Origin of the sequence: Maridesulfovibrio bastinii DSM 16055 (assembly GCF_000429985.1) — a bacterium.
In the GTDB taxonomy this organism is placed as follows: domain Bacteria; phylum Desulfobacterota; class Desulfovibrionia; order Desulfovibrionales; family Desulfovibrionaceae; genus Maridesulfovibrio; species Maridesulfovibrio bastinii.
On the sequence record NZ_AUCX01000020.1, the window covers coordinates 1 to 57,671 of the forward strand.

A 57,671-nucleotide genomic window follows, 5' to 3' on the forward strand; every position below is an offset into this window, starting at 1 on the left:
TATTTCTTTGACAAGACGCCTCTCACTGCGAATTCCAAATATATACCCAATAAATAACATCTTAAAAAGAACAACTGGATCAATTGCTGGACGACCATTGTTCTCACAGTAAAGATGCTTGGTCTTCTCTCGAATAAATGAAAAGTCGATAAACTTATTTATTTTTCGAAGTAAATGGTTTTCAGGAACCAGCTCTTCAATTGTTACTAGCTCAACAGTGACTTGCTTTTGATCAGATTTTTTTAACATGCAAATAATATAAAAAAGTCCCCGCCAAAAGGCGAGGACTTTGTCATCAATCTGAAATCCCGCTTTATTTAAAGCGGGATTTTTTGTTTCAATTTCTAAGCGTTGCCAGCATTCTTTTGGGGTGGGTGAATATCCCCAGAGCAGATAGGATATCTGTTGATCCTATATCAGATGCCGCCGAAGATTCTGTTGAGAAACATTCCGGACCGTAAATGATTATACCCAGAGCCGCCTCACGCAGCATAAGTTTATCATTACGGCCGTTGCCGATACAGGCGCAGCTCTCTTTTCCCAGTCGGGCTAGGTAATCAAGCTTGGCCTCGTCTTCCGGGGCTGCTGACAGTATATGAATTGTAACAGGAAGATTTTTAAGCTCCTCGGCACAATGACCTAGGGTATCTGCTGTCACAACATGGATTTTAAGTTGAGTCGATATTTCCATCAGTAGTTCTCTGACACCGGAGAGTAATTTGCCATCAAGTGCCAGAGTTCCGTTATAATCAAGAACAAGGTGTTCAATCTCAAGCTTTTTGAATCCGGGAATATCTAACTCAATCATCTTGTTTTCCTTGGTATCCATTAAAGCTGCGGCATAATTCCCGTTGAGAACTATGCCGACTTGAGTTTTCGTTGCGCTACAGGTTGGCGTAACGTTCGATTTCTTTTTTGTATTGCAGAACCCCTTTAACAATACCGTCGGCAATAGAAGAAAGATAACGGTCTGATTTGAGTCTTGAAGCTTCAGTTTTATTGGTCAGATATCCAAGCTCGATAAGTATTGAAGGCATTTTTGCTCCCATAAGCACATAGAAAGGAGCTTCACGCACTCCTTGGTCTCTCACATTCCACCTGCGGCGGAGTTTGCCAAGCGCGCTTTTGTGAATATCAGTAGCCAGATCGCGGCTTTCTTTCATTTTTGAATTGAGCATGAGGTCCGTCAGGATAACCTGAAGATCGCTTATGCGTTTCATGGAAACAGCATTTTCTCTGGCTGCAACACGTACAGCGTTGCGGTTGCTTGCAAGGTTCAGAGTGTATGTCTCCAGACCGTGTATTTTGCTGTTTCTATGGGCGTTGCAGTGTACGGAAATAAACATGTCCGCTTTTTTTACGTTGGCCATGGCGGTACGTTCTTCCAGCGGAATGAATACATCCGTATCACGGGTGTAAAGAACTCTGAATCCCGCTTTTTTGAGCTTCCCGGCCAGCATTTTTGCAAAGTGAAGGTTAACATCTTTTTCACGGAGTCCGTGTCCGTGCGCACCGGGATCTTTGCCACCGTGACCGGCATCGATCATGATGGTTCTGAAAGTCAGGCCGAGCTGCTCCAGAAGTTCACCGGCCATCTTTTTACTGCCCTTGGGCGGTGTGTATTTTTTAGGTTTGCTGTGGGCTTTTTTATTATAGACAGCATCTTCCTCAATGGGGATGTCGCTTTTTGATTCTTCGTTAGCCTGAACGTCTACAACCAGTCTGAAAGGATTTTCCAGCGGGAAAATTTTATATTCCTGCATGGAATTGAAATCCAGAACAACCCGGGTGGTTCTAGGGTCTTTTTGAGCTGAGCGTATTCCTCTCAGAATTCCATCAGCAATGACAATCTTTTTATGAACATCAGGTCCGAGTCTGGTATCTTCAAGGTCAATATATAAGCGGTGGGGACGGTTGGCGTTCTGATTGGGGTTAAGCAGCTGATAGCGGTAAGGCGTCTGCTCATCCATATCCAGCACAACACGGGTATAGCTTTCACTGCTGGTGTAGCGGACAGCCTGAAGTCTGGTTGTTGTTCCGCTTTTTCTCTGGTTCTTGGGAGATTTTGAAGAAACAACTGTGCCGGATGGACGATTCGCTTTGGCCGAAGGTTTGGGAATGTCCTTTCTGTCCATTGAATCAAGCCTGTTTCTGGCTTTTTTATACATGTCCCCTTTGGGGTATTTATGGACAATGGTCAGATAATCGGAGTATGCAAGATCATTATTTCCAAGTCTGGTCCGTTGCAGTTCTGCTCTTAGAAACAGGCAGTCATCAGTCCAGCTGTGCCGGGGAAAGTTTGAAATCATTCGGCCGTAATAGTCGACAGCTGTCCTGAAATCTTTTTTCAGTCCGCTGTGGGTTCCGAGCTCTTCATAAGTCCTTCCGGCGTAGTACAGGCTTTTAGGGGCATAACTCCCTCTTGGAGAGCGCTTGAAAGTGCGTATGAATTTTTTGCCTATTTTAACCCAGTTAGCACGGTATTTAGCCCTTCTGCTGTCTTTGGCAAGGGCATGAAACTGCTTCCATGCTACTGTGAAGTCTTCACTTATGGTTGCTCCTGCTGCCTTTGCCGGAGTCGTTGAGACCAGCAGACAGGCGACAAAGGAGACCATAATGATGTTTAAGATATATGTGCTTAGCAGGGCCGCGGTATTGAGACGTGGATATATGCGGTTCATGGTGATCCGTATTTTTTAAATTCATTTTGAAGAAATTTATCAAGTAAAAGTTTCTAAAGAAAGTTTAGATATTAATCTAATAAGCTTAGGATTATGAAAAATCAACCGTTACCTCGGAAAGTAGGCGCTGGGCCTTGAAAAAAACGGCTTTTTCACATGTGGAAACAACATAATTCATTTCGTAATGCAAGGCTGGACTGAAAATAAATTTTATGTAAAGGCACATTACATTGTTTAACTGAATTTCAATCATCCACTGGAGATAAAAGAAGATGGAAGCTCCTCAGAGAAACCTTGCCCTTGACCTGGTTCGTGTAACCGAAGCCGCTGCGCTGGCATCAGCCCGCTGGCTGGGAAGGGGTGATAAGAACTCAGGCGATCAGGCAGCGGTTGACGCCATGCGCCTTAGCTTCAACAGCCTTGAAATCAATGGAACCGTTATCATTGGAGAAGGTGAAAAGGACCATGCTCCCATGCTTTATAATGGAGAAAAGCTGGGTGTAGGTGAAGGTCCGGGTATGGACGTTGCCGTAGATCCCGTTGAAGGCACCAATCTTCTGGCATACGGACGCCCTAACGCTATTTCTGTAGTTGGAGTTGCTCCAACCGGAGCCATGCTTGATCCCGGCCCGAGTTTTTATATGAATAAACTCGTGGTACCGACTGCGGCCAGAAATATGGTCGATATCAATGCACCGGTTAAGGAAAACCTCAAAAAGATAGCTAAAGCCCTGAACAAGGATGTTGACGACCTCGTTGTTTTTGTCCTTGAAAAGCCCCGCCATCATGCTCTGATTCAGGAAATCAGAGATGCTGGCGCCAGAATTCAGCTGCATACAGATGGTGACGTGGCCGGTGCTCTTATGGTAGTAGATCCTCGTTGCCCTGTTGATGTCATGGTTGGAACAGGCGGAACCCCTGAAGGTGTTCTGGCTGCCTGTGCCATCAGGATCATGGGCGGAGAGATGTTTGCCAAATTTGATCCGCAGTCTGAAACTGAAAAGCAGGCTATGCTTGACAGAGGCTATGACCTTCGTGACATTATGACTGTCAACGATCTGGTTAAAAGCGATGATATTTTCTTCTCAGCCACCGGAATTTCAGGTGGAACCTTCCTGCGGGGTGTGCGCTATCTTGGATACGGCGCAGAAACCACCTCGCTTGTAATGCGCGGTAAAACAGGAACTGTCCGTTTGATTGAAGCTGTCCACACTTGGGACAAGCTCATGAAGGTCAGTGCTGTAAAGTATGACTAAGGCTGTTGTGGCCTGAATGGTAGAAAGCCCCGGAGAATTTCTTCGGGGCTTTTTTTTGTATGCTTGCTGAGTAGATTGTGATTATTCTTCCGGAGCATCGAGTTTATTTTTTATAATTTCACCGTCCTCAGGACGTGAAGCAACCCTGAGTTCTTTGGATTCACCGTGGCAGGCGAAACCGTTTTCACGGACCTGAACATATCCGGCCGAAATCACTTTTGTGTAGGGCATCTGCTCTCTAAACTCTAAATAGTTTATTCTATTAGGAAAAATTATCGGCAGAGGGTCCCCTGAAAAGTCTTCAAAAATAATATATTTCATAATCATTCCTCTTGACGGCACTCAGCCGTTGTAAAATAAGTTTGCGAACGGATATTGCCTGTTTCACTCTGGAATAGAGCTGAACAGGGAAGACAGATTATAGTCATAGTCGCCATATTTCAAGAACAGTAAATATAGAACCTTAGAGTATTGTTATGGAAAATGAAACTCCGGAAAAGCGCAGATTACAGGAAATGAACACTACGGAGCTGGCCAGAGAGAGAAACAGGCTTGCCGAGATTCGTACCGAACAGGCTTCGCTTAGAACTTTATTGGCCAATGAACGTACTTTTCTCTCCTGGGCCAGAGCTTCTATCGGCATAATAACACTTGGATTTGTTTTAGAAAAAGCCGCACTTTATTTAAAACATCTTATGCCTGAAGCAAATCCTAAAATTTTTGCAGACATAGCCTACCTGAGTGTTTTTACTCTGGTAAGTGGCATGGCTCTTATCATAACCTCAGCTGTGAGATATTTTGCCTTTGAAAAAAAAATGGGCGCCAGAAAAGGAATTTTAAATCCAAAAATAGATGTCTATATTCTGCTCGGAATAGCTTTGGTCTTAAGTATCAGTTTCTTCTTCGGAAAGAATCTTACATTCAATCCGTAGGTTAAATATGCCTGCTGCCCGGCGCCGCAAGGCTGAAATGATTTTGTGATTTTGAAACATTCAGGTATAAGCCTTTCGCATGGTAATTTTGTTTTGCTAAAAGGATTTTATATATAAATGAGCATTGAATTCAAGAAGATATCTTTGTGGCAAACAGCTTTCCTCGGTGATGCTGTGTTAACTCTGCCGCTTATCAACGCTTTGGAAGAGAGGTTCCCCGGAGCTGAAATTCATTTTTTTGTGCGGGCCGGAGTTGAAAGCCTGTTTGCGGCCCAGAAAAATTTAGCCGGAGTTTACGGCTTTGCAAAGCGTGGAGATCAGAAGAGCCTGAAATCGGCCATAGAGTATGGAAGGTCGCTTGGCCGGAAGGGGTTTGATCTATTTATTTCAGCGCATACCAGTATGCGCTCCGCTCTCGTAGCCAGATCAACTGGAGTACCTGTCAGGATAGGCTATGATGCTCCGTGGTACAACCGTTTCGCTTATACCCATACGGTTCAGCGCAGGTTTAATGAACGGGCTGAAATTGAAAGGCTCATGGCTCTGGGAGTTCCACTGGGAATAGGGCTGCCCGCACCTGAACCGGAGCTTGATCTTCCTGAGGAAAGTCTGCAAAAAGCTTCAGATTTTTATTCCTCACTGGAACAGGTCCCCGTGCTTGGTATTCATCCGGGATCAGTCTGGGAAACAAAACGGTGGCCGGCTGAATATTTTTCTAAGCTGATTGATCTGGCCTCGGCGGAAGGGGTGCAGGTGATCGCTTTCGGTGGTCCGGGTGAAGAGGAGATTGTATCCAGAATTATTTCCGGGGCGCATAGTGGAGATAAAGTCCTGAATCTTGCCGGAACTTTGAATCTTCCTGATCTTGCCGCTTATATCCGTATGCTTGATTGTTATGTGAGCAACGATTCTGGACCGATGCATATTGCATGGGTTCAAAATGTTCCTCTTGTAGCGATTTTCGGTCCTACGGTTGAAAAACTGGGATTTTATCCGCGCGGGAATAATTCAACAGTGCTTGAAGAGCGTCTGGCATGTCGCCCCTGCGGTCTTCACGGTGGTAAAGTCTGCCCGGAAAAACACCATAACTGTATGCGTCTTATAACTCCTGCCAAAGTCTGGCAGACAGTTGCTGAAAAATTGTCCGCAGGGAGTCCGTTTTAATGAAAAGACTGTCTGCTCTGCTCTGTTCCTTTTTCTGCCTGTGCGCTGTCATTTCTTTTGGTGGATGCAAACTCAACCTGCAAAGTCAGGAAGACATTAAGCCTGTAGAAAGTGCGGTTAAAGTTTCCTCAGCTCCATTCAGGGAAAAGAAAAAAAGTGTGATTGTTTTCAGACCGGAGTTTAAGCAGGCAGCCAGATATTTTTCTTATCTGCACCGCCAGTATGAAGGGGTTGATTCACTGCTGCTCTCTGTTCATGCCGGCAATTCCACGCAGTCCGAGCTTGAGAAAATAGCTGACGATATCAGGTTGAAAATAAAAGAGCTTGATAAAAAATACGGAGTTTTAACTGTACTGCTGCTTGGAGATTTCAAGCTCATTCCGGCAGTGAAGTATAACGCCGCTGATAATTCAACCTCTTACATTGCTGATGCCGGGTATGGTTATTTCGGCGGGTCACCTGAGAGTGCCATCTCTGTAGGGCGTATTCCGGCAAAAAATCCTGAACAGGCGTTTGCTGTCGCTGAAAAATTTGACAGCTGGTACGGTGACCGTGACTACCGTCCGGCATGGCCTGTTGTTTTCATGGGTGGCGAAGGTCTTTCCGGTCAGGGGCTGCATGACAGTGAGCTTATTTTCTTCCGCCTTCAGGAAGAAGGTATGGCCGGCCCCGAAGCCATCAGATATCTGGGCGGAGTCGGCGGCTGCAACGAGGAACGTTTTTTAAAAAGCCTTTCATGGGATGATGCCGCAATTCAGTGGCTTATGGTTCCCGGAAGTGACGGGACTTTAAAATTCGGCAACAGCTTTGTTAACAGCACCGATATTATGTCTCTGGAGTACAAGCCCGGTCTCCCTATAGTGCTTGATCCATACTGTCATTTAAACCTGAATAAAGGCGACAAAGACCAGCTCTCCACTCCTGAAGCGATGCTACTTTCTCCGGGAGCGGCTCTCGGGGTGATGGTCGGCGGCAACCCTGTTAACGAATCGGGGGATAATGAAAACATCAAGGCTGAGCTTGATAAGGGAACTCTTCTGAGGGTCGATTTGAGCGGGCGCAGTCTTTTTATGCTTGAATTTCACCGGGCTTATTTCAGTGGAAAACTGCGTATATCTGATGCCCTGACAGAAGCCAGATCGCAATATGCTGGTTACGAAGAAAAGCAGGAGCATTTAAAAAGCGACATTCTGGCTGATTTTGTTTTCCTCGGTGATCCTACCATGAGCATGCCTATGGCTGTAAGGACAGAGTCTCCTGTATACAGAGGACTTAAGTCGGTAAGCAGATGTATGTCAGCCAATGATATCGCAACATATCCTGCAAATTCGACAATAACTTTCGCCATGCCTGACAATTCAATCTATTCTTCTGTGCTGGTCCGGGTGGTGGACAGGAATACCGGTCGTACCGTGGCTGAAAATACTGTCGGTCGTGAAGATTTATTCAATTTTTCAACAGATACTCCCGGACGGTTTATGTTTTATTCACATCCGGTGGACGGTCCGCTTGCGTGGCAGTTTTTCGATGTCCGCGGTAAAGCTTATGCCGGGGGCAATTCTACTGTAAAGCCGATTATTAAATCCGGCCTTGAGCCGATAAAATATTCAGTTCAGGTTAGTTCGAACAGAATTATGTCTTCCGCTGTAAGCATGCGTAAGAGATTAGAAAAAAAAGGATATCCAGCTTACGTTGTAACTTCTGTAAAAAGAGGTGGGAAGCCCTGGTACTGTGTCCGTTTTGGTGAATATGAAAGTATTTACAAAGCTCAGGCGGCATCATCAGGTTACGAAAAAACTGAAAAAGCTGATGCTAAAATTGTACGTTGCAAAATTGATAATTAAGTGGGAATCAGAATTTATAATTTTGTTTTTTGTAAATCAGACTTATTTTGAATGAAATATATTTATTATTGATTTTTATTGGAGTTTAATTTGTCTGATTCAGCTTTCAAAAAGATTATCTTTTTTATGATAGGGATAACCTGTTTTGCAGTTTTAGGAACGCTTATTTTTAAAGCTTACAGTAATTATGAGCCTGCGGTAGCTTTAAGTGCTAAATTTTCTTTCCAAAAAGGTCTTACTGGGGAAACTTTAGGTCTGACGGATTCCGAGAAGCGTAGCCTTAATTATTGTCTGCAAAAAAAACGAAACGTAATAGCGAAAGCGGTGCTTACGGTAATGATTGCTGATCCGAATGGGCACAAGGGTATCAGACCTGACTCCAACCTTGAATACAGAATGCAGCTAACTGGAACACATGGTATAGAACTCAATATAAAAGACAGGTATTGCTATCGTTCTGATTTTGTCAGTAAGCTGGTTTCTTCTTTGGAAAATGGCGGCAAAGTCCTTTCTAAATATCAGGAAATGTCTGGAATACACGATCATAATTTAAAAATAATAGATCTGTAAAAATTTATGCTGAAAGTAAAAAGCCTGCGGTCTTTATGGCCGCAGGCTTCTTTAATGGTTTTAATAATATTCTGTTATACCAAAGTGATAAGGTCGTAGTCGGTACAGTCGTCAACTTCGGCTTCCACAATCATTCCCGGTGAAAGTTCGGGGCCGTCCTCAGGTGAGCTGACGTAGGTGATTCCATCAACTTCAGGAGCCTGAAACCATACTCTGCCGGTAAACAGCCCGTCCCATTCATCGTGTGGTTTTTCCACCAGAACCTGAACTTTTCTGCCTATATTTTCTTCCATAAGCTCATGGCTTATATCACTCTGGAGCGCCATTACGGCCTCGCGTCTTTCTTCTTTTATTTCATCAGGAAGCTGCTCAAGTTCTGCCGCCGGTGTGCCTTCTTCAGCCTGATATGCAAAAACACCGAGATGGTGAAAGCGGGTTTCTTCTACAAAATCCATCAGGGTTTTAAAATGCTCTTCTGTTTCTCCGGGGTAACCGACAATTATGGTTGTGCGCAGGACGGCCTCAGGAATATGCTTTCTGACACGTTCTATGACCTTGCGGGGATTATGGGCAAAGGGACGTCCCATTGATGAGAGTATCTCAGGGTGTGCATGCTGAAGCGGAATATCAAAATACGGGAGTAGAGGGCGTCCGGCCCCGGCCATAAAGGAGAGGAATGAGTCTGTCAGTCCTGCTGGATAGAGATACATTAACCTCATCCATTCAAGACGGTCTATTTTCATCAGCTCCTCAATAAGGGGCCGTATGGCTGTGCCGTCGTCAAGATCGCAACCGTAGGCAGTGGAGTCCTGTCCGACAAGAACCAGCTCCGGTATTCCTCCGGCAACAATTGTTTTTGCTTCCTCGACAAGAGCAGGAATGGGCCGGGAAATATGCGGTCCTCTGATGGATGGAATAGTACAGAAGCTGCATGAGTGCGAGCAGCCTTCACTTATTTTTAAATAGGCATAGGATGGCCCGGTGCTTATTCTGCGGTATGTTGCTGCGTTAAAATCTCTGCCAAGGGCTTTTGAAATAATTTCAGGCCATAAATCAACCCTGTCGGTTGTAAGCCATAAATCAACTTCAGGGAGGTCTTCGTTAAGTTCTCCATATCTGCTGACCATACATCCGGTTACAGCGAGCAACGGTTTTTGGGGAAGTCCTGAAATTTCTTCTGCAGCGTCCAGAATCGCCTGTACGGATTCTTCCACTGCGGGGCGGATGAAACCACAGGTATTGATCAGAATAAGATCAGCTTCTTCAGTTCGTTCTGCCGGAACCATATCTGAACCGAGCGCGCCCAGCATTCTTTCGGTATCGACCCGGTTTTTGGGGCATCCCAGACTTATTGTAAAAACTTTTATTTTTTTCATATATTAATCCTGAATTATTGGTATTGGACTGTACAGGTCGAGCCTGTTCCGGCATGGATAACTGATTCTTTTTATGCTGTCCGCTCCTTTTTTATGCCCTTCGGAGCTGGTTCAGATTGTAACTCATGGATGCGTTTTTAAAAATTGAATTGCGTTATAGTTTTAAATGATTGATGAATTTTTGAACATGTTTGAATTACCGAACATTTCTCAGGCTTTATTTTTATATGCTTTGAGGCTTCGGTTGCGCAAATAGATTCGACCTTGTATTAGTTTGAATACTAATTAATTATGTTTTTGTTGCGTGATTTTCGGCTTGAAATTTTAGTTATGAAAGTTGAATTCGCGTTAGTTTGTAACTTCAGAGAATATGAAAGCAGCATAATTGTTGTATGATATGGGGGCTTTTGTGGAATCAGTAGTACTGGCCACCAGAAATAAAGGTAAAATTGCAGAATTCAATATCCTGCTTAAGGATTTTGGTCTCAAAGTAATAGGTTTGGATGAATTCCCGGAAATAGGTGAAATCCCTGAACCGGGCGAAACTTTCCTCGAAAATTCAATAATCAAAGCCCAGACAGTGGCCAATGCCACCGGGCTTGTCGCCGTTGCCGATGATTCAGGGCTTGAGGTTGATTATCTTGACGGTGCTCCCGGAGTTTACTCTGCTCGCTACAGCGGGGAAGGACCGGACGGAGAGGGAGCTACTCCTGAAAAAAATAATGCCAAGCTTTTGCAGGCACTGGAAGGTATTCCTGAACAGGATCGTAAAGCCCGGTTTGTCTGTGTGATGGTTGCTGCCACTCCTGATAATATCCGTATCCAAAGCCGTGGCGAATGGGAAGGCCGTATCGCTTTTGAGCTGTCAGGGCGGGAAGGCTTCGGCTATGATCCACTGTTCTTTGATCCTGAGCTGGGATGCGTGGCGGCTGAAATGAGTCGTGAAAAAAAGAATTCCCGTTCCCATCGTGGAAAAGCTCTGCGCGCTTTGATGGAGCAGTGGCCTGATTTTTGGAAAAAAGCATCACAGAAAAGTTAAATTTCATTTCCCACAAAGCGGGCGAAGTCAGGCCTGCGCTGTAACAGGAGATATTAAATATGTGTGGAATTATCGGTTATGCCGGCCATCGTCCGGCTGTGCCTCTTATTGTTGAAGGTTTGAGAAGGCTTGAGTACCGCGGGTATGATTCCGCAGGTGTGGCAACTGTTGTCAACCATGATATAGAACTTGTTAGAGCCGAAGGTAAATTATCGGCCCTTGAGCAGAAACTTTCTGAAAAAAATTTAATTAATTCCACAAGTGGAATCGGCCACACAAGATGGGCCACCCACGGTATTCCTGTTGAACGTAATGCTCATCCCCATCTGGATCAGGAAGGCCGTCTTGCCATGATCCATAATGGAATTATTGAAAATTATCAGTCGATTAAAGAAGACCTTTTGAAGAAGGGATATAAATTCCGTTCTGAGACTGATTCAGAAGTCCTTATCAACCTTATTGCCGAAGGCCGCAAAGAGCACCCTGATATGCTTGAGGCCATTTCATGGGCTTTAAAGCAGGTTGAGGGAGCTTACTCAATTGCAATCATAGATGTTGAAAGTCCCGGAACAGTGTATGCCGCCCGTGTTTCCAGCCCTCTGGTAATGGGTATAGGGGTAGGTGAAAACTTTATTGCTTCTGATATTCCGGCTTTCCTTCCATATACCCGCGAAGTTGTTTTTATTGAAGATGGTGAACTTTTAAGGATTACCGCCTCGTCATGGGATGTTTTCAAATCAGACACCCTTGAACCGGTTGAAAAAGAAATCAACACAATCAATTGGGATGTTCAGTCCGCTCAGAAAGGCGGCTACAAGCATTTTATGATCAAGGAAATATTTGAACAGCCCAAGGTTATTTTTGATTGCCTTGCCGGGCGTGTTGATCTGGCAAACAATAAAGTCGATCTGCCGGAGCTGGACGATATGGAAGCCCCGAAGCGACTGCATATTGTTGCCTGCGGTACATCCTATCATGCCGGATTGTGGGGTAAATATCTGCTGGAGAAGTGGGCCAAAATCCCTGTTGATGTGGAGATCGCTTCAGAGTTTCGCTATCGTGATCCCCTGCTTGATCCTGACGGTGTGGTTCTGGCTATCAGCCAGTCCGGTGAAACAGCTGATACCCTTGCCGGGATAAAGCTGGCTAAAGAAAAAGGACTGCCGGTAATCGGACTTTGCAATGTTGTTGGATCAAGTATCTCCCGTGAGTCGGATCATGTGCTCTATACACAGGCCGGCCCGGAGGTCAGTGTTGCTTCCACTAAGGCTATGTGCAGCCAGCTTACAGTTCTGATGCTTTTGGCTTTCTACTGGAGCAAACGTAAAGGCATTCACGATACCAAGCAGTTTGCAGAATTCCTGCAGGATTTAAAGAGTCTTCCTTCTGTTCTGGAATCAGCCCTGCCTGCAATGCGTGACCGGGCTAAAGTTCTTGGCAGAAAGTATGCTGATGCCAGCAGTTTTATGTTTCTTGGGCGCGGTCCATACTTCCCGCTCGCTCTGGAAGGAGCTCTTAAACTTAAGGAAATTTCATACATTCATGCCGAGGGATATGCTTCAGGAGAAATGAAACATGGTCCTATCGCTCTTATTGATCAGAAATTCCCGACATTTGCCATAGCCCTTAATGATGATCTTTTTCCCAAAGTAAAATCCAACCTCATTGAAGTACAGGCCAGAGGCGGGCATATCATTGCCCTGACCAACCCCGGCACTGACCTTGAGGTTGAACATGAATGGACACTCCCGGAAGTCTCCGGCCCGTTGAACGTGTTCATGGTTCTGCCGGCATTACAGCTCTTCTCATACGAAACCGCAGACTACCTGGGCAAAGATGTAGATCAGCCCCGTAATCTGGCTAAGAGTGTTACTGTGGAATAGGACTTTTGCTGTTAGACAGGAGAGTAAGACTCAAGGCGCGTATCCATATGTCAGAAATGAAAGGTGCTTTACTGAAGGGGTAAATCTATATCCTTTTAGAAGGTAATACTTAAATTTGGTTCCAAAATCAGAATAAAGGAAATAACTAAATCAAATGGAAATTTCCGCTTGGCAAACATGGCTCGCGGTTATGATTGTAATGGCCGGTCTGGAGTTGCAGGCGCCCGGTATTGTCCTAATCTTCTTTGCGATAGGGGCAGCGCTGGTCTCTGCCATTACTTTCATTGTTCGGGTCAGTGTGCCGGAACAAATCCTGATATTCATCGTAGTGTCCGTACTTTCACTCGTCTTTTTTAGAAACATTTTGAAAAAAAAGATTAATGTTTCAGGAGAAAAAGAGCAAAGTGGCTTGGATATTCAGGATAAAATTAACTCCTTTGCTGTTGTTCATAAAGATATTCCGGAAATCGGCATAGGCAGGATAAAATTTAGGGGATCATTTTGGGATGCTAAATCCCTGGATGGTCAGTCTTTCAAAAAAGATGAACAGGTCAAAATTGTAGATGTGGACAAGGATAATAAGGCCTGTTTTATCGTAACCTCAACCAATTAAGTTTAAGGCTAAGTATGTTTGATTATATTTATTACAATCTTTTTACGACATCATCTCTTATTAACATCGCTCTGCTGATTCTAGTTATATATATTTTAAAAGGTTCAATTAGAATTGTTCCTCAAAAAAGAGAATATATAGTTGAACGACTTGGTAAATACCAAACCACACTAGGAGCCGGCTTCCATTTTACCATTCCGTTTGTAGATAAGGTTGCTTATCAATTCAGTCTTAAAGAGGAGGCTGTAGACACTAATCCTCAAGACTGCATTACATCTGATAATGTCGGAGTGCGTGTAGATGGTCTTATCTTTGTGCAGGTTGTAGATAGCCGTAAAGCGGCCTATGGAATAGATAATTATAGGTATGCTGCATCTCAGCTGGCTCAAACCTCTCTAAGGTCATGTATAGGTAAGCTTGCTTTGGATAAAACCTTTGAAGAGCGGGTAGCTATTAATACTCAAGTAGTAGAGGCTATTGATGAAGCCGCATCGGAATGGGGTATTAAGGTTTTGCGCTATGAGATAAAAGATATCATACCTCCTGAAAGTATCAAGCAGGCGATGGAAAAACAAGTTACCGCAGAACGGCAAAAACGTGCCGCAATCGCCCAGAGTGAAGGAGATAAACAGGCCAAAATCAACCGGGCAGAAGCATCCAAACAGGATGATGTCCTCCGGTCCCAAGGTGAAAAGGAAAAGCGTATCAATGAGGCTCAGGGACAAGCAGAAGCCATCCAGTTGGTTGCCTCGGCAACTGCAAACGGAATCCGTGAAGTTGCCGAAGCGCTGAACGGAAAAGGTGGCTATGATGCGGCACAGTTGGATGTGGCTAAAAAGTATGTAGAGTCTTTTGGAAATCTTGCTCAGAAAAGTACTACAGTTCTTCTTCCTGCCGACCCCGGTAATGTGAGTGCAATGGTTGCTACAGCTATGCAGGCTTTCAAGGCTTCGACACGTTCAGATTCATCTGAAGACTCTCCAGCTGAGGAAGAAAATTTTATCATTACCCCGGAAGGTATGGACTCTTCTTCATTTAACTCCTGATATCCTTGCTACTTTGTATCGAAAGATAAAGAATGGTTTTAGATAAAAGAGTTTCCTACACTTAGAAGCAGCTAAAATAACTGCCGGATATTAAAATTACCAATCAAAGCCGCCCCTGCAAGACCTGAATATGGTTCTACTGGGGCGGTTTTTTTATGGATTCTCTATATTGTGGTTAACGACAGAAGAGTTGTTACCTAATTCGGTATTTTTTGCGTGTTGAACTCTTGCTCCTTAGGCAACAACAGGATAGGCAATGCTGCACCTAACGACATTAATAACCAGTCCTGTTGCTTCAATGAATAAAGATATCAATTTTGATTTTTCCAGACTGAGGGATCAGTTAAACACTCCTATTGTCATTGGTGGTAAAACCATTTCCAACCGGTTGTGGTTGTCACCCATGGCCGGGCTAACTCATAGTGCTTTTCGAAAAGTTCTTGCTCACTATGGTTCCTGTGGGCTGGCCTTCACTGAAATGTGCAACGCCAAGGCTGTGCCGACTGAGAATCCGCGTGTTTCACCGGTATTCAAGTGGCAGGAAGAAGAGTTGCCCAGTCTTGTCTGCCAACTGGCCGGAAGTTCCGCAGAGGAACTGGTGATTGCTGCAAAGCGTGTGCAGAGAGAAGGATTTTTCGGTGTGGATATCAACATGGGCTGCTCGGCGCGTGGAATGATTAAGCGCGAGGCCGGAGCTGCCTTGTTGAAGACACCTGACAAAGCTGTGAAATTGGCAGAGGCTGTGCGGAAGGCTGTTTCCATACCGGTTTTTGTAAAATTTCGTACAGGATGGTCCAGAGATATTGCCCCTGCTGTCGCTTTAGCTAAAAGACTTGAGGCCGCAGGAGTTGACTGCCTTGTTTTTCATCCTCGAGTTGCGCCGGATAAGCGCACCCGCCCACCTATTATCGATCATATCCGTTCAATCAAAGAAGCTGTTTCCATTCCAGTTTTTGGCAATGGTAATGTAACAACCCCGCAGCACTGTCAGGATATGCTGGATACAACAGGATGCAGCGGTGTTTCAGTAGGGCGTATGGCTATAGCCAAGCCCTGGCTTTTTGCGCAATGGCTAGCAGGGGACACACCTGACGAGAATGTTTTTCAGGAGTATGTCCTACGCATGGCTCAAGCGTTGGAAGAGGACTTCGACCCCATCAGAGCAATCAAGCGCTTTCAGATGTTCATGGTTTATTTTGCGGCCAATTTTCGTTTTGGTCATCGACTGCAAGCAGTTTTCAGCACTGCTAAAAATATTAATGATGTCAGGATGCTGGCGAAAGAACATATCAAGCCGGACATGCCCTTGAATGTGACGCCCAACATGAGTTTATTAAGTTTTTAAACTACGTTTAGGCACTGGAGCATAAGGGCTCTAATTCTTTTACTCTTTGCTAAACATTATGACTCTCGGACATTAGAAGCTGATAAATTTTACCAGAAAATAAAATTATGCATCAAAACCGCTTCTTTGGGATCAGAATAGGTCCTGTGGGAGCGGTTTTTTTATTAAGCTGAAAAAATAATTCAGAGTATTGTAGAGTCTTTTGCGGCTGTCTAATTGTAGTGGGATTGTCAGTAAATAATATTTAATTTTAACACACCCTTGCTGTTGATAATTGATATAGTTATAGCTGGGCATCTGTAAGAATAAATGTTGTCAGGATCGTAGATGAAATTTTATGGTCCAGCGGATATCTGGTTTTCTATTTTAGTGCTTTTTACCATGCAATCGGCAGAGCTGATTACGTGATATGCTTTGAATAGGAATTTCAGTTGAGTTTAATGCACAGCTTTGTTTACATGCAGCTGTTTAAATAAGGAGATATCATGTTCACACGGAACAAAATAATAATAATTATTCTTCTGCTTGCCATGGCTGTTCTGGCCAGTGGGTTTGCAGACAGTGCGGAAGCACGTCGTTCCAGCCGGTCCCGTTCCTATAGTTCCCGCTCTTATAGTTCCTCCCATTCATCTTATAGCAAAAGTTCCAAATCATTGTGGGGAAAACGCAGCGGCGGTGGAATTTTCGGCTCGTCCCAGTCAAAAGCAAAGTCCAGTTCCGGTTATTCCAAAAAAAGTTATAGCGGAACTTCCAGCCAGAAAAATTCTGCCGGCTACAGCAAAAAAAGTCCCGCAAAAACTACCTCACAAAAGTCCAGCTCCGGCTATTCCAAAAAAAGCTATAGTGGGACTTCCAGCCAGAAAAGTTCTGCTGGTTACGGCAAGAAAAGCCCCGCAAACACTGCGACACAAAAATCCAGCTCCGGTTATTCCAAATCTTCAAAAAATCGTAATACCCAGAATTTTAATAGAAGAAGCAGTTTTGATACCGGTATTTCAAAGTCTAACAACAAGCGGACCTCTAAATCGTCTTTAGCCGCATATAAAGCACAAAATTCAAAGTTCAGTAAGCCGGCTTCCAAGCCTTCCAATAACTACAAAAAAAGCAAAATTTATCAGGAAGCAAGACCCCGCTCCAAGGCCGGATATGACGATTACTATGAAAATCGTAACCATTACTATATCAACCACGACTGGAGAGCTCCCAACTGGGCGTATTATTCCAGACCTTCATTCGGTATGTGGGATGCCATGTTCTGGTGGATGATTTTAGATAATTATAATCGCAGAGATTATGCTTATTCTGCCTACCACCATGCAAATGATCCCGGATATCAGGAATGGCATAGAGAAGCCGAGTCCCTTGCAAGGGATAATGCGGAGCTTAGAGCAGAGCTGAATGGTCTGGACAGGGAAGTTGCCGGATTCAGCGGACCTCGTGATCCGGGTTATCTTCCGGATGATGTCCCGGCAGAAGTCGCTTTATCTGCGGATGTAATTGCAGCAAAAAATAAAGAGAAACCTGTTCTGCGCTGGGCTACAGCTTCAAAATTAGGGAACTATCAGGCTTTCGCTGATATTGTTAAAGAATTCGTACCTAATATTGACATAAAAACAGTAAATACCGCAGGTTCTATGGAGAATCTCCGCCTTTTACTTACTGGCGCAGTGGATGCTGCAATGGTCCAGTCAGATGCCTTTGATATTTATCTGAAACAATTCCCCAATAAAAGATTATTTTCCGAACAGGCAGAAATTTTTCCTGAAGTTGTGCAGATGATTGTTAACCGGAAATCAGGAATTGATAGCGTAAAGGATATTGATTCAGATAATATTTTGTATATTGGTCCCAAGAATTCCGGTACATCGCTGACATGGAAAGGGTTCTGCTATCAGGATGAAAAATACAGCCGTATCAAAACAGAAAATCTGTCCTATGCGGAAGCTCTTAAACGGGTCAACTCGAATCCAAATGCGGCTATGATCTTTGTAGCAAGCCTTAATTCCGAGCTGATTAAATCTGCTGATGCTCTTGCCGCCAGAAGTGATAACCTCAAACTGGTTCCAGTGGACGATTGGGATTTTAATGACGCCAAAGATTCAAACGGGAATACCATTTATCATTTTGTTGATATTCCTGAGGGTACATATCCCAATCTGCAACGCGGTATGCTCTGGGGGACTAATAAAGTTGAAACCCTTGCCGTTAAAGCCATTCTGGTTGTGCGTAGCGAATGGGTGCATAAATATGGTGCCCCAGTTATGGATACGTTAAGCTTTGGTATAATTCAGGCAAAGCCGATGATGCTCCGTCGTATCAATGGGCAAAATTTGAGGTAATTATGAGTACATGGCGCATGCTGCGTAATGTAGCTAAAAATAAGACTGAACCTATTTATAAGATGTTTGGTGGTAAGGTTGAAAATGAACCTGAAAACAAACTCCCCCTTGGAATCCATATAGGCGGAAAAATTCAAATCGAACAGACTTCCTTTCTCTTGGGAAGAAAAGGGGAAATTCCACTTCAGCTTGAATCTCCGGGAAAAGAACTTATTGTTATTGCTTACGGACAGATTAAATATGATAATGCGAATGTTTATCGTATTTATCTGGAATCAGTTGATTCTTCAAAAGAAGCAATGCTTCAGATAGTTGAAGAAGATGGAAATATTGCTGAAATTCGGCTTTTTAGAACTATCGATGAAATATACCCGACAGATGAAGACGAGTGGGATTTCTGGCTGGCTGAAGCTGATGGCTATATCGGGTTGAATGAATTTTCACTCAAGGAAGAAGATTTTCCTGATTCTATCCCTCCCTCTTATTTAAGAGTATGGGGAGAAGACAGCCAATTCAGGGTTAAGCCCCTTGAGTGGAAAGAGTTTTTGCGTTCAGCACAGGATGAATCACGAATAATGCAAATTACCCATCAGCTCATGCTTTATGGACGGTGGGTAAATGAAGATAATGATATCGCGGAATATGCCTTGCTGGATATGGAAGAGTCCAGTGATGAAGCGTGTGTGAATGTTTTTCTCGGGATTGAAATTGAACCCGCAGGAATCAAAATGATTTACTAATAAAACGGAGAATACCATGGGATTTATGGGATTTTTTAAAAACTTCGGCAAAGTTAAAGCAAATGATATCGGCAAGAATATAATGGAAAAAGTTGCGGCCTGGGATCCTGATGGAGCCTCTGCTGCTGAGATTGAAAGCATGTCAGAGCGGCTTGATAAAATTACTCGTGACGTTGCTGAAGCCCGTGCTGCCTATACGAAAGAACAGCGTGAAGCTGACGAAGCACAATCTTTATATAATAAGAGGCTTCAGGCAGCAGAAATCCTCCAGAAAGATATGGAGAGCAGCACTGACGAAGCTGAAAAAGCTGAAATCTCAACAGCTTTAAATGAGCTTGTTACTGAGCTTGAAGAAATGGCTCCTGATGTTACGCGTGAAAAGGAAGAAGCTGACGAAGCCAAAGCCTTTATGGAAGAACTTGAAGAGCTGGCTAAAATTGCCGCGGATAAACTGAAAACAGCTAAGAAGTCCCTTGATCAGGCCAAACGGGACATGAAGCGTGCTAAAATTCGTGAAGAGCGCGCAAATGACCGTGCTGATCAAACTGCAAAACTTGCAGGATTCAAAGAAGATACTGATAAATTGGGATCTGCTCTTGATGCTATGCGCCGTGAGGCTGACAAGGCAAACACCAAAGCTGAGGCCCTGAACATGAAGACAAAACTTCTTGCCCCGACCAAAGCTGAAAAAGAAAACAGCAGAATCGAAGCAGCTCTCAAACGCGCTTCCGGCGGAAGTGCTGAATCTTCCAGTATTACTGACCGGCTTGCTGCTCTAAAAAAATAAATAGTTACCCTGACCGTTAAAGCGGCTTGAATACGAATCAAAACCGCTCCTTTGGGACCAGAATAGGTCCTGTGGGAGCGGTTTTTTTATCAAGTATAAATCATATTTTTAAAAAAATGTTTTGCATTAAGTGTTATCATTTATTGACAAGTAACATGTTTTTGTCTACTTAAGCACTGTTGTTATCGTAATCTCCTGCGGGAAGGGGTTTCCTGACCCTAAGGGCGAACGTGATGTCTTACGTCTGCCCACTCGCATTCTCCGCACATCTGATCGCCTGTCTTCCCCTTAATTGTTTACATAAGCATAAAGCCAGAGTTGCGGCTTATGACTTTTAAGGCAGCCATGTTCGAACAAAATATATGCAATGAAGCAATAAGCGGCTTTTCTATGGGGTTAGGGCCGGCAAGTGAGGTTTCCTGTATGGGAAACGCTTTTGTCATAAGAGCCCGTATTGCCGGGGGCCGGGTTGAAGAGGCCTGGAGCACCGGACGTATTATCAGGGATGTTGAATGGTTGCTAAATGGGCGGGTTGATGAAAGAAACAGACCCGCATTTACTCAGCGGGTGAACAGTCTCTGCAACGATGGTCATTCTCTGGCTGTTGTCAGGACTATTGAACAGTTGACCGGAACAGTACCTCCTGAAAAAGCCGGCCTGATACGTAAAATTGTTCAGTCAATCCGAATCCTTCAGGAACATCTGCTTCATTTTTATCAGTTCAATTTAACAGACTGGGTTGATTTAAAGACTGCTGCTCTTGCTTATCCTCAAAGTACATATCGTTTTGCCGCAAGCGGGTTTGATGGAGTTTTTTATGATGAAGCCCGCAGCAACCTTAAAAAAATGATTCGTGAAAGGGGCGATCTGGCTCCGGCAGGGCATCCTGAATACAGGGGTGCCGCAGAATTACACCTTATGCTTTATGCGCATTCCCTTAAGTCGCTTAAGATTCAGTCGGTTATAAAGAAATCTCTTAAACTGCTTGGCTGTGACTCGAACTCTTACATGGCTTATCAGGTTGGTGGAGTCTCACCTAATTTAAAACTGGACGAGAAAAAGCTCCGGCAGCTTAAAAGTTATCTGGAAGAGTGTGCTGAATTCATAAACATAATTTTCCTCCCTGATCTTGAACTGCTGGCTTCGGCATATCGTGAGAGCTACTCCATCGGCAGTGGAAATTCATTCATCAGCAGTAACGATTTTAATTCTTCATACTCCTCGGAACTTTTGTATTCCGGTGGATTCCATGATTTCCATAAGTGTCGCGAAAATGTGCAGGAAAATTTTAATTCCCTGCGGTTGAATTATTCCATTTCGGAAGAGCTGGAACCGCACTGGGATATCTCGGATCAATTTCGCTATAGGCTGAATCCTCTGCTGCTCGGTCCTACCTTCAAGTGGCCGGCAAGTAATTTTTCATGGTTGTCCGCCCCCCGTTATAAAGGTGAATCCTGCGAAGCCGGACCATTATCAAGGATCATTAATCTATGGACCTTTGGTGATGCAGAGCGGAAAGCCGCTTGTGAGAGACTGCTGCATAATTTTGAAATAAAGCCCGCATTACTTAACTCTACTTTAGGGCGCCTTGTTGCCAGAGGACTTGAAACAGCTGTGTTGTCACAGGAAATAATTGAAGCTGTAGAGCGCATTGCCGTGCTGCCTGAATATGAGAAAGCTTTCATTTCGGAATGGAGCTTGCCAGCTTCCGGTGAAGCCACAACCGCGACTGAAGTTTCAAGAGGGATGCTTGTCCATTCAATCAGGGTCGAAAACAGTCAGATCGCCGAACATAAATATCTCATACCCTCTCTCTGGAATTTTTCACCGAAAGATTCAACAGGAGAACCCGGACCTATGGAGAACATTTTATCCGGCTTGAAGGTTTACGATACTGATTATCCATTGGAGATTTTACGAACCATCCATGAGCTGGACCCATGTAATATCTGTCATCTGGTTTTTGAAAATGCTGATAACGGCATAACTTCAATGGCTGTTCCCAAATAATTTAGCAAGTCAGGATAGCAGTGATGAATCGCAGCGAAATATTAGAGGCTTTGTGTACTGAGGGAAATGAGCAGGCCCTTTTTGAAAGGGCCGAAGAAGTCAGGCTGCAAAATGTAGGTAATGAAGTTCAGTTAAGGGGGGTAATCCATTTTTCCAATTATTGCGTGCGTAATGATCTGTATTGCGGCCTCTCCGTTGCAAACAAATCCTGCAAACGGTTCAGAATGGATAAAGAGACAATTTTAAACGCCGCATACTCCGTTGCTGATTACGGTTTGAAAACCGTGGTTCTCCAGTCCGGGGAAGACCGTTATTACAGCTTAAAAGATTTTTGCAGCATAATTGAAACCATTCGTGAAAAAACAGATATGGCTGTGACTTTGAGTCTTGGTGAACGCTCACAGGATGAGTTTGAAGCTCTAAGGTCTGCCGGGGCAGAGCGTTATCTGATGAAGCATGAAACCATGAACCCGGAGCTTTATTCCTATATGCGTTCAGGACTTAAGCTCGCAGACCGCCTCAAACAGATAGAAACACTGCGCAAGGTCGGGTTTCAGACCGGAGTTGGAAATATTGTCGGGCTTCCCGGGCAGACCGTGGATGACCTCTGTGATGACATTATGTTTTTTCAGGATTTTCAACCTGATATGGTTAATGTCGGTCCTTTTATTCCTCACGCTCAGACTCCTTTGAAAAATGAACCAGTTGCTGCTGAAAAAATGCTGCTGAAAGTCTTTGCCCTGACCAGAATTGTGACCGGAAATACGCACATGGCCGCAGCCAATACCGTTGCGACAATGAATCCTGAGAACGGGCAGTATCAGGCTTTGACCCTTGGCGGGGCCAATGTCCTTATGCCCAACTGCAATCCTTTTCCCGAAAGTAAAAAAGATAAAGTTGAATATGAATTTCAGATAACCACCCGCAAAAGATATGTTTCCGTTGAAGAAGCGCGAAAGTTGTTAAAGCGGGCCGGCAGAACAGAGGGTGAAGGAAAAGGTCATTCATTAAAAATTCAAGGAGAACAGCTTTGATCAAAGTCGCTATTTACGGCAAAGGCGGTATTGGGAAATCTACGGTTACTTCGGGTATCTCAGCCGCGTTGGGAGTAAAGGGATACAATGTCATGCAATTGGGATGCGACCCGAAAACAGACTCTACGATCAATCTGCTTGGGGGAACGCCTCCGCCTCCTATTTTACAGTATATGCAGGAGCACGGCATGCCCGAAAATCTGGATGAAGTCATCAGCCGTGGGTTCGGCAATGTGGCCTGTCTTGAAGTCGGCGGACCTACTCCCGGTGTCGGATGTTTCGGCCGGGGAATGCTCACAGCTTTTGAAATGCTGGAGGAGAAGGGAGCTTATGAAAAATACAAACCTGATGTGGTGCTCTACGATATTTTGGCTGATATCGTCTGTGGAGGGATAGCTGTTCCCATGCGTGAAGGCTTTGCAGACAAGGTCTGTATAGTTACCTCCGGGGAAAAAATGGCTCTGCTGGCCGCTCAGAACATCATTACAGCTTTAAGAAATTTTGCTGACAGAAATTACGCCGAACTTGGCGGTCTTATTCTCAACTGCCGGGATATGGATGATGAGGAAGAAAGGGTCAATGAATTTGCCCGGAAAATGGGAACTTCGGTGATCGGGGTTATCCCGAGGGATACGACAATCCATTCTTATGAAGAAGATGGAAAGACTATAGTTGAGGGAGAGAGTTCACACCCGACCTCGAAAAGGTTTTTTGATCTTGCCGATACCATTTTAAATTTTAAGCAGGCTAAAAAAGTCGCCTAAATCTGGAATTACAGGAGTGTAATGAAATGAATCTGGATAATGCAGGTATCAGGCTTGCTGATCTGAAACAAAAATCGGACTTTCCGTTTGCCCCGCTGGAAGGAGTAGGCCCGAATCTTGCCGGATGGGGGGTCATAGAAACATGTCTGCTCCTTCCGCAATCAATTGCGGTTATGGTCGGCCCCTCGGCCTGTCTCAGGCATTCGGCTTTCATGGCTCATGCCCGCGGGTTCACGGACCGTTTTTATATGTTGTGTATGTCCGAGCTGGATATGACCCTTGGCAATCATCTGGAAAATATTGAACGCGGTGTTGCTGATATAATTTCCCGCCGTGATGAGAAGGTTGTTTTTCTTATTGTTGGTTGCCCTGACTATATTCTTGGTACTGACTTTACCGGGGTCATCAGCCGTCTGGAGAAGTCCACTGGCCGGCGGATTATTCTGGGTGCCATGGCCCCAATTACTATCGGGATGAAAGAATCACCTTTCACCTCTGCCTACACTTCGTTTTTTGAGTTCCTCAAGGATAAGGACAGGGACTCCTCTGAAAGTGTGGTCAATATCCTTGGCACATTCATGCCTTTACCGGAATCAAGTGAACTTTATCAGGTCCTTAATGGCGCAGGTATAGATAAAGTCCTCCAGATTCCTTTATGCCGTGATCTGGATGAGTTTTCCGGCATGGCCAAAGGGACTGCTTCTGTGGTCATGCATCCGCTGGCTAATGGTCTTTGCGGTAAAATGGAAAAGGAAATGGGCATTCAGTCATGTTTTGCCCCTATGTCATACGGGTTCAGCAGTATTCGGGAGCAGTATGACAAAATAGGTGGAGCAATCGGCTGTTCATTTGAACTGGACGAACTGGAAAAGAGTGCCGGTGAAAAATCCGTAGAAATGTTCAAGATGATCCGCGGTAAAAAAACAGCTGTCGGATGCAGCATAAACGGAAGCCCATTTGAGCTGGCTTTGTGCCTTCTTGAAAATGGTGTTGATGTTGAGACCCTGTTTGCCCGGGGCACCATAAAACCTTACGAGTGGGGGCTGATGGATAACCTCAGGAAAATAAAACCTGAGATTATGGTTTATAATGCCTCCCATCCAGCTCTATGCGGCAAAACAGATCCTTTTGATTCAATTGAGCTTGCTTACGGTGTTGATGCCGGAATGTATTGTAAAGAGGCTGTTAACGTACCTCTTTCGCGTTATCAGGAGCAGGCTTACGGTTATGAAGCTACAATCTGGATGCTGGAGCAGACTATGGAAGCCATGAATAATCCTGTCAGAAATTATGACTGGATATACGAGCATGACTTTCTTATCTGATAATCCCTGCTTTTTGAATAAAACCGGAATGTAAATATAAGGATTTTTCATGAAAGAATATCATCACCTGCTCCCGCTGGCCACAGGCTACTTTGGAGCCAGTTCAGCCCTTTATGACTTTGACGGTCTTATCGTTGTATATGGTCCCGCCGGTGGAGCATGGCACATAAATATTGAAGATGAACCTCGCTGGTATCGAGGCCCGGCAACAGTTGTCGGAGCCGGACTGTTGGAAATGGATGTCATTCTAGGCAATGACGACAAGTTCATAAACAACATTGTTCAGACAGCGAAACAACTGGATAGAAAATTTGTTGCCCTTTCAGGGACCCCTATCTCTGAGATAATAGGTACCGATCTTAAAGGTTTTGCCCACACCATTGAAGCCCGGACGAATCTTCCGGTTTTTATGGTTCCCACAGCAGGGTCTGAACCTTACCCCGAGGGCGCATCCAAAGCATTGCTGGCTCTTGCTGATAAATTTATGGACGATAGCGCTCCCAAGGTTGCGAACGGTGTAAATGTTCTTGGTGCGATTCATCTTTCAACAGGTAAAGAGAACCATCTTGAACCGCTCTATCGCGGCCTGATACAGCAGGGCTATGAATTATTAAGTGTTATGTCTTCACCATGCAGCTATGTTGAGAATCCGCTTGAAGGTTTCTGCCGTGCTCCCGGTGCAGCAATTAATGCGGTGGTCTCTACCAGCGGTATCAAACTGGCACAGGAAATGTACTCCAGATATGGAACCTCATTTATTGTCGGTATGCCTGTAGGACGTTCAGGTCAGGATTGTTTTTTTAAGTACTTGAAAGGGGAAACCTACGCCTGTGAAAGTCGCGTAAGTGGAGCCGGATACAGACACGCTGTCGTTGTTGGTGAACCTGTTTTAAGCTACGGCATAAAACACAGCCTTTCTTATGACTTCGGGATTCCTGAGATTGATGTTGTTTCCGTTGTACCAAGTGAAGAATTGTTTTCTGAAATAGTAGGTTGCAAAGGCATTATGGCTGAAAAAGGGGCAGCTGATCTCGATACTGATGAGGAGAACATAATCAGGCAGAAAATGAATACTCCTGATGTTGATATTGTCATTGCTGATCCCTGTTACAAGGCTCTTCTGGAATCTGAAAAACGTTTTGTCTGTCTGCCGCACACTGCAATGAGTGCCAGAGCAAACTGGGATATGCCTTATGAATATGTCGGGGAAGAAGGCTATAATTACCTGTCTGAACACATGTAATTAAATACTTTAATAACACGTCAGCTAAAAAAGGCCGGGAATTTACCCGGCCTTTTTTTCATAATGAAAACGGTTTGATAACCCTTTCAAGCAGTCCCTGTACTTTTGAGATACATACCCCGTAATTTGTGACAGGTACATTTCTGCGTTTGCATTCTCTTATTCTGCGCAAAACCTCATGGCGGTTGGTCATGCAGCCGCCACAGTGCACAGCCAGTGAATATTTTTCCAGATCATCAGGAAAATCATGACCGGCATAGAAGTCGAAATTCAGTTCTCTACCAGTATATTGCTTGATCCAGCGTGGTATCTTGACCCTGCCGATATCATCAGCCACTGGATGATGTGAACATGATTCACACATAAGAACACTGTCGCCGTCCTTGAGTTTGTCTATTTGTTCAGCTCCTGAAACAAGCTCAAAGATGTCACCCTTGTAACGGGCAAAAAGTGTGGAAAAAGTTGTCAGCGGAATCTCTTCCGGCACATCGCCAGCTACACTCAGGACAACCTGCGAGTCCGTAATAACCAATGCGGGGGGAGTGCGCATATTGCCAAGAACAGCTTCAAGCTCACGTTCTTTGACGACAATTCCTGACGCATCCCTGTCCAGTATTTCCCTCAAGACCTGTACCTGGGGCAGGATGAGCCGGCCTTTGGGAGCTGCAAGATCGATGGGGACAACGCAGACAACCTGATCTCCTTCATCAAAAAGGTCTCCGGCAAGAACAGGTTCCTCTTTCATCTCCTGCGGAGCGGCATTCATTACCGCATCTTTAAGTTCCTTTATCCCTGAAGAATCAGCAGCAGAGACCTTTATTGTCGGTATGCCTTTTTCAGAGAAAAAGTTTATATCCGCACTTGCTGGAGTTGAAAGGTCGCTTTTATTGAATGCTGCAACAATTTTGAGATCAAGCCCGAGCATTTTGTCTATAAGCTCGCGCTCATATTCGGAAACCCCACTTTCATCGATTACGGCTATGGCAACGTCCGTGCGCATAAGAACTTTTTTGGTAGCTGATATGCGGAGCTGGCCAAGGTCACCTTCGTCATCCAGACCTGCGGTATCATAGAATGTAACCGGGCCAAAGGGCAGAAGCTCATACTGCTTTAGAACCGGGTCTGTTGTTGTGCCGGGAGTGGATGAAGCTATGGCTACGTTTTGCCCGACAATTGAATTAATCAATGAAGATTTGCCTACATTCCGCCGTCCTACCAGAGTAATTACCAGCCTTACTCCCCGTGGTGCACTGTCTGACATTTTATCTCCTGTTCCGGGCTGTCAGGGCTGCCCGGTTTCTTAAATGTGTATTCTCCGTTCACAAATCCCATGCGGCACAGCGATGAAGGCTCAAGCATTTTATTAAGAGTACTGGAGTCGGCAATTTCTTTGCGGATAAGCAGTTGCTTGAAAGTTATCCCTTCTTCAACCGCTTCATGGAGCAACTGTTCAACATTGGCGTAGCCGAGATATGGAACTAAAAGTGTTGCCAGACCTCTGCTTTTTTCAGCTTCAGCACGGCAGTGGTCTTTGTTGGCTGTTATCCCGCTACAATAACTGCTGAAAGATGTTGTCGCCCTGTTCAGAAGGCGTAAAGATTCAAGAAGTGTTTGAGTCAGCAGGGGCATAAGATGGTTTAAATCAAGCTGACCTGATGCTGCACTGAAAGAGAAAATGTGATCATTGCCCATTATCCGCAAAGCGACCTGTGAGACTGCTTCCGGCATAACCGGATTGATCTTGCCGGCCATTATACTGGACCCGGCCTGAACAGGTGGCAGGTTCAGCTCTCCTAACCCGGTGGCAGGTCCGCTGCCCATCAGCCGTAAATCGGAGGATATTTTATAGAGATTTACGGCATAAGTTTTCAGCATTCCGAAAACCTCTACATAGCGGTCCATATTCTGGGTTGCATCGATCATGTTTTCAGCTCTGGAAACAGGGAGTCCTGTAATATTCTTGAGCATCGATGCGGCCTGTAGGATATAATCTCTCGGGGCTCCCACTCCTGTTCCCAGAACGGTGCCTCCAAGATTTATCCTTTTAATGCGTTCACGGCTTTTGAAAATTCTCCAGCGGTCACGGGAAAAAGCTTCGGCAAAAGTTGAAAAACTCATCCCCATGGTCATGGGAACAGCGTCCATCAATTCTGTACGCCCAGATTTTATAACATCCCTTAATTCAGCTTCTTTTTTCTGGAATACTTCCTGAAGTCCGGCAACTGAGTCTTCGAGTGTTTTTAAAAGGCGCAGTGAAGCTACTGTCAACGCTGTAGGGAAAACATCATTTGTGGACTGATGCATGTTTACGTCATGCAGAGGGTGTATCAGGCTGTAATCTCCAGCTTTTCCGCCTGAAAGCTGAATTGATCTGTTGGCTATGACCTCGTTGGCATTCATATTGGTCGAGGTCCCTGCGCCACCTTGATAGGGATCGACTATAAACTGGTCGTGCCATCTGCCGCTGGATATTTCTTTACAGCTCTGTTCAATAACTTTGAATTTTTCAGGGTCTAAATATCCAAGCTTGAAATTTGTTGCAGCGCAGGCCAGCTTTACATCGGATATTGCTGAAATGAATTCCGGAAACAGTTTTTGCCCGGAAAAATTGAATGCTCTTGCGCTTCGCAGTGAGTGTATTCCATATAAAGCGTTTTCAGGGACTTCCAGTGAGCCTAGAGCATCTTGTTCAAGACGAAATTCTTCCATGATCAGACCATAAGAGATTTAACCCGGACACCTTTGATCATGCCGAGTTTCCCTGTCAGAGCACCAAGTTCATCAGTTGTAGCTTCCACAATAAGGCCGATGACATTGATCCCTTTGTCTTTATATGGCAGGCCGATTCTACCGACGATAAGCTCACCGAATTTACCCAGCATTTCATTGACCTTTGGAGCTGCCTGAACTCGTTCATGAATGATAACACCTACAATTCCTATTCTTTTCTCCATCTTATTCCCCGAATTAAAAGATAGCAGGATTAGATAAAAACTTGATAACTCTATATGTTGCGAGGAATTCAGCTTGTCATAACAGGTGTTACAAATCAATAAAATTTATTACTAATAAATAACTTATGAAAAAAATGTGGCAAATAAAAGCTGGGATAGCAAGGTAATTTTTTGATTCTAAAAGCAGAGGATTAAAGGCCCTTGGGTCAGCAAAAAACCTTGCCGCAGGCTTAAGGTGGGTTGGTTGAAAATTAAATTTTCAATTTGAAGCCATTCTCTTTTAAAGCGGAAACACGGGCGCTACGATCAGTGTAGTCCGTATGCAGAAGACGGTGGGACATGTGTCCGCAAGGACCCTCATGTAAAAAACCATGTTTTTTGTCATAGAGTTTTTTAATCATGGGATTGTCTTGAGACTTGCGGATTTTATATATTTTAGCGTCAGCATGATATACCTGAGCCTGACGCAGTCCGACAAATTCCATTGCTGCGGCAACAGCTTCTTTGGTCATATTTGCAGTAAGAACCGCATATCCGGCCATAACACCACAGGCTTTGATAAAGCCTCGTCTGTTTATTTTACCGATACTCATTATATCCTCCCTGCCTATGCCTGAGGCCGTCTGGCGCGGAAACGACGATTGATTCTGGCAACAGTGCTTTTAAAGAGAGAAGCCAGCACGTCAGGATCAAGCGGTTGTCCTCCGCCGTTTACACAGCCACCGGGACAGGCCATGATTTCAATGAAGTGGTATGGTGATTTACCGCTTTTCACTTCTTCGCAAAGTTTATTGGCATTAGCGAGACCGCTTGCCACCGCAACTTTGACTGTGCCGAAACCGGGTACTTTGACATCTGCGGAGTTGATGCCTTCGTGGGTGCGGACAACTTTGATATCCGGGTTATCTAATTTTTTGCCGGATAAAACTTCGTATGCCAGTCGCAGGGCTGCTTCCATAACACCGCCGCTGGTACCGAAAATGGTTGCTGCTCCGGTTGACTCTCCAAGAACCGGATCAGGATCTTCGCCTTTGAGAGAGTTGAAGTTGATTCCGGCTTTTTTAATCATGTAGGCCAGCTCACGGGTGTTGATAGTGGCATCAATATCCCTGTAGCCGCTGTCGGCCATTTCTTCGCGCATTCCCTCGTATTTCTTGGCGATGCACGGCATAATGGAGACAGTGTACATTTTTTTGGCCGGAGTGCCTGTTTCGTGGGCTCCATAGGTTTTTGCCAGTGATCCCAGCATACCGATAGGAGATTTACAGGTTGAGACGTGGGGAAGAAGTTCCGGGTGGAATGTTTCCACGAATTTCATCCATCCGGGACAACAGGAAGTAAACTGCGGTAGAGGAAGAGTTCCCTTCTTGCCAGCATTTTTTACCCTGTTGATAAGTTCTGTTCCTTCTTCCATGATGGTTACATCGGCTGAGAATTCGTTGTCCCAGATGTAATCAAAGCCCAGCTGCCGTAATGCGGCGTGCATCTGCGGGCCGACATAAGTTCCGGTAGGCTTGCCGAAACATTCACCCAGACCGTATCTGACTGCCGGTGCCGGCATTGAAACGACCACGGTATCAGGGTCACGCAGTTTTTCAAAAACTTCATCTACAAATGAAACGCCTTCGTATATTGCTCCATAGGGGCAATTTACAAGACACTGACCGCAATTCATGCAGGCTGAAGTATCTACGACCTGATGTATTCCGTCTTCATTGATAGACTGAATTGCACCGGTAGCGCATACTTCTTCACATGTACCGCACGCCTCACATTTGGTGGCATCAACCTGAACAAAAAAGACATTGTCCGGGTTGACCCCGTCCGGGGCGTTGGTCTGATACATAACATCTTCAATCTTTCGCATGCTACCCTCCTTCTCCGGGGTGATTAAAGATAAGTCGACCGGGACCACTTCCGGAGCCGACTTAGGTGTGCATCCTGACATAAGGTATCCTCCTTAATATGTGTCTGAATAATTAGTCACATATATTTTAAAAGAATAACACTAATGTATGATTATTTGAAAAATATTAATATTGTCAAGCCGGGGTTATTCTTTATCTGCTTTAATAAACTATTGATTTTGTAGAAAGTATTCTGGGATGGTTTTCCATTGCAGGAAAAATAAAATTTTATTTCATAAGTGTAGCTGGTAATGTCTAATAAATTGAATCCAAGTGTGCCTTATGTATCAGTCATGCATATAGTAAGGTCTGTGCCGGACAGCTTAAGGAACTCGGATTTTGAGTCTGCATAATTTAATTTTATTCCGGTAATGTTCAGGCCGGACAATGCTCTCTGAGCGGGAAAAAATATTTACTGTTCTGAAAACGGTCACTCCATCTGCAGGTGTTCTGATTCAGGACATGAAGCCTGACAATTGCTTTTAAGATGACACCTTCGTTCAAACCACTTCCTTTTGCAGAAAATTTTCATAACATCCTGATATTAAGAATTCATTACCTCTGAAGTTTTGTTCAGTGCGGTTTTTCTGACTTTGGGTGGCATAAGTGGTGCAATTCGTTTTGTGTGTTCAAGGTCTCGTTAACGGCTATCTGGAATGATCCATAATATGATAACCCGAAAAGAGGTTCTTATGAGTGAAACAATGCGAGCTGCGGTTTGGCATGGTCAAAAAGATGTTAGAGTGGAAACTGTTCCCGTGCCACCATTTCCCGAACCCGGCTGGGTTAAGGTCAAGGTTGACTGGTGTGGCATTTGCGGGTCCGACCTGCATGAATATATTGCCGGTCCTATTTTTATCCCCACTGAGGCCCCTCATCCTTTGACAGGTAAGCAGGGCAGTCTGATTCTGGGGCATGAATTCACCGGAACTATTGTAGAGGTCGGTGAAGGTGTAACCAATGTCAGTGTAGGTGATTTTGTCGCCCCGGACGCCTGCCAGCATTGCGGAGAATGTGTGACCTGCCGGGAAGGTCGTTACAATGTCTGCGAAAAACTGGCTTTTACCGGCTTACATAATGATGGCGCATTTGCAAAATACGTCAATATACCCGCAGAACTCTGCTTTGTATTGCCTGAGGGAATTTCGCCTGAAGAGGGCGCATTGATAGAACCTCTGGCAACCGGTTTTAAGGCTGTGCGTGAAGCCGGATCAATCCTCGGCGAAAATGTGGTGATAATCGGTGCCGGAACTATCGGTCTGGGAACACTGATGGCGGCCAAGGCTGCCGGAGCCGGAAAAATAATAATGCTGGAGATGTCATCTGTCCGTACAGCCAAGGCTAAAGAATGCGGAGCGGATGTTGTAATAAATCCGAGCGAAGTTGATGCCGTGGCTGAAATAAAAGCCATGACCAATGGTTCCGGTGCGGATGTCTCGTTTGAATGCGTGGGTAATAAATTTACCGGTCCGCTTGCAGTGGATGTATTGAGAAATGCCGGAAGAGCTGTGATTGTCGGAATTTTTGAGGAACCCAGCTCTTTTAATTTTTTCAGTCTGAGCGGAACCGACAAAAAAGTAATCGGAACTCTGGCCTATACTTTGAGGGATTTTCAGGGTGTGTCTGCTTTACTGGCCACAGGACAGCTGAAAGCAGGGCCTATGATCACCGGGCGTATAGAGCTTGAGGATATTGTTGAAAAAGGTTTTCTGGAGCTGATCAACAATAAGGATGAAAACATAAAAATTATTGTCAGGCCGGAAGAATAATTAATATTAAATATGAATTGAAATACTGGACAGATTCTGTCTCTTATGAATTATGGACGGTGTACCTATAAAGCCTTTGTATTACCTGCCAATTTAACTATGGTATGATTCTTCCGGATGATTACGGGGGAGAGCCTCTTGGTTCTTCCCCCTTATTCTTTTAGGACTCAGAGATATTAAACTGAAAGTTATGGATAATGACTTCATAGAAATACAGCTTGTAGCAAATGCCGGAGTTCTGGTCCGCTATCAGGGACGCGGGATGCTTGTGGACGGCATACACCATGAAGACGGCCATCCGTTCAATCAGGTTCCGCTGATGGATCTACACCTTATGAAGACCGGATCACCGCCATATAATAATCTGGATTATTTATTTTTTACCCATGAACATCCTGATCATTTCACGGTGGAATATGTGATGGAGCATATAAAGCAAAGGGCGGCAAAAGCTTTGTTTCTACCTGATGAAGCCGGAGGGTCACCAAATTTGTCGTCCCTACTGCGTGAGGCCGGCTTGCGTGGAATACCCTGCACAACTCTTGGGCTTGAGCCTGGGGAATCAAGAATTTTTACAGTTGAAAAATGGCTTAAAGTGACCGTTGTCGGCACCCGTCACATGGGACCGCAATATCAGGACGTGCGTAATGACTGCTTCATGCTTTCACTCGGTGGCAGAAATATTCTTTTCACCGGGGACGCCGACCATCATCCCGGATATTTTGAAAATGCTCTTGAAGGATTAAAACCGGATACAGTTTTTGTGAACCCGATTTTTTATCATAATGCTGAGGGCCGTAAAATTATCAATAATATTTTAAAGCCGGAAACAGTTGTCATTTATCACCTGCCGTCTTTAGAAAATGATCCTCTCAACCTGAACTATACAGTTGCCCGGGCTGTTAAAAAATATTCCAACGCGCAGCAGCAGACTATTGTTTTCAACACTGAGAAACAAAAACTGCGCCTGCCTGTGCTGAATCCTTTATCGGCATAATCCGCATTCAGAACTTAAGCGGGCAAAGCTTTCTCCGGCATGGTACGAACTGCGTACCAGCGGTCCGGAAACAACCTGATAAAATCCAAGTTCAGTTCCAATTTCAGAAAGCTCGTTAAACTGGTCGGGATGAACATATTCGATAACCGGATGATGATTCGGCGAGGGTGCAAGGTATTGTCCGATTGTCAGTGTATTGCATCCGAATTCAAGCAGATCTTTCATAACCTGAACAACCTCATCCTTGGTTTCCCCCAGTCCGAGCATTAAACCTGATTTTGTTGTGATTGACTGTCTTGTGCTCAGCCGGGAAACATTACGCAGCAGTTGTAAAGACTGTTGATATTTGGCGGATGGACGGACTGTCGGGTACAGGCGCGGAATAGTTTCCACATTATGATTAATTACTTCAGGATTGGCGTCTATAACCTGTTGTAGAGCTGCTTCATTGCCCTTGAAGTCCGGGATAAGCACTTCAACTGTAACGTCTGGCGTTTCACGTTTGATAGCTTTTATTGTCTCGGCGAAATGTCCAGCTCCACCATCCGGAAGATCATCACGGGTTACAGAGGTCACCACCACATGGCGCAATCCCAGCTGTTTTGCTGTTAAAGCAAGTTTTTCAGGTTCATCCGGGTCCGGCAGGCCCGGTTTTCCGTGTGTCACGGCGCAAAAGGCGCAATTACGCGTGCAGATGTCACCCAGAATCATGAAGGTGCAGGTTTTGTTGGCAAAACATTCACCTATGTTCGGACATTGCGCACTCTCACAGACAGAGTGAAGGTGTCCTTTTCCCAGAAGATCGCGAATATTGTCCATGTGTTGTGCATTGGGTGCCGGAAGAACAAGCCATTCTGGTTTTTGCATTTTATTCCTCTCCTGTGAGTTGTTCCAAGGTGGTGCTTTGCAGCTCCATATTGAAGATCCGGCTGAACTGATTACACATTTCAGTCCGGACGGTTTTAATATCAATGGGACCTGATTTGATTTCAGACATGGAAGTTACCCCGTACGAAGTGATTCCGCAGGGGATTATGAAGGAAAAATGGCGCAGATCAGGAAAGACATTAAGTGATATCCCGTGCATGGTTATCCATTTACGCACAGCTATGCCCATTGCACCTATTTTGCGGTCTTCGACCCATACTCCCGGATATTCCGGTTTGCGTCCGGCAGTTATTTCAAACGCAGCCAGAGTGCGGATCATAACTTCTTCCATTTTACGGGCATAGGCATGCAGATCCCGGTTTTCGTCGAGCGATAGAATGGGATAACAGACAAGCTGTCCGGGACCGTGGTAGGTTATATCTCCGCCTCTTGATGTTTCATGGACCGTGATGCCGTGCTGATTCAGAATGCTGTCATCCACAAGTATATGCTCACGGCTCCCACTGCGCCCGATGGTAAAACACGGGGTATGTTCGAGCATGATAACCACATCGGGAATCATTTTTTTCAGTCTTCTTTCGTGAAGAAGTTCCTGCAGGCGGAAGATTTCCATGTAATTTTCAATGGAAAGGTCAAGCAGTAATCCTGCATGCTGTTGGTTTTTGTTAGCTGTCGGCATAAAATTTTTTGAGCAACATATATGCCACCTTGGAAAGCCGGATAAGCACTACCGTAAACCTGCTTAGAAAAGACTGAAACAGGCTGTAGCGGCTGCAATGCTGCTAAAATGCATAATCTGAAATTCTTACTTAAAACCTGTCCTGTTTTCGATCATTGTTCATCTTTGGAACATCTTATGAACGTTATTTCAGCGAGTTATGGTTTAGTTTTCAGCTAAAAACACTGGTATAAGAGCTAAAAGGATATGAGGCATACTCTTTGCTTAACATGCTGTATCTCAATATTTAACACAGGAGAAAAAACAATGGATGCAGCAGAAAAAGCAGCGAACACTTTGGCTAAAATGACTCAGAAGGCTGGAGACGTATTTCCTAAATATCTTGCCTTTACTAAAGAAATATCCGAATTCGGACCTATTGATCATAAAACACAGGAACTCATACATGTGGCCTGTTCAATGATGTCTCAGTGCGAAATGTGCATCTCCCTCCATATTCAGGGCGCCGCAAGTCATGGTGCCAGCAAGGAGGAAATCATGCAGGCGGCTATGCTGGCTATTTCAATGGGAGGCTCTCCCAAGGTTATGTACATGCACTATGTTTTTGATGAACTCGAAGATCTGTTCGATTAGTGTGTGCCGGTAATTATTTTGTGCCGGCGGGAAAGTTTTTTTCCGCCGGCAACCTGCCATACCGGTGATGCTGTTGCACAGCCTTTAAAAGAAAAAAGAGGATTTGATGGAAATAAAAACCCATGATCAGATTGATCGTTCTTTGTGCGGCAACCCCGTTGTGGTGGAAGAAGGCAGAAGTGAAGTAAAGCTGGAATGTCTTCAGAGTATGGCCGCTGATGCCAGTGGACTGGTTCACGGTGGTTTTATATTCGGGCTTGCTGATTATGCCGCTATGCTTGCTGTAAACCATCCTAATGTTGTGCTTGGCGGAGCGGAAACCCGTTTTTTAAAACCGTCAGTAGTCGGTGATGTGCTGCTGGCAAAAGCTGAATGCCTGCCCTCAGAAGGGCGCAAACATTGCGTCAAAGTGGAAGTTTTCTGCGGAGAAGATATGGTTTTCAGCGGGGCTTTTACCTGTTTTGTGACCAAAGAACATGTCCTTGCAGGCAAATAGCAATAGCAGAATATAGTAGTAAAAAAGTGCAGAATCACCTTATATTAGGGCTTGATCCTGCACTTTTTATGAAAATCAGCTAGAAAAGTTTATCACCGCTGACATTGCCCAGTCCGGGATGAATATCAAACCGGACAACACCCACAGGCACGTCCACAGCTGCCGCAATCTTTGCTGTTCCGGCTGTTCCGAATCCTCCGCAAAGTTCAATCGCCTTTATTCCTTCTTTTTCAACAAGGTCTTTGGCCAGTTGTTCCGCCTGAGCATAGCTGCTTACAGATATGGCGAGCAGATCCACAGCCCCTGTACGCACCCAGCTTTTATGCTCTTCGGGATTGCCGTCAGGTGATATGAAAATAAATGCCGCTTTAAGTACTTCACTCATAATTGCTCCAATTCTGGTGGTTACGGTTGATGGAAAAGTCCTTCTTCTCTGGCTGCATTCATAGTTCTTTCTATATTGATAACCCTCGGGCCTTCGGTATTCAACCTTATTCCGGCACATGAACCACGATGAATTTCAACTTCTCTTTCACCGTCAACGGCAATGATACCGGGGGAGACGTTAATGGGAAAAAATTGTCCCGGTGTCATTTCGTGGATTTCTTTTATAGGAACCTCAGCAAACATTCCCGGTGCTATTGCTGCTGTAACTGTTGAAGAAGCCGGACTTCCCAGAGTCAGTGCCATTGCGCGCGGTTCTTCCGGGAGAATCTCAGATATCTGTCCACCTACAGCTGAAAGACCGATAGAGCAGGCGCTACAGCGCGTGAGAAACAGCTGCGGTATTTTTTCCATTTTCCAGACAGCTTTTGAGGCCAGAAAAATATCATCATACACCGCAGCATCCACCAGGGCGATGTCAACCACGGCATCATCAATCAAAATATCAAACATGCATGATTTAAAGCAGCATTTTGAGAGAGGCAGTTTCCCGCATGCCACCAGACCTGCCGCAAGCCCGGCTATGGTTGCTTCAGCCATATATGGAAAAACATTGTTCGTTCCGGTGGACAGTGGCAGAACAGGGACAGCCACAGTTCCTTTGCAGGCGACTCTGCTTGTACCGTCTCCGCCTAAGATTATCAGACTTTTTGCCCCCAATGTCTCCATTATGCCTGCCGCGACCATGGTATCGGTCTGATTGTTTTTGACGGGCATTTCTATGGGTTCTATCGGAATGGATGGTGAGATTGAATTGAGGGCGCGGGGAACAATCTGATATGAATCAGGCATGTATAGTATTTTCGTAACCCCGGAACGTTCAAGACCTATAATCAGTCTGCGGACCATTCGGACCTTTTCCTGATTATCAAAAATACTGCCGTGTGCCACCAGACGTCTTATATCTTTGCCGGAAGCCGGATTTGCGATAATTGCTGCAATGCTCAATATTCTGCCCCGTGAAATTTAAAGGGAGAACAGCCGTGAGAACTGCCCTCCCTTCAGGTGATTAGCGAATGCTCTTTACTGCTTCAACGATATCTTCAACTCCGGGAACATAATGCTGTTCCAGGGGAGGAGAGAAGGGTACCGGGCAGAACGGAGCCCCGACACGCTTTACAGGAGCATCCAGATATTCGAGAGCCTCCTCAGCGACAAATGCAGCTATTTCTGCTCCGGGGCCGGCGAAACGAACCGCTTCATGAGCAACAACAAGTGCATGTGTCTTTTTGACGGATTCGAGGATGGTTTCGGTATCAAGCGGCAGTACACAGCGCGGGTCGACCACTTCTGCTTCAATGCCGTCTGCTTTAAGTTTTTCAGCTGCGGCAAGAGCTGTGTAGACCATCTGTGATGTGGCTACGATTGTAACATCACTGCCTTCACGTTTGATGTCTGCTTTGCCGATTTCAATGGTATAACTTTCATCCGGGACTTCCCCGCTGACACCGTAGAGCATTTTATGCTCAAGAAAAACCACCGGATTGTCATCGCGAATGGCACTGATGAGCAGTCCCTTGGCATCATAAGGGGTTGAAGGAATGGCGACTTTCAATCCGGGAATATTCATAAACCATGATTCAAGGCATTGTGAATGCTGTGCAGCAGCGCCTATTCCGGCGCCCTGAGGCATGCGCAGAGTCATGGGAACAGTGGATTTGCCGCCGAACATGTAACGCATTTTGGCAGCCTGGTTGAACAGCTGGTCCATGGAAACTCCGATAAAGTCCACGAACATCAGTTCCGCCACAGGGCGCAGACCGCTGAAAGCCGCACCGGTTGCAGCACCGACTATTGCACTTTCGGTGATAGGTGTGTCTATTACACGTTCTTCCCCGAATTTATCAAAAAGGCCCTGAGTGACACCGAAGCAACCTCCGAACTGTCCCACGTCTTCGCCGAGAATGAACACATTCTCATCTTGCTCCATTTCCTGTCTCAAAGCTTCATTGAGTGCTTGAAGATATGTTTTTTCGGACATTATATTCTCCGTTGAATTTAGTATGAATTATTGAAAATTAACTGGATTGCCTTAGGCGTAAACGTCATCCATAAGCGCACTGACAGGCGGCAGTGGACTTTCCTTGGCAAAGGCAACAGCATCATCAATTTCTTCGGAAATACGAGCTTTGATTTTTTCGACTTCTTTTTCTGTAAGAGTCTTGTTTTCCAGAAGTTTTGCTTCAAAGCGCGGGATAGGATCTTTCTCCATCCAGTCCTTTAATTCCTGATCACAACGATAGGTGCAGGCATCCCCTTCAAAATGCCCGCGCCAGCGGTATGTTTTGCACTCAACAAGTGAGGGGCCTTCGCCGTTGCGAGCCCTCTTAACTGCTTCTGCAATAGCTTCCTGAACAGCAAGAACATCGTTGCCGTCTACTACTACGCCGGGCATATCGTATGCGGCTGCACGGTCGGCAATATCAACAACTGCCATGGATTTGCACTGCGGGCAGGATATTCCATATCCGTTGTTTTCGTTGACGAATACTAAAGGCAGTTTCCATGCACTGGCCATGTTCAGGGATTCCTGAGTTGTTCCCTGATTGGATGCTCCGTCGCCGAAAAAGCAGAGAGTCACGTTATCGGAATGTTTGTATTTGGAAGCCAGAGCTGCGCCGACGGCAAGAGGTCCACCGCCACCTACGATTCCGTTTGCTCCGAGTATACCGAGGTTAAGATCGGCGATATGCATCGAACCGCCTTTTCCTTTGCAGTATCCGGTCTGCCTTCCGAAGATTTCAGCCATCATGAGCTTAACATCTCCGCCTTTGGCAAGGAGGTGTCCGTGACCGCGGTGGGTACTGGAAATCATATCGGCATCGGTGAGCACTGAACAGGCTCCGGTGGCGACAGCTTCTTCCCCGAGGTAAAGGTGTACGAAGCCGGGAATTTCGCCTGCGGCGAAAAGTTCCTGCAGCTTCAGCTCAAACATCCTGATCCTGTTCATGGTTTCGTACATTTGAGTCAATGTCTTCTTGCTGAGAGCCATTGTTGTTTACTCCTCTGGATTGTTCAGCCCGGTAATGATTAATACGGGCCTGTTTTTCCTATGCTTCTTCTATTTCAGCCCCGTCCTTTTCCATCCCGATGGAGACGGTCAGAGCGGCGCATGCGATGACAATATTGCTTACCCCCGGGGCAAAGCAGGGAACTTCTATTCCCGGTACGCTCATCCCGCCTTTGGTCACATTAAGTGATGCTTCACCTATTGGAATGACAGCGAGGACAGCTTCATGGTCAACTTCTTCCGGTACAGGCACGGCAATTTCCGCGTGGACAAAAACATCCTGAAAGCGGTCCCTGCCGCATATTTCAACAATGCCGCATAAACATATTCTTGATACCGCATCACGGACTGCTCTTATGGCGGCTTTGGTCATATCCTCGCCGTGCAGGTCGGCTGCGTATCCAAGTTCTATGGCAAACCGTTTTCGGGACATATCAATCCTACATTATCATCAGGCCGGGATTCTCAAGCATGTCTCCAAGCTCGCGCAGGAAGGCCATTGCCGGAGCTCCATCCGTAGCCATGTGGTTGAAGGTCAGGGAAAGGGTCATCATTGATCTGATCTGGATTTCGCCATCTTTAACAGCCGGCTTTTCAATAACTCTGCCAACGCCCAGAATTCCGGTTTCCGGTGGATTAAGGATCGGTGTGAAGCCATCCATTCCGAGCATGCTGACGTTGCTTATTGTGAACGTACCGCCGGATATCTCATCCATATCCAGTCCGCCGTTGCGGGCTCTTCCAGCTACATCACGAACTTTTGTTTTCAGTTCTTCCAGTGTGTAGGAATCAGCCATTTTTACGTTGGGAACTATCAATCCGTTTGGAAGAGCTACAGCTATTCCAAGGTTGACATAATTGTGCTGGTGAATGCCGTCATCCTGCGTTGTGGAGTTCATTATCGGATGGCGTTTTAAAGCGCAGCAGGTGGCGTAAGCGATGATGTCATTGTACGAGAGGCGGTATTCCTTATCGCGCTTGTTGCGTTCTCTAAGTGATGCGCGCAGGCGGACCATTTCCGTGACATCAAGTTCAACGAATACTGAGAGTTGTGCTGCACCGTTGAGGCTTGCCAGCATGTTGTCAGCGATGAGCTTGCGGACTCCGTCCATGGGGACGATGGTATCCTGTGCAACAGCTGCCGGCTGTGCTGCTGGCTGTTCAGCCACAGGATTCATGGCGCGCAGAATATCAGCTTTGGTGATTCGTCCGCCCTCACCGGTTCCGGTGACCTGAGCAAGATCAATTCCTTTTTTACGGGCGAATTCAATGGCTTTCTTGCTGGCGTTGATGCCTTCGAAAGAAGCATCCGCCGCAGCCTGAACATCCTTCATGGTTATGGAACCGTTACGACCTGTTCCGGTAACAGTTGAAAGGGATATGTTCAGTTCTTTTGCCAGCTTTCTGGCTGCTGGCATGGCTTTAATGAAGTCTCCTTCATCTTTTGTTGATTCTGTTGAGTCTGAAGTCTCCTTGGGGGAATCTTTCACCGCGTCGGCTTCACCGGAAGAAGCTTTTCCGGCTTCTGCCTTTGCCGGTGTCTCACCTTCAGCGGCAATGATTGCAAGAACAGCCTGAACTTCAGCCACTTCTCCTTCCGGCACGATGATCTGATAAAGGATACCACTGGCTGGAGATTCAACCGAGTTGGTTATTTTGTCGGTCTCGACTTCAAAGAGCGGCTCCCCGGCTTCAACCGGGTCTCCTTCACCTTTGAGCCAGCGGACAACTTTACCTTCTTTCATGGTTAAGCCCCATTTGGGCATTATCACTTCTTGAGCCATGACCGGTCCTCCTGATTTTAGTACTTAGTTGAAATCGGGAATAGCAATGGTGATGCCAAGAATATAAGTGTATAAATATCAATACCTTGTTTGGGAGTTATGGAGATTGGATATAAATGTGTGTTCTGTAGTTGAACAAACAGACCTGAGAGCTATAGCGAGTGTTTTAATTGGTGTAACAGTATGAAATTAAATACTTTTATTGCGTTACTAGTCCGTTTATGTGTTCGAATTATGAACACTTGACATGTGGAATGCCGTTGCGTCAGATAATAATTCAATTAACTACAATAAAAACTGCCTTGCCATGGAGACTGAGAATGCACTTACTTCTTAGAGACGGTGACGGCTTTGAAATTTGTACGACACCGGATGAACATATAGATATTCCAACATTTTCAATATGTTGTTCCGGTTCTCAACGAGGTCCGAAAGCGGATTATTCTAAATGGAAGGATTTTGTTGAAGGTCATAAAGTAGATCTTAGTTCAATTGATGAGAATATAGTCAGCTCATGGAACAGGTGCCGGGATATGGCGGTTGATCCTGCTCCGCGCAGTTGCTGGGACTTTATGCCCATGTCCCAGCTTGAGCCTTTTACTTCCACACTTGAAAAAATATGCAAAGATGTTGAAAGCACTGCTTACGAAGCGATCCGCAGTAAGGGGCTGCTGATGACTTTTACCAATGCCAAAGCTCGGGTGGCCCGCACCTGCGGCGATCTGGAAGTACTGCGTCAGGCTGACCGCCTTAATTTCGGTCCCGGTGCCAACTGGGCTGAAGAATGTGTGGGCACAAATGCTATAGGTACAGCTCTCAGTACCGGGCGGCCAATGCAGGTTTTCGGCGAAGAACATTTCTGCCAGAGCCACCACCTCTGGAATTGTACTGCCGCTCCGATTCTAGATCCTCATGGCCGTATCTGGGGTTGTTTTGATATCTCAGGGCCGACTTCTTCAGATCACAGCAAGAATATGGAATTGGTCCTACAGGCTACAAGAGCTCTTGAGCAGCGTTTAAGCAGTCTCTACTGCTCGGAGCTTGAGGGGCATCTCGGTTCACTTTTTTCCTCTATGTTCAATTCCGTAATGACCGGAGTAATTTCGCTGGACGCTTCCGGCAAAATTATCAGTGCCAGCAGTGCCGCCGAGACTCTCTTGGGCAGCCCGTGGGGAACTCTGCGCGGACAGCGCGCTCGTGATTATTTTGATTATGATGATTTTCTTGCCAAGACAAAACACTCCTCAATGAGCAAACCGATTGTCATGCGCTGTCTGGTTAATCCGGATTTATTTGTACGCGGGTTGACCATCTACAGCTCTACCGGAAGCCGGTTGGATACGGTTGTGACCATCTGCGAAAAACAGACCCACCACCAGTTTGCTGTATCCGATGAGCGGAATCAGTATAACAACCAGTCAACGGAAGAATCTCCTGAAGGGTTCGAACATATTCTGCACACCAGCAAATGCATGGGGCAGGTTATCCGGAAGGCCGCGAGAGCGGCTCGAACTCCGTCTACAGTACTGCTTTATGGAGAATCCGGTACAGGTAAGGAACTATTTGCCAGAGGTATCCATAAATCAGGTCCAAGGTCTGAAAAGCCTTTCATCGCCATGAACTGCGGAGCTTTTTCTGAGGAGCTGATTCAAAGTGAGCTTTTCGGGTATAACGCCGGGGCTTTTACCGGAGCTTTGAAACAGGGCCGTGCCGGTAGATTTCAACGGGCTGATAAAGGAGTTCTTTTTCTAGATGAGATTTCTGAAATGCCATTATCCCAGCAGGTCAATCTGCTCAGGGTGCTTGAAGAAAAGCAGGTTGTTCCGGTCGGAGGGACAACTCCACAGCCGGTTGATGTAAAAATAGTCGCCGCAACAAACAAAGATTTGTTTAAACTGGTCAAACAGGGACAGTTTCGTGAGGACCTGTATTATCGCCTAAATGTGGTTGGTATCGAACTGCCTCCACTCAGAGACAGAGGCGATGATGTGGTGCTGCTGGCTGAATTTCATCTAAAGCGCATGTGTGAAGATTTTGGTATAGAATGTGATGGAATGACTGAAGAGGTCCGTGATATTCTTATGCATTACGAATGGCCGGGAAACGTTCGGGAACTAGTTAATTGTATTGAATATGCCATAAACAACATGTCAGAATCATGGCTGGAGGCGAAGCATCTGCCTGAGTCTCTTGTTGATAAAACAAAAGATGCGCACACGCCTATTGCTCTTTTAAGCAGCGGTTTCACCCTCAAAGATATGGAAGCCAATACTATTCGTGAAGCTTTGGATTTTTATGACGGCAACATAAGCAAAACTGCAAAAGCTCTGGGAATAGGACGAAATACTCTCTATGCCAAAATGCAGCGGCACGGGATAGAGCTTTAGCGAAGCGACCTATATTGCACCTTCTTCGACAGAATCTGTCAGGAGTTTGAGTTACTTCTTATGGCGCAGAACTGTTCCAATATATAAGGACAGGGACTGCTTAATCTTCTTTTACGACTGCAACATCCTTTCCAGATTTAACTATCCGTATAATATGTCTTAATATTTTGAATCAGCGTATGTTTTGTTATATTAAATTAAACATTTTGAAAATATGTTCTGTTTCATGGAAAAATGTAAAACAATAGTGTGTACTGCTTTAATAAAAATTAGAGTTGGCATTGCTCTATTTGTTTTTTGCTTCAGACGTATTGTGTTTAATGAATTTAAAATATGAGAGATGTTTATGCGCATTGCTGAAATTATGCAGCATCCGGTTCATGTGTTGTCTGTGGATAAAAAACTACAGGACGCGGCAGAAATTTTTTACAGCAATAAAATTCATGGGGTCCATATTATAGGACGAAATGGCAAACCCGTTGGAATGTTCACATCTGAAGATTTAATCAAAGCTGCAGCTCAGGGCAGTTCTCTGGAAGATTCTATAGGCAAATATATGCGGGAGATGATCTGCACCGTAAATGCCGAAACACACTTGAATGAAATATGCTGGGATAATTCATCATACCTTGCTGTAAGTGATGGCGGTAGGATTGTTGGTGGCCTTGATGTTTCTTTTCTCACTAATCTCACCAATGAACTCAATGATATAATCGATATCTCTTTTGACGGGATATTCATAACCGACGAAAATGGACGGGTCATACTGGTTAACAAGGCTTATGAACGCATTACGGGAATAAGGGCTGCTGAAGTTCTTGGTCAGACAATGTCCGAACTTGTTGAAAAGGGTTTTTATGATGAGTCTGTCACTGTTCAGGTTATGGAATCCGGTAAAATCAAAACCATTGTGCAGAAATTGCGCACCGGCAAGACCATAGTTGTTACAGGTAATCCGCTTTTTGACAGCTCAGGGAAAATCAGCCGTGTGGTTACAAATGTAAGGGATGTTACCGAGCTTAGACAGCTTCAGCGTGAGTTAGAAAAAATTTCAGAGCTTAAAAGTCATTATAAGCAGGAGCTTGAGACCTTAAAGCGCAGTACCGGTGATAAAAAGATTATTATCAGATCAAAAAAGATGCGTGAGGTTTACGATCAGGCTATGCGCCTGTCCCGTGTTGATTCTACCGTGCTCATTTCAGGAGAGTCCGGGGTCGGAAAAGAAATTATGGCCGGGATAATTCACAAACACGGTCCCAGAAGGAAAAATCCGTTTATTAAAATCAGCTGCGCCGCAATACCGGAACATCTGCTGGAATCTGAACTTTTTGGTTACATGCCGGGAGCATTCACCGGAGCTTTGAGCAGTGGAAAGCCGGGCATGTTCGAGCTGGCTAACCATGGAACCCTTTTTCTGGATGAGATAGGCGAAATGCCTTTAGGACTGCAATCCAAGTTACTCCGGGTTTTACAGGAACAGTCCATAGTCCGGGTCGGCGGTGTCAGTTCCTTAAATGTTGATGTGCGGATCATCGCGGCCACCAATCGTGATCTTGAACTGATGGTCGCTAGAAAAGAGTTTAGAAATGATCTGTTTTATCGCCTCAATGTAGTCCCGCTGGTAATTCCGCCTTTACGGGAAAGAGAAGAGGCTATTATTGATTTTATTTACCATTTTCTTGGTAAGTATAACAGTAAATATGGCATGAACAGGCAGCTAGAACCGGGTGCTTTGGATTTTCTGGCATCCAGAGATTGGCCCGGTAATGTGAGGGAGCTTGAAAACGCCATAGAGCGGGTTGTGGTTATGGCTCATTCAGAAATTATAAGCCAAAACGAAGTAACACGAATATTATATAAATCTAACAAAGAAGATAATAAGTCTGATGATATTGATCGCAGTAAGAAAGATGGTGATTCGTTGTATTTAAAGAGAATAGTTGAACAGTCTGAGCGAAGGGCGATTATTAATGCACTATCTATCTATAAAAGTACAAGAAAATCAGCAAAAGCCTTAGGCGTAAATCAGTCTACTATAGTTAGAAAAGCAAAAAAATTGGGGATAAATCTCTCCGATGCACAATAGCATCATGCGATGCAATTATGCATCTATTGGTGCTTCATTCATAAAAGAATTATTAAAATAGATTATATAAATGTTGGCTGCTATGCATTACTGATATTCACAATGATTTATTTAAATTTATAATATCGTCTTTTTATCTTTTTACTGTCCCTAGTTTAGATAACTTGTGATGCTTTTTTGCATCACCATAACATCTAAAATCTATCTTAAAGTTATATATATTTCATTTTTTGTATTCATAACCAGCTATAAAATCAGAATATTACAATATTGTTTTATGAGATGCCAGTTCCAGGCACGGTTTTTGTTATAAATAAAAAAACGCGCGTTTTCTTAACCCTGTCTGAAACCTTTCATCGCGGTCAGTATTCCGCGGCATTCTGGCACAGACAGTGTTTCATGCTCAAGGGGACAGGAAGAGGCAAAAGATTTGCCCGTATGATTCAACTCGAACAGGAGGCATATAATGCGACTGTATATGTTTGAAGCTGGTGTCCTGAAAAGTCAGAAGCAATTTTTTACCCTCAATCAGGGATATGGAGATTCGTTTGATGTCCCTGTTCCCTTCTTTCTGATTGATCATCCTAAAGGAAAGGTTCTTTTTGATACTGGAAACGCGCTTGAAGTAGTAAATAATAAAGAAGAACACTGGGGTGGAATCCTCGGTGCTTATGATCCGGTGATGAGCGAGGATCAGTGGTGCGCCAACGCCATTAAAAAAGTAGGTGTTTCGCCTGAAGATATTTCTTATGTAATTCTTTCTCACCTGCATCTGGACCATGCCGGTGGTGTCGGACATTTCCCCAATGCCCGCTATGTTGTGCAACGTGATGAAATTAATTTTGCCTATACTCCTGATCCTTATATGAAAGCCGCTTATATCCGCAAAGATTTTGACAAGGACGTGGACTGGCTGATTCTGGAAGGATGGGAACAGGATCAGTTCGACCTTTTCGGAGACGGTGCAATCCAAATCTGGTTTACTCCGGGCCATACTCCGGGACATCAGTCAATTCTGGTGAATCTGCCTAACAGCGGGCCTATGTTTTTTGCAGCTGACGCCTGTTACACCCAGAGCAATCTTGAAAACGGAGTTTTGCCCGGACTTATGTGGAGCGCCGGTGAAACCGTCCGCAGCGTGGATCGCATGAGGTATCTTCAGGAAGCTCGCGGAGTGAAGATTGTTACCGGCCATGATCCTGAATCATGGAAAAGTGTCAAGCAGGCTCCAGAATATTACGACTAGTAAAATACAGGCAAAAATTAATAAACACCGCAATTTTCTATGCGGATTATATAAGGATTGAATTTCATGTCATACGAACTTTTCAGCACAACTCAGAGGGTGGCTTTTGCACAGGGCGCAGTTAATAATTTAGTTTCTGAAATCAAACGCTTAGGGGCTTCCAAACCCTGTATCATTACCGACCCCGGCCTGATGTCCACAGGACTTGTAGAGAAGGTGCAGAATATTCTTAAAGACGGCGGGTTGGAAAGCTGTCTGTACGGTAAAGTTCAGGCAGACCCTCCATACGAGCTTGTAGACCAGACTGTAGAGCTTGTTAAAAGTGAAGGAGCGGACTGTGTCATCGGTATTGGCGGAGGCTCGTCACTGGATATGGCCAAAGTTACTTCCGTGATGGTTAAAAATCCCGGATCTGTTTCCGATTATTTCGGTATTGATCTTATTAAAAACAAAGGCCTACCTCTTATTCTCATTCCTACAACCGCAGGAACAGGCAGCGAAGTCACTCCAATTGTCATTTTATCCGATGAAGGTGAGAAACTGAAAAAAGGAGTTGTAAGTCCGTATCTTTATCCTGACTGCGCACTCCTTGACCCGGAACTGACCATAGGACTTCCTCCTGCCGTGACCACTGCCACGGGTATGGATGCCTTGATTCATGCTGTGGAAGCTTATACCTCAAAAAATGCAACTCCCATGTCCGATATACTGGCAAAAGAAGCAATGCAGTTGATTTTTGGTAATCTGCGCAGTGCTTACGCTGATGGAACAAATGCCGAAGCCCGCGGAAATATGTTGCGCGGCAGTATGCTGGCCGGGATGGCCTTTGCAAATGCCGGAGTAACGGCAGTGCATGCTTTTGCTTATCCCATCGGAGCTGAATTCCATATTCCCCACGGTATAGCCAATACCATTATGCTGGTCCCCGTAATGCGTTTCAACATGCTTGGAAATCTGGAACGTTTCGCTGATCTTGCTGAAATATTCGGCCAGCCCACAGAAGGTTTAAGCACCCGTCAGGCCGCTTTAAAGGCTGTGGATTCATTGGCTGAACTGGCTGAAGATCTTAAAGTTCCCCAGCACCTTAAAGATTATGGTGTGAAGGAAGCCAACGTTCCTGAACTGGCTGAAGGTGTTTTAAAGGTTACCAGACTGCTGGCAAATAACCCCCGCAAGCTGGAACTGGCCGACGCTGAAGCTATCTACAGAGCCGCACTTTAGTTTTTCACTCTGTTTGCGACTTAACAGGATGCCCCGGCCTTTTAAGGCCGGAGGCATCATTCCCGGCGTATTTTGAAATATAAGCGAACCAGATATATCCAAGGAATTTTTATGAAACGAGTTACTCTTGAAATAAACGGCCTGACCAGACAGGTAGTGACAGATGAAGACAAAGTCCTGCTTGATCTGCTCCGTCACGACCTGCGTTTAACCGGGGCCAAACAGTCCTGTGACCGTAAAGGACAGTGTGGAGCCTGCACAGTCATTGTTGATGGAAAAGCGGCTTTGTCCTGTCTGACCAAAGTGAAAAATCTGGACGGAGCAAAAATAATAACCGCAGAAGGTTTAGGAACTCCTGATAATCCACATCTTATCCAACAGGCTTTTGTCCTTTCAGGAGCCATACAGTGCGGTTTCTGCACTCCGGGCATGATCATGGCAACTAAAGCGTTGCTTGATAAGAATTTGAACCCGACCAAGGAAGAAATTAAAAAGGCTCTTCGGCGCAACATCTGCCGTTGTACAGGGTATGTTAAAATTATCGAAGCAGTGCAGCTTGCCGCTAAGTTTCTACGTGGCGAGGCTACTCCTGAAGAATATACTCCGGCGGCCGATGCCCCGGCCATGGGAACATCGCATCCCCGGCGTTCTTCCATCCATAAGGCCTGTGGAACAGCTTATTTTACCGCTGATGTTCAAATCCCCGGTGCCTTGGAACTTGCTGTTCTGCGCAGCACTGTTCCCCATGCTGAAATTGTAAAGCTGGAGACCTCAGCCGCTGAAGCCATACCGGGAGTTGCCGGAGTTGTTACGGCTAAAGATATCAAAGGAACCAATATCCTGAAATATATTGAAGCGGACCGGCCTGTTCTGTGCCGCGACAAGGTTCATTATATAGGTGATCCCGTATGTATTGTTGCCGCAGAAACCAAAGCTCAGGCTGAAGCTGCGGTGAAAAAGATTGTTTTGGAGCTTAAGGAGCTTCCTGTTCTTGACGATCCTTATCAGGCCATGGATGAAGATAGTCTCAGAGTCCATCCTGAACGTAAAAACCTATGTTATGAACAGCCTCAAATAAAGGGCGACGCTGATAAAGCCCTTGAAGAATCCGCTGCTTCAATCGAAGCAACATTTAAGACTCAGACCAATCATCAGGCACCGCTGGAGCCGGAATCTACCGTAGCCTATTTTGAAGAGGATGAAGACGCCGAGCAGCCCAAGCTTGTGATTATGGGGCGGAGCATCAATATCCATTACCACATGGCTATGTTGCAGGAAGCTGTGGCCTGGGAAAATATGGCTTATATAGAAGCTTACTCCGGTGGACAGTTCGGCATCAGAATTGATGTTATTTCAGAAGGGATAGCCGCTGCGGCAGCTGTGCATTTTCAAAGGGCTGTTCGTTATATACCAAGCCTTACCGAGAGCATGCTGATGGCCTCAAAGCGTCATGCTTTCAATATGAAAGTAAAGCTTGCCGCGGATAAAAACGGCAGAATAACTGCTTATCATAATGATTTTGTTGTGGATAACGGGGCCTACTATTCTATCGGGCATGTAGTTATCTACCGGGCTTTGCTCATGCTTTCAGGTTCTTACAACATTCCGAATGTCAAAGCCCGGGCGCGTCTAGTTTATACCAACAATCCATGGGGCAGTGCCGCCAGAGGAGCAGGAGCTCCGCAGGCCAACTTTGCATTGGAATGCGCCGTGGATATGCTCGCGGCTGAAATGGGAATAGATCCTTTTGAATTCCGCATTATGAATTCACTCAAGCCGGGTGAGACAAAATCCACGGGGCAGGCTGTAACTGAATGGCCTTTCCCCGAGCTGATGGAAAAGATGCGTCCCCATTATGAGCGTGCTGTGGCTGAGGCAAAGGCTAAAAGCACCGCTACTGTATTAAGAGGTGTGGGAATAGGTACAGGTGCATTTGGAATAGGTGGTCCCAACGATGCCTCCGTAGTTGCTGTGGAGCTTGGAGCTGATGGGGAGTTGTCCATTTTTGCGGCGGCAGCTGATCCCGGAGAGGGAAATGAGTCCATGCTGTTGCAGCTTAGTGGAGCTTTCATGAACATGCCTCTTGGCAAAATCCATATTCACACCCGCAGCACAGAAAATACTGCTGCCAGCGGTCCTGCAGCAGGAAGTCGTATCACTTACATGATAGGCGGAGCATTGATCAACGGTCTGGAGCAGCTTAAGGCTGCTATGGATGAAACCGGAGCTTCAAATTCCAAAGAACTTGAAGCCGCAGGAAAACCATTCCGCTATTTAGGGCGTAAAAAGAATGAGGTCGGTCCTCTTGATCCTGAAACAGGTCAGGGACCATCATTTGAATCTCAGGTTCATGCCGTACAGATGGCGGAGATTGAAGTTGATACCGCAACCGGTGAAACCCGTATGATCAAAATGACTACTGCGGTTGATGCTGGTCCGGTTATTCATCCTGATAACCTTACAGGTCAGCTTGATGGTGGAATTGATATGGGTGTCGGGCTGGCTCTTCGGGAAAAATATGTTGCCGGAGAGACCAAAGACTGGGTTACTTTCAAGTTCCCCACAATTTCCAAAAGTTTTGATATGGAAACAATTCTTCAGGAAACACCCCGCCCTAAAGGTCCGCTTAAATGCACCGGTATCGGTGAAATGTGTCTTGTTCCGACAGCTCCTGCTGTTATCAACGCAATATTCAATGCTACCGGCGCGTGGGTCTGCGATCTCCCCGCTACCCCTGAAAAGTTGCTGGCTGCAATGAAAAAATAAAATCTGTTCCGTACTGCTTAACCAGAATCCATCACACGGGGCTGAATTTCAGCCCCGTGCAGTTAAAACAGGATATTTTAAAAATGAGCAAGGACGACAGAACCTCAACAGAAACTGTTATCGCCGGTTATTCCGTTGAATTTGATGATGAAGGCTATTTCATGGATGATACACAATGGAATGAGGAAGTCTGCAAAGTCCTATCTTTTAGAGAAGGTCTTGATGAAATGACTCCTGAGCATTGGCAGGTTCTTTATGCTTATAGAAATTTTTATGCATACAATGGCAGAGCTCCGTTAAATAAAGATCTCAAAAAAGACACCGGTATGAGTATAATGGCCATGGAGCGGCTTTTTCCGGGTGGACTTAAACATGGAGCCCGCAGATTATGCGGGTTGCCGAATCCAAAGACGTGCCAATGATATATCTAGATAATGCGGCAACTTCGTTTCCCAAAAATGAATCAGCCATACGTAACGCAGTTGATCAGTACCTTTCTCTCGGAGCTTCACCCGGCAGGGGTGGATATGACAAAGCTGTGGAAGCAGGGGAGCTGGTCACAAAAGTCCGTCAGAAAATTCTGGATTTTTTTGATGCTCCTCAGGGGAGCATGGTCTGCTTCGCTTCCAACGCTACAGATGCTCTGAATACCCTTATCCAAGGTCTGGCTGAACCGGGAACACATTTTTTGTCCACCAGACTTGAACACAATTCCGTATTACGCCCACTTCATTATATGGTTGCGAGGGGGGCAGAGTTTAATCTTATTGATTTTGATAAAGATGGTTACCTTTCTGTTGATAAAATAAAAAAGGGCTTACGCGCTCAAACAGAAGCTGTGATTGTGACTCATGCGTCAAATGTTTTGGGAACGGTTCAGCCTATAACTGACATCGGGCTTGAAATAAAAAAACATGGAGCGTTTTTCTGTGTAGATGCGTCACAGAGCGCAGGAGTGATTCCGATAAGCATGCGCAGGTCAAATATTTCTGCACTGGCTTTTACCGGGCATAAAAGCATTAAAGGGCCAACCGGAATTGGCGGGCTTGTTTTTACACCGGATCTTAATCTTAAGCCTTCACGTTTTGGTGGCAGTGGAGTTGATTCTGCAAACAGCTTTCAGCCTGATGAATACCCTGTCCGTCTGGAAGCAGGCACTCAGAATATGCTAGGCTTATTGGCTCTTTATAACTGTCTTACTGATCTTGATGAATTGGCAATGAATAATGATTTGAAATATGAAATGGATTTATTGCAACGGTTATATAAGGGGTTAAGTTCTTTACCTCAGGTTGAAATATATGGCTGTAGTGACTTTGATAGAAAAGTTCCGGTTTTAAGCTGCAACATAAAGAATCTGACAGCTTCAGATACAGGTGCTATTCTTGATGGTGATTTTGGAATTGCTGTCCGTACAGGTCTTCATTGCTCACCTTTAGTTCACAAAGTGCTGGGAACATATCCTGACGGGATGGTTAGATTCAGCATTGGCCCGGCTAATTCTGTTGCGGACATTGATGCCGCCATAGCGGCTTTTAGAGAAATTTGTTCAAATTTATAAAGGTGACTTAAAATTTGACTCTAATTTTACCTTTTGCAATGGCCATGAATGGGGGGAGGGCATATTGAATTAAGTTAACTGATCATAATCCCCAATATAATTAATTAGCTGTTGCTATTTTTGAATCCTACAGCTTCTTTCATTTTGCTGATAAAGTTTGCGGTATCAAAAAGTTTTGCCTGCTCTTCACAATTATTTTTTAACAGCAGAGCTAATGCCGGAGTCAGTTTTTCCACTGCGTTTATTATTTCTTCTGTTTCGGGAGCTATCAGAAATCCTGTCTGGCCGTGTTTTACGGTTTCCAGAATGCCGCCTTCCCTTGCGCCTATAACCGGCTTGCCGGCGGCCATTGATTCTACCGGACTTATGCCGAAATCCTCATCTCTTGGTATATAAATCGTAGCTATTGAATTTCCGGTTAATGCTATCAGCTCGGGGTAGCTGACCCAGCCCGTGAAATGGATATTTTCTGCATTTCCGGCAAGCTTCTTCAAATTATTCAGCTCCGCTCCACCTGAAGTCACAATAAGTTTTTTATCAGGCATCTTTTTAAATGCCGAAACAATAAGGTCGACCCTTTTATATTTTTCCAGCCGAGCTGTGGACAGGTAGTAGTCTCCCTGACTGATCCATTTGAAGCTTGAGGTTTCAACCGGAGGATTAATAACCTGAGCTTCAGAATTTAAATATTTTCTGATTCGCTGGCGCACGTTTTCAGAGTTGGCTATGACCAGATCCATCTGATTGAAGGCCAGCTCGTAATTTTTTCTTACGTATGAAGCCAGCATTCTGAACAGCGGTTTTGCAATGGGGGAAAGGCTGTTTAAATAATAGTCGTACAGGTCATAGGCGAATCTGGGAATGGTGTGGCAGTATAGAATTTTTTTACCTGAAAGCTGGTTATGCACAGCGCATGGAGCGTATGACCCGCTGTAAATGCCCAGTGTGCAGTTTTTTAAAAATTTTGTTTTTTTCTTAAAATTTCTAATCCCTTTTATTGCGTTCAGGGGCTGACATGTTCCAGCTTTGCCAAGCTCGATAATATTTTTTTTATTCAGTGATTCAAACTCGTCTTTGTTCACAAAATCAACGCAAATGCATGAATTATTAAAGGACTCCTGCAAAAGTAGTGTTGTTTTTTCAGCTCCACCCATACAGTATAGAAAATCGTATAGTATGCAGGAAGAATCTGTGCTTGGCATTGGGAATCCGTTTTTTAAATTTATATGTATTTTGAATCAGCGCACATAAATAGTTCATACTGCCCATTTATTCAAGGAAACCGGAACGCTCTGCCCTTAAAATATAATTTATCAACCTGTTCAGTGTAACATTTCAGTTAAACACGTCAGCCATACCGGATAGCTGCGATTTCTTTTATACTCATTTTCTATTATAGGAAGCCGAGGCTCTTTTGCACTGAAAGAATTTATTATGGTGTGAGTACAACTCTTTTCACTCTGATTGCTCTCTGAGGATTTAATTTAATTTTATGAGTTCTGATTCTAAAAAAAATGGATTTACTTTTCTGGAAGTGATGGCGGCTATAGTTATAATCGCCGTTATGGGACTCAGTTCCGTGCAGCTGATGAAAAACACTGATGATGAGTTTATCAACGTCAAAGCCACTCGCATTGCCTACGAACTGGCTCAGCAGAAACTCTACGAAATAGTTGAAGATCATAGCCTTAGACTCTATTCAGGAAACGATGGGTCGTTTGACGACGAGCAGTATGGAAAATATACATGGAATTCTAAAATGTTGAGTACTTCCATTGATCATGTCCGTATTCTAGAAGTTGAGGTTGTAAACGAAGAAGTGAATGTTCGTGGTGTGATGGATTATATGGTTTACATTAAATGATTCCGCAGGTTCAGAGAATATAGATGAACATTCTTAATTTATTGAAATATTTCCCACCGTATCCGGGAGGAATTGAAAACATCGCATGTGACCTTATTGAAGAGCTTGCAGCGCGTGGTGTGCAGGAAACCGTTTTAAGTCACGGTAGTTCCCCATATACCGGCAATAGCGATATCACTCAGATTCTTTCTCGAAATTATGGTGAATTTCTCTATACTCCTGTTTCTCCTTCCTTTCCGGTCAAGCTTCATAAAGCATTGAAACATGGAAAATATGATCTGATGCATATTCATCTTCCCAATGTTTCAGCCTTTTGGCCGTTGTTTATGAAAATCGATATTCCAATTGTTATTCACTGGCATTCCGATGTCCTTTTCCCCAGGGAGAAAAGATTGTGCCGGGCGGCATACACAGGATATGCCCTTTTTGAAAAAGCTCTGCTTAAAAAAGCTTCTGCTATTGTTCCTACCTCGGAAGCCTATATGGAATACAGCCGTCCTCTTAAAAATTTCAGGGATAAGTGCCGGGTTATACCTCTGGGTCTGAATTTTTCACGAATGACACCTGTATCCGATTTTGAAAAGGATCAGGCTAAAATCAAATGGTGTGGTACAGATGACTGTTTTCTGGTTGCCGCAGCAGGTAGATTTTCTCATTACAAGGGCTTTGAGCATCTGATTGATGCTGCCTCAAGCCTTGAAAATTGTGTTGTGGTCATTGCAGGAGATGGAGAGATGAGGGCAGAGCTGCTGCGCCGGGCTGAAAAAGCAGGTCTAGCTGGAAAGGTTGTGATGCCGGGAAGGCTGAGCGATCGTGATCTGCATCTGCTGATGGCTTCATGTGATGCCTTCTGCCTGCCGTCTGTGGAAAGAACGGAAGCTTTCGGAGTAGTTCTGCTTGAAGCCATGTTTTATGGAAAAGCACTGATAACTACGGATATTAAAGGTTCTGCGACCAGCTGGGTGAATCAGTCCGGTGAAACAGGGCTGGTTGTGCCGGTTAAAGACTCCGCTGCACTTGGCAAGGCAGTAAAACAATTACAGGAACATCCAGATAAAACGGTACAGATGGGGCTTGCAGGTCAAAAACGTTTGTATGAAAAATTTTCCATCGTCAGGACTGCTGATGGTTTTCATAATTTATATCAAGAGCTGCTGTGAAGAAAATATTAATAATTATAGTACCTTTATTGATTTTAGGTGTGATCCTTATCAGACCTGAAAAATCTCTTGATAGTGTTCTGCGGGCTTACTGGTCTTTTTACGGAGCCGGTTTTAAGCAGATAGAGACCAAAAGTTATTCTATTGGTTATTTTCACAGTGATAACGGCAATAGGGAAACTGTACTTCTGCTGCACGGGCTTGGAGGAAAAGCCGCCAGCAGCTGGTTTACAGTTCTCCCCGAGCTTTCAGAAAAGTATAATATTGTAGCTCCGGATTTGCTTCTGGCAAATCTGACCAATGGCAATATGCATAATTACACTCTGGAAGCTGATGAACATCTGGTTCTTGAACTGCTTGACAGCCTCAAAGTTAAAAAGGTTTCCATCGTTGGTCTTTCCGTAGGGGGCTGGCTGGCCGCAAAGCTGGCCATAGACAGACCTGATTTGTGCCGAAAGCTGGTGCTGATAGATTCCGCCGGACTGGATACTAGAGAGCTTATGGAATCCATTGCCGGGCATAAGTCCGACTTTGGCACATGGTTCTATGAGAATATTTTTTATCCGTCTCCGCCTGTTCCGGCATTTCTGGTAAAGCCTATGCTGAGCAAACTGGATAAACTTGGTCCTATGTGTAATGAATTACTGAAAAAAAATATGTTTGTATCGCAGGAACTTGAATCAGGACTTTCTGCCATAAAATGTCCGACACTTCTTATCTGGGGAGCTGAGGATAAAATTATCCCTCTAAAAACAGCTCATAAATTCAACAGGATGATTACAGGCTCGACCTTAAAAGTTATTAAAAACTGCGGGCATGCTTCGGTTTGGGACGGCAGGGACAAATTACCAGGTATTCTGGGTAGTTTCCTTGAAAAATCAGTAAGTTCGCAGGTGAAGTAGATGAAAGATTCTGCCACTAATAACGCTCAGGGCGGTTTTACCCTTCTGGAAATCCTACTGGCCATGGTCCTTTCCGTAATAGTCATTACAGCCATGTCCGGGATTTTCAGATCAGCTGTGGACAGCTCGATAGCCGTTAATTCAGAAGTGCGGATGAATCAGGAAGGCCGGGTGCTGATAAGCATCATGCAGAAGGATTTAAGTTCGGTGGCTTTAAGTGATTCGAAAAAAATTAAGTCTGATGATTCAAGACTTTACTTTAGAATGTCTGTGGGAGAAATATCCACAGAAGATTATTTTATGACTTTTGCTACGACAAATGACGTTTATAGTAAAAATTCGGATACTTACCCCATAAACTGGGTGAGATATAAGCTTGAGAAGGAAGAAAATGACTTGTACAGCTTTTACAGGATAAATAGACAATTTGCCTATCTATCAGGGCAGTGGCAGGTCCAAAGTTTAAAGCTTGCTGATAACATAGAATCATTTGAGACAAAAACTTCCGATGAGTTTTCTAATCTTACTGTCGAAAATAACCAGCTGAGGAGTCTTAAAACAATTGAAATAAGTTTTTCTATTCTGGAAAATGGCAGGACAAAAGATTACAGCCTTATAGTTCCTGTAAAACCATGTATTTTGACCCACAGCACTAATTAAGATTGAAGGTTTTATGAGTAGCAGGATGTTTTTCAATAATCACAAAGGCAGCGAAAAGGGGGCTGTTTTGTTGATTGTGCTCATTCTTATGGCCCTTGTTGCATCTATCGTTGCTGATATAATCAAAGCCTCCAGGTATGATTATTCAGGGGCGGCCTACTTAAAGAATTCCTATGTTGCCAACACTATTCTTGAATCTGCGGCAGACACGACCATCGCTATGTTTAAAGACAAGGTTTTAGGTGGCACGTTTACTGATTTTGAAA

General features: G+C 44.8%; 53 protein-coding genes (1 of these 53 running past the window's edge). 34 read left to right on the forward strand and 19 right to left on the reverse strand.

Annotated features, from left to right (window positions below; genetic code table 11):
* The 3 genes from G496_RS19435 to G496_RS0110905 all read right to left on the reverse strand — a co-directional run.
* Window positions 1–249: transposase (locus G496_RS19435; RefSeq protein ID WP_034633049.1), on the reverse strand; the 249-nt coding region annotated here is incomplete at its 3' end.
* Between the two features lie 88 nt (window positions 250–337).
* Window positions 338–829, reverse strand: coding sequence for an HAD family hydrolase (locus G496_RS0110900; protein WP_245577902.1), 492 nt, complete (start codon window positions 827–829; stop codon window positions 338–340).
* A 55-nt stretch (window positions 830–884) separates the two neighbouring features.
* Complete coding sequence (locus G496_RS0110905) at window positions 885–2,681, reverse strand: N-acetylmuramoyl-L-alanine amidase (RefSeq protein WP_051294984.1); 1,797 nt, start codon at window positions 2,679–2,681, stop codon at window positions 885–887.
* 272 nt (window positions 2,682–2,953) lie between these two features.
* Between G496_RS0110905 and glpX the strand changes: the two genes are divergently transcribed.
* Complete coding sequence (gene glpX, locus G496_RS0110915) at window positions 2,954–3,937, forward strand: class II fructose-bisphosphatase (protein ID WP_027179324.1); 984 nt, start codon at window positions 2,954–2,956, stop codon at window positions 3,935–3,937.
* A gap of 81 nt (window positions 3,938–4,018) precedes the next feature.
* On the opposite strand, the gene G496_RS0110920 is transcribed toward glpX, so the two are convergent.
* Entirely contained in the window at window positions 4,019–4,258 is a 240-nt protein-coding gene (locus G496_RS0110920; protein WP_027179325.1) for a hypothetical protein, read from the reverse strand.
* A 155-nt stretch (window positions 4,259–4,413) separates the two neighbouring features.
* Here G496_RS0110920 and G496_RS20585 point away from each other — a divergent pair, with 155 nt between their 5' ends.
* From G496_RS20585 to G496_RS0110940, 4 genes are all read left to right on the forward strand, one after another.
* Window positions 4,414–4,869, forward strand: coding sequence for a YidH family protein (locus G496_RS20585; protein WP_051294985.1), 456 nt, complete (start codon window positions 4,414–4,416; stop codon window positions 4,867–4,869).
* A 117-nt stretch (window positions 4,870–4,986) separates the two neighbouring features.
* Complete coding sequence (waaF, locus tag G496_RS0110930; protein WP_027179326.1) at window positions 4,987–6,033, forward strand: lipopolysaccharide heptosyltransferase II; 1,047 nt, start codon at window positions 4,987–4,989, stop codon at window positions 6,031–6,033.
* A complete protein-coding gene (locus G496_RS0110935; protein ID WP_034633058.1) occupies window positions 6,033–7,877 on the forward strand; it encodes a C25 family cysteine peptidase in 1,845 nt (614 codons plus the stop codon). The genes waaF and G496_RS0110935 overlap by 1 nt, the downstream gene beginning before the upstream one ends.
* Window positions 7,878–7,967: 90 nt before the next feature.
* Window positions 7,968–8,447, forward strand: a complete 480-nt coding sequence (locus G496_RS0110940; protein ID WP_027179328.1) for a hypothetical protein — start codon at window positions 7,968–7,970, stop codon at window positions 8,445–8,447.
* A gap of 74 nt (window positions 8,448–8,521) precedes the next feature.
* On the opposite strand, the gene rimO is transcribed toward G496_RS0110940, so the two are convergent.
* Window positions 8,522–9,823: a 30S ribosomal protein S12 methylthiotransferase RimO gene (rimO, locus tag G496_RS0110945; RefSeq protein WP_027179329.1), complete on the reverse strand. Its 1,302-nt coding sequence runs from the start codon at window positions 9,821–9,823 to the stop codon at window positions 8,522–8,524.
* A gap of 409 nt (window positions 9,824–10,232) precedes the next feature.
* On the opposite strand from rimO, the gene G496_RS0110950 reads away from it, so the two are divergent.
* The 13 genes from G496_RS0110950 to G496_RS0111010 all read left to right on the forward strand — a co-directional run bounded on the left by G496_RS0110950 (window position 10,233) and on the right by G496_RS0111010 (window position 25,991).
* Window positions 10,233–10,862 (forward strand): XTP/dITP diphosphatase, encoded by a 630-nt coding sequence (locus G496_RS0110950; RefSeq protein WP_027179330.1) that lies wholly within the window; start codon window positions 10,233–10,235, stop codon window positions 10,860–10,862.
* Window positions 10,863–10,921: 59 nt separating this feature from the next.
* Window positions 10,922–12,745 carry a glutamine--fructose-6-phosphate transaminase (isomerizing) gene (glmS, locus tag G496_RS0110955; RefSeq protein ID WP_027179331.1) on the forward strand — a complete coding sequence of 608 codons (1,824 nt, stop codon included), beginning with the start codon at window positions 10,922–10,924 and terminating at the stop codon, window positions 12,743–12,745.
* 154 nt (window positions 12,746–12,899) lie between these two features.
* On the forward strand, window positions 12,900–13,358 hold the full coding sequence (locus G496_RS19445) for an NfeD family protein (protein WP_051294986.1): 459 nt from the start codon (window positions 12,900–12,902) through the stop codon (window positions 13,356–13,358).
* A 14-nt stretch (window positions 13,359–13,372) separates the two neighbouring features.
* Window positions 13,373–14,404 carry an SPFH domain-containing protein gene (locus G496_RS19450; protein ID WP_084407546.1) on the forward strand — a complete coding sequence of 344 codons (1,032 nt, stop codon included), beginning with the start codon at window positions 13,373–13,375 and terminating at the stop codon, window positions 14,402–14,404.
* 256 nt (window positions 14,405–14,660) lie between these two features.
* Window positions 14,661–15,749: a tRNA dihydrouridine synthase gene (locus G496_RS0110970; protein WP_245577903.1), complete on the forward strand. Its 1,089-nt coding sequence runs from the start codon at window positions 14,661–14,663 to the stop codon at window positions 15,747–15,749.
* Between the two features lie 485 nt (window positions 15,750–16,234).
* Window positions 16,235–18,088: a TAXI family TRAP transporter solute-binding subunit gene (locus G496_RS0110975; RefSeq protein ID WP_027179333.1), complete on the forward strand. Its 1,854-nt coding sequence runs from the start codon at window positions 16,235–16,237 to the stop codon at window positions 18,086–18,088.
* A 2-nt stretch (window positions 18,089–18,090) separates the two neighbouring features.
* Entirely contained in the window at window positions 18,091–18,828 is a 738-nt protein-coding gene (locus tag G496_RS0110980) for a DUF2491 family protein (protein ID WP_027179334.1), read from the forward strand.
* Window positions 18,829–18,853: 25 nt separating this feature from the next.
* Window positions 18,854–19,615, forward strand: coding sequence for a coiled-coil domain-containing protein (locus G496_RS0110985; RefSeq protein WP_034633076.1), 762 nt, complete (start codon window positions 18,854–18,856; stop codon window positions 19,613–19,615).
* Window positions 19,616–19,942: 327 nt separating this feature from the next.
* Complete coding sequence (locus G496_RS0110990; protein ID WP_027179336.1) at window positions 19,943–21,625, forward strand: nickel-dependent hydrogenase large subunit; 1,683 nt, start codon at window positions 19,943–19,945, stop codon at window positions 21,623–21,625.
* 23 nt (window positions 21,626–21,648) lie between these two features.
* Window positions 21,649–22,659 carry a [FeFe] hydrogenase H-cluster radical SAM maturase HydE gene (hydE, locus tag G496_RS0110995; protein ID WP_027179337.1) on the forward strand — a complete coding sequence of 337 codons (1,011 nt, stop codon included), beginning with the start codon at window positions 21,649–21,651 and terminating at the stop codon, window positions 22,657–22,659.
* The gene (locus G496_RS0111000; RefSeq protein WP_027179338.1) at window positions 22,656–23,423 is read left to right on the forward strand and encodes a nucleotide-binding protein; all 768 of its coding nucleotides are present in this window, start codon (window positions 22,656–22,658) and stop codon (window positions 23,421–23,423) included. Before hydE ends, G496_RS0111000 begins: the two co-directional genes overlap by 4 nt.
* A gap of 26 nt (window positions 23,424–23,449) precedes the next feature.
* Entirely contained in the window at window positions 23,450–24,748 is a 1,299-nt protein-coding gene (locus G496_RS0111005; protein ID WP_027179339.1) for a nitrogenase component 1, read from the forward strand.
* 49 nt (window positions 24,749–24,797) lie between these two features.
* The gene (locus G496_RS0111010; RefSeq protein WP_027179340.1) at window positions 24,798–25,991 is read left to right on the forward strand and encodes a nitrogenase component 1; all 1,194 of its coding nucleotides are present in this window, start codon (window positions 24,798–24,800) and stop codon (window positions 25,989–25,991) included.
* Between the two features lie 58 nt (window positions 25,992–26,049).
* Here G496_RS0111010 and hydF read toward each other — a convergent pair whose 3' ends face one another.
* From hydF to G496_RS0111035, 5 genes are all read right to left on the reverse strand, one after another.
* Entirely contained in the window at window positions 26,050–27,252 is a 1,203-nt protein-coding gene (hydF, locus tag G496_RS0111015) for a [FeFe] hydrogenase H-cluster maturation GTPase HydF (RefSeq protein ID WP_027179341.1), read from the reverse strand.
* A complete protein-coding gene (locus G496_RS0111020; RefSeq protein WP_027179342.1) occupies window positions 27,225–28,700 on the reverse strand; it encodes an aspartate ammonia-lyase in 1,476 nt (491 codons plus the stop codon). Before G496_RS0111020 ends, hydF begins: the two co-directional genes overlap by 28 nt.
* Before the next feature lie 2 nt (window positions 28,701–28,702).
* Entirely contained in the window at window positions 28,703–28,945 is a 243-nt protein-coding gene (locus tag G496_RS0111025; RefSeq protein ID WP_027179343.1) for a TM1266 family iron-only hydrogenase system putative regulator, read from the reverse strand.
* A gap of 251 nt (window positions 28,946–29,196) precedes the next feature.
* Window positions 29,197–29,538 carry an iron hydrogenase small subunit gene (locus G496_RS0111030; protein ID WP_027179344.1) on the reverse strand — a complete coding sequence of 114 codons (342 nt, stop codon included), beginning with the start codon at window positions 29,536–29,538 and terminating at the stop codon, window positions 29,197–29,199.
* Between the two features lie 14 nt (window positions 29,539–29,552).
* Complete coding sequence (locus tag G496_RS0111035) at window positions 29,553–30,812, reverse strand: [FeFe] hydrogenase, group A (protein WP_245577904.1); 1,260 nt, start codon at window positions 30,810–30,812, stop codon at window positions 29,553–29,555.
* A gap of 732 nt (window positions 30,813–31,544) precedes the next feature.
* On the opposite strand from G496_RS0111035, the gene G496_RS0111045 reads away from it, so the two are divergent.
* Both G496_RS0111045 and G496_RS0111050 read left to right on the forward strand, forming a co-directional pair.
* Window positions 31,545–32,621: a 2,3-butanediol dehydrogenase gene (locus tag G496_RS0111045; RefSeq protein WP_027179346.1), complete on the forward strand. Its 1,077-nt coding sequence runs from the start codon at window positions 31,545–31,547 to the stop codon at window positions 32,619–32,621.
* 190 nt (window positions 32,622–32,811) lie between these two features.
* On the forward strand, window positions 32,812–33,618 hold the full coding sequence (locus tag G496_RS0111050; protein ID WP_034633061.1) for an MBL fold metallo-hydrolase: 807 nt from the start codon (window positions 32,812–32,814) through the stop codon (window positions 33,616–33,618).
* Here the strand turns inward: G496_RS0111050 and lipA are convergent.
* Together lipA and lipB are read right to left on the reverse strand one after the other, a co-directional pair.
* The gene (gene lipA, locus G496_RS0111055; RefSeq protein WP_027179348.1) at window positions 33,607–34,485 is read right to left on the reverse strand and encodes a lipoyl synthase; all 879 of its coding nucleotides are present in this window, start codon (window positions 34,483–34,485) and stop codon (window positions 33,607–33,609) included. The genes G496_RS0111050 and lipA overlap by 12 nt on opposite strands.
* 1 nt (window position 34,486) lies before the next feature.
* Window positions 34,487–35,185 (reverse strand): lipoyl(octanoyl) transferase LipB, encoded by a 699-nt coding sequence (gene lipB, locus G496_RS19455; RefSeq protein WP_051294987.1) that lies wholly within the window; start codon window positions 35,183–35,185, stop codon window positions 34,487–34,489.
* Between the two features lie 306 nt (window positions 35,186–35,491).
* Here lipB and G496_RS0111065 point away from each other — a divergent pair, with 306 nt between their 5' ends.
* The gene (locus G496_RS0111065; RefSeq protein ID WP_027179349.1) at window positions 35,492–35,818 is read left to right on the forward strand and encodes a carboxymuconolactone decarboxylase family protein; all 327 of its coding nucleotides are present in this window, start codon (window positions 35,492–35,494) and stop codon (window positions 35,816–35,818) included.
* A 106-nt stretch (window positions 35,819–35,924) separates the two neighbouring features.
* Window positions 35,925–36,314 carry a PaaI family thioesterase gene (locus G496_RS0111075; RefSeq protein ID WP_027179350.1) on the forward strand — a complete coding sequence of 130 codons (390 nt, stop codon included), beginning with the start codon at window positions 35,925–35,927 and terminating at the stop codon, window positions 36,312–36,314.
* A gap of 79 nt (window positions 36,315–36,393) precedes the next feature.
* Here G496_RS0111075 and G496_RS0111080 read toward each other — a convergent pair whose 3' ends face one another.
* From G496_RS0111080 to G496_RS0111105, 6 genes are all read right to left on the reverse strand, one after another.
* Window positions 36,394–36,699: a DUF6506 family protein gene (locus G496_RS0111080; protein ID WP_027179351.1), complete on the reverse strand. Its 306-nt coding sequence runs from the start codon at window positions 36,697–36,699 to the stop codon at window positions 36,394–36,396.
* A 20-nt stretch (window positions 36,700–36,719) separates the two neighbouring features.
* Window positions 36,720–37,706 carry an NAD(+)/NADH kinase gene (locus tag G496_RS0111085; protein ID WP_027179352.1) on the reverse strand — a complete coding sequence of 329 codons (987 nt, stop codon included), beginning with the start codon at window positions 37,704–37,706 and terminating at the stop codon, window positions 36,720–36,722.
* A 61-nt stretch (window positions 37,707–37,767) separates the two neighbouring features.
* Window positions 37,768–38,739 (reverse strand): alpha-ketoacid dehydrogenase subunit beta, encoded by a 972-nt coding sequence (locus tag G496_RS0111090; protein WP_027179353.1) that lies wholly within the window; start codon window positions 38,737–38,739, stop codon window positions 37,768–37,770.
* A gap of 51 nt (window positions 38,740–38,790) precedes the next feature.
* Complete coding sequence (locus G496_RS0111095) at window positions 38,791–39,750, reverse strand: thiamine pyrophosphate-dependent dehydrogenase E1 component subunit alpha (RefSeq protein WP_027179354.1); 960 nt, start codon at window positions 39,748–39,750, stop codon at window positions 38,791–38,793.
* A 58-nt stretch (window positions 39,751–39,808) separates the two neighbouring features.
* On the reverse strand, window positions 39,809–40,201 hold the full coding sequence (locus tag G496_RS0111100) for a Lin0512 family protein (RefSeq protein ID WP_027179355.1): 393 nt from the start codon (window positions 40,199–40,201) through the stop codon (window positions 39,809–39,811).
* 7 nt (window positions 40,202–40,208) lie between these two features.
* Entirely contained in the window at window positions 40,209–41,552 is a 1,344-nt protein-coding gene (locus tag G496_RS0111105) for a dihydrolipoamide acetyltransferase family protein (protein ID WP_027179356.1), read from the reverse strand.
* Between the two features lie 320 nt (window positions 41,553–41,872).
* On the opposite strand from G496_RS0111105, the gene G496_RS0111110 reads away from it, so the two are divergent.
* The 7 genes from G496_RS0111110 (at window position 41,873) to G496_RS0111140 (ending at window position 52,819) form a co-directional block, all read left to right on the forward strand.
* A complete protein-coding gene (locus G496_RS0111110; RefSeq protein WP_027179357.1) occupies window positions 41,873–43,939 on the forward strand; it encodes a sigma-54-dependent Fis family transcriptional regulator in 2,067 nt (688 codons plus the stop codon).
* A 346-nt stretch (window positions 43,940–44,285) separates the two neighbouring features.
* The gene (locus G496_RS0111115) at window positions 44,286–46,025 is read left to right on the forward strand and encodes a sigma-54-dependent Fis family transcriptional regulator (RefSeq protein ID WP_027179358.1); all 1,740 of its coding nucleotides are present in this window, start codon (window positions 44,286–44,288) and stop codon (window positions 46,023–46,025) included.
* 466 nt (window positions 46,026–46,491) lie between these two features.
* Window positions 46,492–47,271 (forward strand): N-acyl homoserine lactonase family protein, encoded by a 780-nt coding sequence (locus G496_RS0111120; RefSeq protein WP_027179359.1) that lies wholly within the window; start codon window positions 46,492–46,494, stop codon window positions 47,269–47,271.
* A gap of 66 nt (window positions 47,272–47,337) precedes the next feature.
* Window positions 47,338–48,492 carry an iron-containing alcohol dehydrogenase gene (locus G496_RS0111125; RefSeq protein ID WP_027179360.1) on the forward strand — a complete coding sequence of 385 codons (1,155 nt, stop codon included), beginning with the start codon at window positions 47,338–47,340 and terminating at the stop codon, window positions 48,490–48,492.
* A gap of 111 nt (window positions 48,493–48,603) precedes the next feature.
* Complete coding sequence (locus G496_RS0111130) at window positions 48,604–51,258, forward strand: molybdopterin-dependent oxidoreductase (RefSeq protein WP_027179361.1); 2,655 nt, start codon at window positions 48,604–48,606, stop codon at window positions 51,256–51,258.
* Window positions 51,259–51,341: 83 nt separating this feature from the next.
* Window positions 51,342–51,680, forward strand: coding sequence for a TusE/DsrC/DsvC family sulfur relay protein (locus G496_RS0111135; RefSeq protein WP_034633065.1), 339 nt, complete (start codon window positions 51,342–51,344; stop codon window positions 51,678–51,680).
* On the forward strand, window positions 51,677–52,819 hold the full coding sequence (locus tag G496_RS0111140) for an aminotransferase class V-fold PLP-dependent enzyme (protein WP_027179363.1): 1,143 nt from the start codon (window positions 51,677–51,679) through the stop codon (window positions 52,817–52,819). The genes G496_RS0111135 and G496_RS0111140 overlap by 4 nt, the downstream gene beginning before the upstream one ends.
* Window positions 52,820–52,923: 104 nt before the next feature.
* Here the strand turns inward: G496_RS0111140 and G496_RS0111145 are convergent, their stop codons facing one another.
* Entirely contained in the window at window positions 52,924–54,021 is a 1,098-nt protein-coding gene (locus G496_RS0111145; RefSeq protein ID WP_027179364.1) for a glycosyltransferase, read from the reverse strand.
* A gap of 290 nt (window positions 54,022–54,311) precedes the next feature.
* Between G496_RS0111145 and G496_RS0111150 the strand changes: the two genes are divergently transcribed.
* The 5 genes in view from G496_RS0111150 to G496_RS0111170 are tightly spaced (at most 23 nt apart) and all read left to right on the forward strand, a layout consistent with a single transcriptional unit that may run on beyond the window.
* A complete protein-coding gene (locus G496_RS0111150) occupies window positions 54,312–54,683 on the forward strand; it encodes a type IV pilus modification PilV family protein (protein WP_027179365.1) in 372 nt (123 codons plus the stop codon).
* A gap of 23 nt (window positions 54,684–54,706) precedes the next feature.
* Window positions 54,707–55,843, forward strand: coding sequence for a glycosyltransferase (locus G496_RS0111155; RefSeq protein WP_027179366.1), 1,137 nt, complete (start codon window positions 54,707–54,709; stop codon window positions 55,841–55,843).
* A complete protein-coding gene (locus G496_RS0111160; RefSeq protein WP_027179367.1) occupies window positions 55,840–56,745 on the forward strand; it encodes an alpha/beta fold hydrolase in 906 nt (301 codons plus the stop codon). Before G496_RS0111155 ends, G496_RS0111160 begins: the two co-directional genes overlap by 4 nt.
* The gene (locus G496_RS0111165; RefSeq protein WP_027179368.1) at window positions 56,746–57,405 is read left to right on the forward strand and encodes a PulJ/GspJ family protein; all 660 of its coding nucleotides are present in this window, start codon (window positions 56,746–56,748) and stop codon (window positions 57,403–57,405) included.
* A 13-nt stretch (window positions 57,406–57,418) separates the two neighbouring features.
* On the forward strand, window positions 57,419–57,671 hold the beginning of the coding sequence (locus G496_RS0111170; RefSeq protein WP_156900637.1) for a type II secretion system protein GspK. 782 nt of this gene lie beyond the right edge of the window; the window shows 253 of its 1,035 coding nt (coding positions 1–253); its start codon is at window positions 57,419–57,421; its stop codon lies off the right edge, out of view.

Bases quoted from the DNA above. Each gene is read 5' to 3' on its own strand.
- G496_RS0110900 (WP_245577902.1), bottom strand. From the start codon at position 829: ATGGATACCAAGGAAAACAAGATGATTGAGTTAGATATTCCCGGATTC.
- G496_RS0110905 (WP_051294984.1), bottom strand. From the start codon at position 2,681: ATGAACCGCATATATCCACGTCTCAATACCGCGGCCCTGCTAAGCACA.
- glpX (WP_027179324.1), top strand. From the start codon at position 2,954: ATGGAAGCTCCTCAGAGAAACCTTGCCCTTGACCTGGTTCGTGTAACC.
- G496_RS0110920 (WP_027179325.1), bottom strand. From the start codon at position 4,258: ATGAAATATATTATTTTTGAAGACTTTTCAGGGGACCCTCTGCCGATA.
- G496_RS20585 (WP_051294985.1), top strand. From the start codon at position 4,414: ATGGAAAATGAAACTCCGGAAAAGCGCAGATTACAGGAAATGAACACT.
- waaF (WP_027179326.1), top strand. From the start codon at position 4,987: ATGAGCATTGAATTCAAGAAGATATCTTTGTGGCAAACAGCTTTCCTC.
- G496_RS0110935 (WP_034633058.1), top strand. From the start codon at position 6,033: ATGAAAAGACTGTCTGCTCTGCTCTGTTCCTTTTTCTGCCTGTGCGCT.
- rimO (WP_027179329.1), bottom strand. From the start codon at position 9,823: ATGAAAAAAATAAAAGTTTTTACAATAAGTCTGGGATGCCCCAAAAAC.
- glmS (WP_027179331.1), top strand. From the start codon at position 10,922: ATGTGTGGAATTATCGGTTATGCCGGCCATCGTCCGGCTGTGCCTCTT.
- G496_RS19445 (WP_051294986.1), top strand. From the start codon at position 12,900: ATGGAAATTTCCGCTTGGCAAACATGGCTCGCGGTTATGATTGTAATG.
- G496_RS19450 (WP_084407546.1), top strand. From the start codon at position 13,373: ATGTTTGATTATATTTATTACAATCTTTTTACGACATCATCTCTTATT.
- G496_RS0110970 (WP_245577903.1), top strand. From the start codon at position 14,661: ATGCTGCACCTAACGACATTAATAACCAGTCCTGTTGCTTCAATGAAT.
- G496_RS0110975 (WP_027179333.1), top strand. From the start codon at position 16,235: ATGTTCACACGGAACAAAATAATAATAATTATTCTTCTGCTTGCCATG.
- G496_RS0110980 (WP_027179334.1), top strand. From the start codon at position 18,091: ATGAGTACATGGCGCATGCTGCGTAATGTAGCTAAAAATAAGACTGAA.
- G496_RS0110985 (WP_034633076.1), top strand. From the start codon at position 18,854: ATGGGATTTTTTAAAAACTTCGGCAAAGTTAAAGCAAATGATATCGGC.
- G496_RS0110990 (WP_027179336.1), top strand. From the start codon at position 19,943: ATGACTTTTAAGGCAGCCATGTTCGAACAAAATATATGCAATGAAGCA.
- hydE (WP_027179337.1), top strand. From the start codon at position 21,649: ATGAATCGCAGCGAAATATTAGAGGCTTTGTGTACTGAGGGAAATGAG.
- G496_RS0111005 (WP_027179339.1), top strand. From the start codon at position 23,450: ATGAATCTGGATAATGCAGGTATCAGGCTTGCTGATCTGAAACAAAAA.
- G496_RS0111010 (WP_027179340.1), top strand. From the start codon at position 24,798: ATGAAAGAATATCATCACCTGCTCCCGCTGGCCACAGGCTACTTTGGA.
- hydF (WP_027179341.1), bottom strand. From the start codon at position 27,252: ATGTCAGACAGTGCACCACGGGGAGTAAGGCTGGTAATTACTCTGGTA.
- G496_RS0111020 (WP_027179342.1), bottom strand. From the start codon at position 28,700: ATGGAAGAATTTCGTCTTGAACAAGATGCTCTAGGCTCACTGGAAGTC.
- G496_RS0111025 (WP_027179343.1), bottom strand. From the start codon at position 28,945: ATGGAGAAAAGAATAGGAATTGTAGGTGTTATCATTCATGAACGAGTT.
- G496_RS0111030 (WP_027179344.1), bottom strand. From the start codon at position 29,538: ATGAGTATCGGTAAAATAAACAGACGAGGCTTTATCAAAGCCTGTGGT.
- G496_RS0111035 (WP_245577904.1), bottom strand. From the start codon at position 30,812: ATGCGAAAGATTGAAGATGTTATGTATCAGACCAACGCCCCGGACGGG.
- G496_RS0111045 (WP_027179346.1), top strand. From the start codon at position 31,545: ATGAGTGAAACAATGCGAGCTGCGGTTTGGCATGGTCAAAAAGATGTT.
- G496_RS0111050 (WP_034633061.1), top strand. From the start codon at position 32,812: ATGGATAATGACTTCATAGAAATACAGCTTGTAGCAAATGCCGGAGTT.
- lipA (WP_027179348.1), bottom strand. From the start codon at position 34,485: ATGCAAAAACCAGAATGGCTTGTTCTTCCGGCACCCAATGCACAACAC.
- lipB (WP_051294987.1), bottom strand. From the start codon at position 35,185: ATGCCGACAGCTAACAAAAACCAACAGCATGCAGGATTACTGCTTGAC.
- G496_RS0111065 (WP_027179349.1), top strand. From the start codon at position 35,492: ATGGATGCAGCAGAAAAAGCAGCGAACACTTTGGCTAAAATGACTCAG.
- G496_RS0111075 (WP_027179350.1), top strand. From the start codon at position 35,925: ATGGAAATAAAAACCCATGATCAGATTGATCGTTCTTTGTGCGGCAAC.
- G496_RS0111080 (WP_027179351.1), bottom strand. From the start codon at position 36,699: ATGAGTGAAGTACTTAAAGCGGCATTTATTTTCATATCACCTGACGGC.
- G496_RS0111090 (WP_027179353.1), bottom strand. From the start codon at position 38,739: ATGTCCGAAAAAACATATCTTCAAGCACTCAATGAAGCTTTGAGACAG.
- G496_RS0111095 (WP_027179354.1), bottom strand. From the start codon at position 39,750: ATGGCTCTCAGCAAGAAGACATTGACTCAAATGTACGAAACCATGAAC.
- G496_RS0111100 (WP_027179355.1), bottom strand. From the start codon at position 40,201: ATGTCCCGAAAACGGTTTGCCATAGAACTTGGATACGCAGCCGACCTG.
- G496_RS0111105 (WP_027179356.1), bottom strand. From the start codon at position 41,552: ATGGCTCAAGAAGTGATAATGCCCAAATGGGGCTTAACCATGAAAGAA.
- G496_RS0111110 (WP_027179357.1), top strand. From the start codon at position 41,873: ATGCACTTACTTCTTAGAGACGGTGACGGCTTTGAAATTTGTACGACA.
- G496_RS0111115 (WP_027179358.1), top strand. From the start codon at position 44,286: ATGCGCATTGCTGAAATTATGCAGCATCCGGTTCATGTGTTGTCTGTG.
- G496_RS0111120 (WP_027179359.1), top strand. From the start codon at position 46,492: ATGCGACTGTATATGTTTGAAGCTGGTGTCCTGAAAAGTCAGAAGCAA.
- G496_RS0111125 (WP_027179360.1), top strand. From the start codon at position 47,338: ATGTCATACGAACTTTTCAGCACAACTCAGAGGGTGGCTTTTGCACAG.
- G496_RS0111130 (WP_027179361.1), top strand. From the start codon at position 48,604: ATGAAACGAGTTACTCTTGAAATAAACGGCCTGACCAGACAGGTAGTG.
- G496_RS0111135 (WP_034633065.1), top strand. From the start codon at position 51,342: ATGAGCAAGGACGACAGAACCTCAACAGAAACTGTTATCGCCGGTTAT.
- G496_RS0111140 (WP_027179363.1), top strand. From the start codon at position 51,677: ATGATATATCTAGATAATGCGGCAACTTCGTTTCCCAAAAATGAATCA.
- G496_RS0111145 (WP_027179364.1), bottom strand. From the start codon at position 54,021: ATGCCAAGCACAGATTCTTCCTGCATACTATACGATTTTCTATACTGT.
- G496_RS0111150 (WP_027179365.1), top strand. From the start codon at position 54,312: ATGAGTTCTGATTCTAAAAAAAATGGATTTACTTTTCTGGAAGTGATG.
- G496_RS0111155 (WP_027179366.1), top strand. From the start codon at position 54,707: ATGAACATTCTTAATTTATTGAAATATTTCCCACCGTATCCGGGAGGA.
- G496_RS0111165 (WP_027179368.1), top strand. From the start codon at position 56,746: ATGAAAGATTCTGCCACTAATAACGCTCAGGGCGGTTTTACCCTTCTG.